The sequence below is a fragment of the Sessilibacter sp. MAH3 genome (assembly GCF_054658275.1).
Map to the genome: position 1 here is coordinate 1 of NZ_BAAGIE010000030.1, position 45,480 is coordinate 45,480.

A 45,480-nucleotide genomic window follows, 5' to 3' on the forward strand; every position below is an offset into this window, starting at 1 on the left:
ACAATTTTATACGCGGACACAGCTACAACAACTACGCAACACCAGCTGAAGTTGAGAAAGCATTTAAATGATAAAAACCTCCTACAGGGTGGTATGAAAATAATTGACCACTACAACCTGAGTCTTCTACTAGGTGCAAGCGGTATTTTGAGGTGCCCAACGGTAAGTTTGGAAGGTGTACAATAGGACTTGAAAATTTGTGTTTATAATCGCCTTTAGTATTTGCCATAGTCGCTCTTTTTGGGTTGCAGCACGTCATAATGTAGAAGCTATCACTCGACAAGTACGAGATTGGGAAATAAGAATAAAAGAAGTCGTTAGTTGACTAACGTAGCGATTTTTTTGTTGTTTGATGTAAGTTCATAAATGTATAAATGGTAGATGAAAAAATTAGAATTTTAACCACCGTTTTTGACCCAAAGCGGACATTGGAGTCTTAACTCAGAAATTGTCAGCATTGAAGAATATTATAGATGTCTTGGAAAATTCTAAATCAATAAACAAGGGTACTTTCTAAAGGTTTTGATAGATGAAAATTACGTCTTTCGTATTAAAAAACTACCGTCGACTAGCCGAAGTTGCCTTGGTGCTTGATGATAAAAAAACTGTTCTTGTTGGCGCGAACAACAGTGGAAAAACGTCCTGCATTGGGGCACTACACACATTCTTAAAAAGTCCAGATAACCTAAAATTTAGAGACATATCGAAACGGAATTGGAAGGAAATCCGAAAGCTGGGTGAACAGGTCGAAGGCAAATTTCCTGATAGCGAAGAAATAGAGGAGCTATCGAGTACTCTTACAAAGTTATTGCCTAGTCTAGACATCGAGATTACAGCTGAAGCAAGTGAGGCGTACAAAGTTCGTGACATCTTGCCAGACCTGGAATGGTGCGGCGGCGCTCTGTTGGTTCGTATAACTTACGAAGCGGTCGATATTATCAAATTATGTCGTGAGTTTACTGATGTGAGAGGCGTAGTGTCAAAGCACGGGGGCGAGGCAAGCTTGTGGCCTAAAGACCTAAATGATTTTTTGGAAAAAGGTCGAAATTTCAGTAAATATATTAAACAAAAGCACTACATTTTGAGCAAAGAAGCAGAACCTGCTACAGAAACAGAGCCTGTTATCAGAGAAATCCTACAGCCCCTTAAATCCGATACTTTAAAAAAATTAATTCGAGTAGATGTGATATCCGAGCAACGGGGATTGGGGACGGAAGATAATACAGATCAAAAAGGGCCATATTCAGAAAAGCATCGGCTCAACAAATTACTTCGTGAATATTACGAACGTATTTTGAACCCAGATGATTTCCCAGAAGCTGATGATCTCAAAGTATTGGGACAACAACAGAAGTTAGAAACAGATTTCACCGATAGATTAAACACTCAGTTTGAAGCGCCTTTAAAAGAGCTGGAGGACATGGGGTATCCGGGTATTGGTGGCAATCCAACTGTTGAAATTTCTGCGAAAATTAGCGGGACAGATGCATTGCAAAAGTCCTCATCAGTTCGATATCGTTTTGACAAGACTGAAGAAGAGTTTCTTCCTGAAAGTTATCTAGGGCTTGGGTACCAAAATCTCATATATCTAACATTCAGGCTTTTAGAGTTTCGTGACAAATGGATGCGCGTTGGAAAATCGGCATTTTCAGAAAGCGATATTGAAGAGGGAATTGAGCCAATTCACTTAGTTTTACTCGAAGAGCCGGAAGTAAATCTTCATGCACAAGTCCAGCGCGTATTTGTTTCAAAAGCGTATAACACATTACGAAATCATGCGGATTTACGTGATTCAGAAACTAAAGTAGATAGACCTGAATATCAAACACAACTAGTTATCAGTACACACTCTAGCCACATTATTGATAATATTGATTTCAAAGATTTACGGTATTTCCGACGAAATATTGCAGACGCATCCATTGCGATGGATTACACATCAATCGCTAATATGTCAGAATTGTTTGCGAAGCCTAAAGAAGAGCTCCAGTTTGTCAGAAAGCACTTGAAACTTACTCATTGTGATATCTTTTTTGCCGACGGAGTGATCTTTGTTGAAGGACAAGCAGAACGTCTTCTAGTGCCCGAATTTATCTCTAAAAATTTTCCTCAACTTTCAAAGCGATATGTATCCATGCTCGAAGTAAATGGTGCGCACACGCATAAATACAAAGATTTAATAGAGATGCTAGGGGTAACAACCTTAGTCCTGACAGATCTCGACTCTGTTGATGAACAAGGAAAGTCTTGTTTCCCACAAAGAAACTTAAATCGAAAAACCAATAATGATACCTTGAAAAAGTGGCACCCAAAGGAAGAAGCTATAGATGACTTGGTGGACTTGTCCAAAGATAAACACGCTACAACGAGCCAAGGTACGCCGTTATACATTGCCTATCAAAAGCCAACAAATATTTCTGACAAAGAAGTTTTATCTCGAACTTTTGAAGATGCATTGATTTTAGAAAATTTCGAGAATGAATATTTCCAGAAAAAATCCAGACTGAAAGATGCAAAAGCCGCCCATGAAAATGATAGTAAAACCCTGTCAGAGTCACTTTTTAACTATGTGAAAGATTTGAAAAAAGGCGACTTTGCGTTCGACTGCCTCTTCCATCTCGCGGACAATGAGGCGAACAGCTTTAATCCCCCCGAATATATTAGCGATGGCCTCGCGTGGCTGGAAAAGCAACTTTCACTAAAAGCATAGGGGAGATTTATGTCTGAAGAATATTTCTTGGCAGAAACCAAATCTGAAGATCATGACAATAGCGTTGATTCAAGTATTCAAGAATGCCTTTACATGGGGTCGAGGAAAAGCTTTATCACCTTTGCAGGGGCGGGATCAGGAAAAACCTATTCTTTAAAAAAAGCTCTCGATTTTCTAAGAGTTCATTATTGTGCGGACTTTTCTCGGCAAGGAAAGAAAATCGCGGTTGTTACCTTTACAAACAACGCAGCGGACGAAATCAAGGATCGAATCGAGCAGAATCCAATCTTTGCCGTTTCAACGATTCATAGTTTTTGTTGGTCGACTATTGCTGGCTTTAATGAGGATATTCGCAAGTGGTACTTGGAAACGATTCCCTATGATCTTGCGCAGGTTGAAGATGAAGAGAGACGTGGCCGTGCTGGCAAGGCTTCTGATGCTCGAAAAAGAACAATTATCCGTTTAATTGAAAAAATTGAGTGGTTAGCAGAACCGCGTACATTTGTTTACGATCCAAACGGCGTAAACTCATCTCAAAACTCACTATCACACGCGGACGTATTAAAAATTTTCTCAAACTTTCTCACTACAAAACCAATGATGGCCGAAGTGATAGTGAATAAGTTTCCTTTCATATTCATTGACGAAAGCCAAGATACAAACAAAGACGTAGTGAACTCATTTTTTGAACTACAAAAGGCAAAATCTGAAAAAATTGTTATTGGTTTGTTCGGAGATACAATGCAGCGTATCTTTGGTGGAGGCGAAGTCGAGCTAGGTAAGACCAAGCCAAACGGTTGGAAAACTTTTAACAAGGAAATGAATCATCGCTCAGCTCGGCGTATCGTTGGTTTAGGCAATCAAATTCGAAGCGAAGATGACGGGCGCTATCAGTATGCGAAAGACGGATCTGCAGAAGGTTACGTAAGATACTTCCTACTTCCACGTGATAATCTAGTCAAACCAGACGTTGAAGAAAAAATCCGTAATACTATGGCTGAGCTTACGGGAGATGTGGGTTGGACAGATACTGAATCTAAAGAAACAGCTATCCTATTATTGGAACACAAAATGGCTAGTCGTCGGCTCAGGTTTGATGAACTTTGGGATAGGTTGTCAGAATCCCCCAAAATTAAAGACCGAATTTCTGAAGGCGATAATGCCGAGCTGAACTTTTTCTCTGATATTGTTTTTCCTCTGGTTGATGCGAGCCGCGAAAAGCGACGTGCCGACCTTATGTCTATCTTGAGAAACAATAAGTCGCCACTTTTGGAACCCAGCGTACTTAATGATAACAAGGATGATCCACTCTCGCCTGCTAGAGCTGCGGAGCACGCGTTTAGAGGTGTGATTTCAAATGATGATGTTAGTTTTCGCGAAGTTCTTGAAGTGCTTTCTCAGCAAAAGCTGCTTAGGATTCCAGAGAAGTTACAGTCGTTTGTATCGGGTTCTGGAGATAATGGGTTTAAAGAAGAAACATCTGAGGAAGATGACAGCGAAATTGTCGCTTGGGCGGAGGCATTAGAGACTGATTTCTTTCAAATCCGAAACTACAAGGATTATGCCGATGGAAACTCAATTTTTCGAACCCATCAAGGCGTAAAAGGTAACGAATTTGAGCGCGTTATGGTGGTCATGGATGATGATGAGGCGGGAGGTTTTTTATTCTCTTATGAGCAGTATTTCGGTGCGAAAGAAATTTCTGTAGCAAGTCAGAAAAAACTAAATGCTGGAGAAGAGATCGGTTTGGATCGTACGCGAAGATTGTTCTATGTTACATCCACACGAGCGAAGAGTAGTCTTGCTCATGTGATTTATACATCAGATGTATCAAAGGTAAAAGAATGTCTTCTAAGTAAAAAATTTGCGCGCGAAGACGAAATTATTGAGTTTGAAGATTTAAGTTAAAATAACGCCCATTAATATAAATAATGCGCTAAAAATCCCAGTCCCAATTATGTTTATGCTCTCGATTGCGTTCGATAGTGCGCTCATACTGTTGTGTAAAGTCTTGTCTTGCTTGTTTATGTGGTTGTTTGTTGCTCAAATCCAAACTGGTCGCGCCTGTTAATGACATTAAAGTATCTAAGATTACTTGGTTTTAAATATGGAAATATTAATGTAGGTATTGAGAAGAATAGACTGTATCGATTTTTAATCGGCCGTAAGAGCTGCTGCTCAGGAGTATGCAGTTTTGCAAAGCGCCATGTTTTATTAAAGAGCGTAAAATTTTTTGTAATTTTACGCTTGTAGACGTTATCCAATTAAAAAAACAGCCAATTAAGCTGACTGGTTTTTTTTCAGTTCTAATATGGCGGATTCTTGGTCGGTATTGATCGCGCGAATTGGGTATGGGATTACGATGCCTTCTAGGGCGTAACGTTTGTGCAGTGCTTTAATAAATGCAGAGCGTATGAAGAATCGGTTTGCGTATTCTTTGGCGCGCAGCATTACGGTGAAGTTGATGCTGCTGGAGTCAAAGGTGTGATAAACGATAAAGGTTTCGTAGGTTTTTACACCGAATTCATGTGTCTGTAGTATTTCGCGGGCAACTTCTAAGGTTATTTGTTCGACTTTTTCTAGGTCGGAACTGTAATGTACGCCTACTTCTACCGGTACCGAGAGTTCTTTTTCAGGGTAGTAGTAGTTAATGATTTTGGAGCCCGCAATTTTGCTGTTGGGTATAACAATCATGTTGTTTGGCAGCATTCGTACCCAGGTTGAGCGCCAGCCAATTTTTTCTACGTAACCCTGTTCTTTTGACTCTAATTCAATAAAGTCGCCTACACGAATGGGTTTGTCTGCAATGATTTGTAGACCTGAGAAAAAGTTTTCCAGTGTTGGTTGCAGTGCTAATGCTACGGCTAGGGAAGTAATACCTAGCGATGCAATAATTGGTGTAATAGACACTCCCGCCGAACTTAAGACGATTAATATGCCTAAGCTTAAAATAATTACCCGTGCGATGCCTGACGCTAAGCTTTTACTGTTGTTTAAAACGGCGCTTTGTTTTGCATAGTGAGCAATAAATCCGCTGCACAATCTTTCACAGAATATAACCAAGGCGAGAATAATAAGTAGACGTTCCGAAAAAACAGTAATGCGTTCTAAACGAGTGATGTCGATTTGGTAAAAATTTAGTAAGCCCTCAAAAATAAAAATCGTCAGGGCAATGACTAATAAGGTGGCAGGTTTTTTTGCGGCGTTGATAAAAATGGTATCAAGTTCGAATTTAGTTTTATCAATTAACGAAGAAATGCGAGCTAATAAAATCTGTTTGATGATCATTAGCACAATAAATGCGCAAATAACGCCAATACTTATTATTAACCACGGTGGCATTTGGCTTAAATCGTTGATGATTTCTTTCATAGAGTTTACCGCCGTTAGTTTCAACGTGTTGTTAACTGAGTTTTGGGTGAATAAGTTTGCGAAAGTATTTTTAGCTGCATTATGTTGACTAGAATTTTTAAATTACATTTTTTGCTTAATTTCAGGCTAATTGCGGTATTACTGGGTAGGATTCGCGTATTCTTGGATAATCCCATTCCAAGTATTTTTGATTTCTGGAATCAAACTTTTAAAAGCCGATTTTTCGGTTTCTAGTCGCAAATCATCAACCACACCACTTTCACCCCACACGCTGGTGAATTTGCTTTTTGAGCTGGTCGCTTCGGCGATGCCGTATAAGTATTCGGTGCGTACATCAAAAAAAGCAGCTGACACGGTAGTAGTTACTGAAACTTCTTTATTATTTAAAAAGCCCAGAGCGATAACGTTCAGTGGAATAAATTTTTGTCCATTGGCGTGAAAATAAGTATCAAAAGTATAAACCATTAAAATGTCGGATTTTAATTTAGCGGAGGCTTCGCGCAGGGTTTTGATGGTATCTAAGTCTTGTGGCAACAATATTTTGTTGATTGGTGCAACGCCGCGAACTTGTGGTAATGATTTTAATTGATCGTAGTCAGAATCGGCTTCAACTTCGCGTACAGTTACGACGCTGTAACGACCCTGGCCGTAACTGGTTGTTTGATGGTTGGAATATCCCGAAGCTTGTACACGCACGGTGGCTAAATTGGTTGGGAAGGTTGCCGCCGGTTTTATGGATAAAATGTCGCTAATTTCTTTATCTGTAATATCGTTGATATTAACTGCGGCTCCTGGAGTCACATAATTTGTCGAGCAACCGACCAGAGTTATTAGTAGAAGTGCTAAAGCAAAAACCGGAGACTTCATTGAATTATTCCATTAATTGTTTGAAAAAACGCTTCAATAGAAGCGTTTAGATATTAATGCGGTGTTGCCAAAATAGGAAGTTAGATTGGATAGTTGCAGAAGATTAATTAACGGTGTTCTAAAGCGTAAATTCCGCCCAAATTGGACAGTGATCCGAAGGCTTGTCCATGGCGCGCACTTCGTAATCAACACCGGTATCAACACAGTTTGTCATCAAGGGTTCAGTCGCCATAATTAAATCGATGCGTAGGCCGCGTCTGGGTTCGCGCTCAAACCCTTTACTGCGGTAATCAAACCAGCTGTAGGTTTCTGAGTTCGTAGGGTTCAGTGTTCTAAAACTGTCTTGTAGGCCCCAACTTTTCAACTTACCCAGCCATTCACGCTCTTCCGGTAAAAAGCTGCACTTACCAGTGCGTAACCAGCGCTTACGGTTGTCTTCGCCAATACCAATATCAATGTCTTCCGGCGAAATATTCATATCACCCATAACAATAATATTGTCGGTGGGTTTATGGTGAGTTTCGAGTAGAGTTTGAAGGTTGGCGTAAAATTCCCGTTTGTTTGGGAATTTTATCGGGTGATCTTGGCTTTCGCCTTGGGGGAAATAACCGTTAATCACGCTGACGCGCTTACCATTGATTTCATAATCGGCGGTTACAAGGCGGCGTTGGCTATCTTCGTTATCTGTTGCAAATCCCTTTTGTGGGTTTATGGGAGTTTGTTTAGAGAGTAGGGCGACACCGTAGTGAGTCTTTTGTCCATGAAAGACCGCATGATAACCAAGTGCTTCTATCTCACTTAATGGGAATTCTTGGTCTTGGACTTTGGTTTCTTGCAAACCAATGATGTCAGGTTGGTGATTTTGAATAATGGCCTCCAACTGGTGGAGGCGCATTCTGATACTGTTAACGTTAAAAGAGACTACTTTCATTGAAACCCGTTGCCGAATTGATCGTTAGCTGCGGTTCTGGTTTTATTCCGCAAATTAATAAAGTCAGCTAGGATTTTACCGCTTTCTTGCAATAATGCATCATCGTCAGTGTTGATTTCGGTACTGGTATCACCTTCTTCACGTTCTTCGTCGTCATTTTTCTTAAGCTCGTCGAAGTTCTCAAAAGGTTTTTCACCTTTGGCAGCGCGTCGTTTGTTTTCAATATTTAAGACCGCAAGCTCGCGATCGGCTTTTTCTTTTTTGCGCGTTTCGATATTCAGCGAAAGCTCTTTTTGGTCTTTATTATCTTGCGCAAGCTTGTATGAATCGATAATAAAGCGTAGGTCTGGATCGGAAGTTACACGGTTGTCATGAAGCTCTTTCAATGCAGGTAAAACCTGCGAGAAATCGATGTATTTATCATGGCGAACAGGATGAATTTGATCCCACTCTAGCGCCGTGTCGTAGGTGCTTTCACCCACAGCTTCAGGATCGATAACTTGAGGCATCATGATATCGGGCAGAACGCCACGGTGTTGGGTGCTGTCGCCCGATACACGGTAGAATTTTGACTCGGTAATCTTTAATTGGCCTTCGTGAACACTGGTTAATGTTTGTACTGTGCCTTTGCCGAACGATTGAGTGCCAACAATCAGACCACGGTTATAGTCTTGAATAGCTCCTGCAAAAATTTCAGAGGCGCTAGCACTTAGGCGGTTAATTAAAACAACCAATGGGCCACGGTAGCTCGCTTTGCGGCGGCTGCGGTTACGTCTTGAGATTTCTTGGTTGGTTTCTCGAATTTGTACAACCGGGCCGGTATCAATAAACAGATCGGTAAGTGCGGTTGCTTCGGATAAAGAGCCGCCACCGTTGTTACGCAAATCGAGAATAATGCCGTCTACCCCTTCTTGTTCGAGCTCGGCAAGTAATTTTCTAACATCGTTGGTGGTGCTTTTGTAGTCGGGATCGCGGCGGCGATAGCCTTCGAAATCTAGATAAAACGCGGGCACATCGATTACACCAAACTTAAATTTACCTTCGGCGCCATCATCAACTTCAAACACAGCGCTCTTGGCTGCTTGCTCTTCCAGTTTTACCTTGTCGCGTTTAATAGCGATGATTTTGGTTTCGCTTTCGTTGGTTGAATCGGAAGGAATTACTTGTAAGCGAACGGTAGAGCCTTTGTTGCCGCGAATTTTGTCGACAACTTCTTCCAAGCGCCAACCAATCACATCGACGATTTCGCCGTTTTGGCCTTGACCAACACCAATGATCTTGTCAGCGGCTTTCAGCTCGCCTTGCTTATCGGCAGGACCGGCGGTAACGATTCGCACAACCTTGGTGTATTCGTCCTCGGTTTGTAAAACAGCTCCAATACCTTCTAACGACAACGACATGTTGATATTGAAGTTTTCTTCAGTGCGTGGTGAAAAGTAGCTGGTGTGAGGATCGTAGATTTCGGTTAAGGAATTAACCAAAGACTCGAATACATCCTGCTGATCTTGTTGCTCGATGCGTTTTAGTTGGTTGGTGTAGCGACGAATCAGAGTTTCTTTGGCTTCTTCTTGGGTTTTACCAGCCAAAACAAGGTTAAGTGATGCTGATTTAAGGCGCTTATACCAGTACTCGTCCGCTTCTTTGATGTCTTTCAACCAGGGTGTGTTCTCATCACGCTCGATTTCAATGCTTTCATTGCGGGAGAAATCAAAGTTGCTTTCAGAGCTTTGGAGTTGTGCGAGCAATTTCTCAAGGCGATCTGATAGGCGCTGACGGTAAACATTGTAGATTTCGTAGCCTGGTGATATTTCGCCACGGCGCAAATAATCGTCAAATTTGGTTTCGTATTTCGAAAAACGTTTGATGTCTTCTTCTAAAAACACCGAACGACTCGGGTCTAGATTATCCAGCAGGTTGTTGAAATAGCTTTTTGATAAGTCATCGTTAACGGGCTGAGTGCGATAATGCTTGGTAGATAGTGTGTTAACCACTTCTAAAAGCGTGCGAGACTGAGCTGTAGATATTTCGATGTCTTCGGCTTTGCTCCAAGCAAAGGCCGTTGGTAGTGTAACAAGAACGATTGCGGCCGTTTTTAGAATTCGATGCATATTTCTTAAACCTGTGAAATGCTTTCTAACGATGATTCCATCTGAGTGTTCAAACTAATCACTAGGCTAAAAGGTGTCAACCTAACGCCACGGATTACTGAAAAAATATCCAGTTGTTGTGCGAATCTAGAGACCTATTTCGCTGTGCGTTGTTCCAACTGCGTGATAGATCGATGGTTTGGCTTGTTTCCAGAAGACTTTGGTTCGGTTTTCTCGCTTCAGTGCAACCAGAGTTCTCTATGATTTTGATTGCTTTAAGCTATCGATCAGTTATCAACCGTCAAGCTTAGCTCAGACTTTGCTCTTGCTTAAAGGTGCGCAAATCCAATAGCAATGAGCAAATCAGCGTTTTCTCTAGCATAAATGAGTTCTCTACCATAAATGAGTGAACTCACTTGAGCGTTGCCGAGAGCAGAGTCAGCCGTTATGCAATTCAATATTCTTTTATTGTAGTAATTTTTCTGATTTCTGGACCTTGCCTCAGATCCTACATCTATCGGTAATCTTCCATGGATACTATAGGAAACTCTGATTAACCTAGAGTTTCTCGCGACACAAGGATGTGTCGCCAATTTCAAGAACGGTAAGTGATTGAAATTGTGAAGAAATTGGAAATCGCATTTTCAATTTCTGTCCTCTGATTAAATCAGGGATGAGTTAATCAGAGGTTCCTATAGGAACCTCGGGATTGATTCTTTTATGATTCAATTTTTGCACAAACTCAATCACTTACCATCAGTAAAATTGGCGATAGGTCTTTGTGTGGCTGTAAGCTCAAGGTTAATCGGTGTCTTCTGAGTTTGCATATAGGTTTTGTACTGTTTGCACCCGTAACACGGTTCCTTGGTTTGATGGCCGTTTTTATAAAAGTAATCGATCACACGCTTTTGGTTAATGGCCCAGAGTTTAAGAGCAAAGGGTTATTTGCTAGTACGGGTATCTTACATACACAATTAAATATTGAACGTCAGTCTGGTTATCAGTTTAGTAAATACTTGCTTGAGTTGCCGATCAATATTTCGCTGGTATTTCTAGCTTTTTGCAATTAGATCTTGTCTCTTACCGATGAATTTGCAGATATTGATTCGAATCGGTATGGTGGTCATTTCAAGTTCTCTTGCGGAGTCCTGTTACTTCATCGTTTTGTTGGATTGCATTACCCGTACTGGCTGATTTTTTGACTAAGTACTGATAATTCTTGAATCAGTACTGATAATTTTTGACTAAGTACTACTAATATTAAGAGCTCCCAAGGGTTTTTTTGTGCTTTACTTTTTAGACTTTTAACCCTACTGTCGCGGCCAATTTTAAGAGCTGCTCTTCCCGATGTAACGTAGAAATTTTCGACAGCTAAATAAGCGCTGACATCGAAAAACGGCACGTTGTTACCCAAAACATTTCATATTTTTTACAGGATTTTTAATGAGAATAGCGATACTTTCTCGCAATGAGTCGTTGTACTCTACCAATAGATTGGCTGAAGAAGGTCGTTTGCGAGGGCATGAGGTTCAAATTATCGATACCTTGCATTGTTACATGGATATTACAACCTCGTCTCCGTCGGTAAGATACGACGGTAAGCCTTTACCAAAATTCGATGCCGTAATTCCAAGAATCGGCGCCTCGATTACTTTTTATGGCTCGGCGGTTGTTCGCCAGTTTGAGATGATGGGAACGTTTTGTTTAAATGAGTCCGTCGCAATTAGCCGTTCTCGGGACAAGTTACGTTCTTTGCAATTATTGTCTCGAAGAGGCGTAGGCTTACCGAGAACCGGTTTTGCTAGCAAGCCCGACGATGTAAAAGACTTAATCAGGCACGTTGGCGGTGCTCCACTGGTGATCAAGTTACTTGAGGGAACTCAGGGGATTGGTGTGGTCTTGGCCGACAGCAACAAAGCGGCCGAGAGCATCATAGAAGCTTTTATGGGTTTAAAAGCTAACATTTTAGTGCAAGAATTTATTTCTGAAGCCGGTGGTGCCGATATTCGGTGTTTTGTTGTAGGTAATAAAGTAGTTGCTGCGATGAAGCGCAAGGGTGCAGAAGGAGAATTTCGCTCTAATTTACATCGTGGTGGAACCGCAACTCTGGTTAAGCTTACCAAAGAAGAACGTGCTACAGCTCTAAACGCCGCCAAGGTAATGGGTTTAGGTGTATGTGGTGTGGATATTTTGCAATCAAACCGCGGTCCGTTGGTGATGGAGGTTAACTCTTCTCCAGGATTAGAAGGTATTGAAGTAGCAACGGGTAAAAATGTTGCTGGCTTAATTTACGAATATATAGAGTCACAGGCGCAGCAGCCAATTAATACTCGTACAAAGGGTAAAGGTTGAGATTCCGTGTGCTGTAATTAACACATAGGAGACCTCGATTAACCCAAGGTTTCTTGCGACACAAAGATGTGTCGTCAATTTCAAGAGCGACAAGCAATTGAAATTGTAAAGAAATTGTAAATCCAATTTTCAATTTCTGTCCTCCGATAAATCACGGATGAATAAATCGGAGGTTCTTATAGTTAACTGAATTATTTATTGTTGTTTGGATTGTTAGTTGAATGTCATCTCGTGAAATTTTTTTAACGCTTGGGGTTTTGTTAGCCTATTGGATTGTGCGTAAAAATCTGCGCAAAATTGTCGAGAGAATTGGAAAAGAAAAAAATATTCCCACTAAGCGCGTTCGTTACGTAAACGCCACCTTACAAATTCTATTTGCATTGATAGTGGCAATCGCTTTGTGCGTTATTGTTGGCTATGGCTACAGTGATATTAGCGTATTTTTAGGTTCAGCGTTCGCGGTTATTGGCGTTGCTTTGTTTGCCCAATGGTCGATACTGAGTAACGTGACCTCCAGTGTTATTGTCTTCTTTTTCTTTCCGTATCGAGTTGGCGATTTTATTGAAATTCTCGACGGCGATAATTCATTTGGGGGTGAGGTGTACGAAATTACCTTATTTCACGTCATCTTAAAAACACCAGAAAATGATTTGTATACGTATCCAAATGCCATGGTCTTTCAGCGGGCTGTTAAAATTTTGAATAAAAAAGGCCGACCTCCCGCCACTCAGGAGATGAATCATGACTCAAGTTCTTGAAGGAAAGTTTATTATTGGCGCCTTAGAGGTTTGTAATCTGCCGGAGCTTTCAATTTACGATTTACAGGTCCGAATAGATACAGGTGCGAAAACATCGTCATTACATGTAGATAATCTGCGCCGTTTTACCAAATCAGGACGACCTTGGGTTCGGTTTGATATTCATCCAGATATGTACAATGTTGAGACAGTTGTTGAGTGCGAAGCAAAAATTTCCGACATTAGAAACATTAAGTCATCTAATGGCGTGGCGGAAGAACGCTACGTAATTAGAACTTTAATGGAAATGGGTCAACACAGCTGGCCCATTGAACTCACCTTGACGAATCGCTCTGACATGACCTTTCTGATGTTATTGGGTCGTGAAGGGATGGGCAAACAAGTACTGGTTGATCCTTCAGAAACTTTTGTATTAACTACAGAAACCTAACCTGTGCTGCTATCGACTAATAGCCGTTAACTGCACAAATGAATCAGCTTTTGGCTACTATCTGGAGCGTCGGCTGGTTCATGGGTTACCAAAATGCTGGGTAGATTAGCAGCCGTTAGCTGTTGAAATAAAAACTCTTTCATATTTATGCGCCGTTGGCCTTCAAAAATTGAGAAAGGCTCATCCAACAAAACAGCTTGAGGTTTAGCGAGTAAAACCTTAAGTAATGCCACTTTGAACTTTTGTTCTTTCGATAAACTTTCTGGGCCGAATCGTCTTACCTTATCTAATTTGAACGCCTCTAGCGCTTGCCAAATAATTTCATTGGAATTTTTTTCAGCTTTGCTCATATTAACCTTTAAGTTGCCTTCTACGGATAAGTAAGGGAACAACAAAGGGCAGCGGTACAAGCAACCTAAACGACGTTTATGTGGAGCGAGTTGAGCGATGTTGGCGTGGTTTAAAAATATCCCACCCGTCGCGGCAAAATCGTTGGGAAGAAATCCGGCAATAAACGCAAGCAATGCAGACTTACCGCAGTTTTGATCGCCGACAATCGTTAGTACTTCCGAATTTTTTATAGTCTCATCGACAAAAACAATTTTTCTGGTGTTGTGGCTAATACTGATATTGTCGAGTTTTAACTGATTTTGGTTGCGATAAGACATAGATAACTCGGCGCAAAAAGTTAAAAATAAAAAAGTGTGCTAAAAAATTATTAAAATACGGTTGTTCTATGGATAATTTTAGACCTGTATCTATAAATCACCCATTTTACCGCTTTAATTTATTAAAACTTTACCTTTGCACAATTGTATCCAACGGCGCGGTTAAATTACGTCTAGAAAAGGGTGTCATATTTATGCGCTAACATAAGACCATTGATTATAGGAAACTCTGATTAACCAGAGTTTCTCGCGACACAAGGATGTGTCGCCAATTTCAAGAACGGTAAGTGATTGAAATTGTGAAGAAATTGGAAATCGCATTGTCAATTTCTGTCCTCTGATTAAATCATGGATGAGTTAATCAGAGGTTCCTATAGGAATCTCTGAACATGGTTTTGTAGAGGTATTTTGTGAGTAGCAGTTGCAAATGTGAATTCAGATTTTTATATAATTTCAACGAGTTATCGTATTGGAAGCGAGTGCTGGTACCAGTGTTATTGAACATTCTCGCCTAATTTTGGTGTCTAAAAGCCGCGTTGAAGAAACTGACAATACTCAGCGCAAAACGCGAGTGAATGACTGTTTGGTTAAGAATCGGACATTATATGGTAAATATTTCTTTGTCGTATCACGCTCATAAACATTATTCAGATAGAGCCGGTTGGTTAAGAGCGGCGGTTCTTGGCGCAAATGACGGTATTGTTTCAACCGCCAGTTTTATTATTGGTGTCCATGCCAGTGGCGCGACCCAAGAGACTATTTTATTAGCCGGATTTTTAACGCTTATCGCCGGAGCCGTGTCTATGGCCGCGGGGGAATTTGTTTCTGTAAGTTCGCAAGCCGATATTGAACAGGCTGATTTACAGATGGAAAGTGAATCTCTCGCGAAAAATACTGAGTTAGAACTCAAAGAACTTACTGAAATATATTGTGCCCGAGGATTAAAACCCGAATTAGCCAAGGAGGTTGCGCTGCAACTTACCGAGCACAATGCTTTAGAAGCACACGCCAGGGATGAAATTGGCATAACCGAAACAACGAAAGCTAATCCATTAATGGCGGCATTTTCTTCGGCTGCGGCATTTGTTTTAGGTTCTATTTTGCCGTTGATTTCTGCGTGGATAGTGCCGATAGACTTTATTACCTGGGTAACAGCATTATCATCTTTATTAACGTTGGGATCACTCGGGGCGTTATCGGCGTATTTAGGCGGTGCAAAAATGCTAAAGGCAACAATACGCGTGGTTATTTGGGGGTGTTTGGCAATGTTGATTACAGGTTTTGTTGGTTCGTTAATTGAAATTCCTGTTATTTAATAATCAACGACTTTTTAGAACGAATAACAATTTAGAACGAATAACAATTTAGAGCAAATAACAATTTTTAAATAAATAAGGCAGTTATTGAGTAAAAATTTCTAATGCTAATTGTGTTTGCTTAGATAGAATTTTGAATGGCATCGTTTGCATTACTTTATTAGAAACTGTAAGTAGTATAAAGTTTTCAGCGATACAAGGGTGTATCGCCAATTCCAAGAATAGTAAATGATTGAAGCTGTGAAGAAATTGGAAATCTTATTGTCAATTTCTGTCCTCTGATTAAATCATGCAGGAGTTAATCAGAGGTTCTTATTGTATTACAGCTGGGTGCTGCGATATTTGGGAAATGTCGAAATTAATTGGCTGCGGTTGAAAAATCTTGCGCGAGACCTTGCTGAAATCAATTGATGATCAGCGTTGCGCCAAAGTTTGTTGATCCAATAAATTGGCGTAGAGCTTGGTAATTTCATCCATATTTTTGAGCATAATATCGGTAGTTCCGGTGATTACAAATACTAATCTTTCGCCTTTCAGGTGCATATCGCCTTCAAAACCACGCGTGGCATATTCTAGGTGGCCTTCGGTTTTTTTAATTTTTCGCGTGATTTCATCGCTATTAAAGCGGTTATTTTTTAAATATTTTAAAGTGAGTTCATACTCATTAAGATCGGCCTGTAAATTTTCTAAACCCTGCTCAGAAACACCCCAGTAATAGGCTAGATAATTCTTGGCAATACGCTGAGACAGCATTCGTTGACGGCCCGATAGATTTACAATTTCGGCGCCGGATTGACCCGAAATTTTCTCTAAATTACCCACGTAATGATGAGCTGCTTGCAGTAGATCATCACTTTTTTGATAGAGCAGGGCGGCGGCCTCTTTACTAATTTCACCCTCAGCAATTAACTTAAATTCACGCCATAAATTTCGCACCGCAAATAAATCAGTTTTAATGGCATCTGCTTCAGAAAGTGATTCCAATGTATCGAGATTTTCTTGAAACTCCAAAGTACAACGTTGCAGTTGTTCTTTGTAACGCGCTTGATCGGGCTGAATACCAGAAAGAATAAAATACTGGGTAATACGTTGCGACAACATCCTTTGTCTTCCCGCAATGTTAATCGCGTCCCCCATGGTTATCGCGAAGATATCTTGGGCAAAAAACATCAAAATGAAAACGAGAAGAGTTTTCTTCATTAAGTTGCTCCTAAATTAAATGAAAAGAGTACGGAAACTAATCGAAGAGTTAGGTTTTGTACTTAATGGGTGCAGCACAATTTGAACCAATTTTATTTGGTGCGTTGATAAATATGAAAATAACGTAAAAATGACATAGATTTAATCATTTTTATGTTTTATGCATTAATTATGTGCGTATATTTTGGCAATTTAATTAGTATTATTGTTCAATATTGGGTCATAAACGTATTTATTTTTGAAAAATGACTTCCGGTGGGGCGAAACAGGGTCTTGATTAGTCTCTTATTAATGTAGTTCGATTTTTATTAGTCTTAGATAATGTACCTAAGTTAATCGATTAGGGTTTCTGTTAATCGAGTAGCGTTTCTATAGGGGATAATGATTAATTTATTTATGATTTCATCAGAGTCGAAAGTTGACTGGTGATTTCCACTTTCTCACAATTTCAACCACTTACCATTCTTACATTTGGTGATAAACCTCTAGTGTCGCTTGAAGCTCTGGGTTGATCAAAGTTTCTTATAATTCAACACTCGTAAAATTGTCTTGCGGTTCTTAGGTTATTTACATTAGAAGTTGTGAGCCAACGAATCGTAATCGCTAATTTGTCGCAGTAAGAGTGTTACACTCTGTTAATCGATAGTTTTAGAGAAACTCCGATTGAAAAGAAGTTTTTGGTGAAGCAAGGATGTTCCAACAATGATCTTGATTGGGATGTAAAGTAATTGAAATCAATTTTTTCTATTGTCTGGTGAATTCAGGATGGATTAGTCAGATGTTAGTGAATTGTACTGGCGTAGTTTTCGAGTTGAAGGAGTTGAAATGGCAACAGGTCTATTAGCGTTGTTGGATGATATCGCCACTATTTTGGATGATGTTGCTTTAATGACTAAGGTGGCTGCCAAAAAAACCGCAGGTGTTTTGGGCGATGATTTGGCACTTAATGCCGAGCAGGTCACTGGGGTTCGTGCCGATAGAGAGTTGCCGGTGGTTTGGGCAGTTGCACTGGGATCATTAAAAAACAAATGTATATTGGTTCCCGCGGCACTATTGATCAGTGCTTTTATACCGTGGCTAATTATTCCTTTATTAATGTTAGGTGGCGCTTTTTTATGTTTCGAAGGCTTTGAGAAATTAGTGCATAAATTCACCAAAGACGACGAGCACAAAAAGGAGGTTTTAACAGCACTTCATGATCCTAACATCAGTTTGGAAGAATTTGAAAAAGATAAAATTAAAGGTGCAATTCGTACTGATTTTATTTTATCCGCAGAAATCGTAGTAATTACTTTGGGAACTGTTCAAGAATCTTCTCTTGCTATACAAATAGGTGTTGTTGCGGGTATCGCTTTGGTGATGACCATCGGTGTCTACGGTGTTGTTGCTGGTATTGTTAAATTAGACGATTTAGGCTTATTTTTAATTAAAAAGGCTGATCAGACTAGCTCGGAGTTTTCGTTTAAACGATCTGTTGGTAAAGCTATTTTGGCGATTTGCCCTTATATTTTAAAAACATTAACCATTGTTGGTACAGCTGCGATGTTTTTGGTGGGTGGCGGCATCTTGTTGCACGGATTACCCATTTCCCATGAATTAATTCATTGGATTGATGAAATGTTTCATGGCGTTTACGCGGCGAGTTTTTGGAGTGGTTTAGCACACGTGCTCATTAATGCAGTTACCGGAATTGTTGCTGGTGCAGTTATTTTGTTGGTTGTTAATATGATCAACCGTAAAAAGTCATTAGCTCATTGAGTCAGATTTAACTGCATAACGGTAATTTAGTTTTGGGTTTTATATTTAACGCATTAAATCAATAATTACAGAGAGCTCTGGTTTAATTGCAGTTTCTTGTAGTTAAACAGATCTGCTCAAATAATTTGTTTTATTGGTTGAAAATAGGGTAATAGCACGGATTTTCAAATTCTATTATTGTAAGCTTGAAGAAAGAATACAGACTTTTTAGTAACCTCTGACTAACTCCTTCATGAATTAATCGGAGGTGCCTATTGTTGAACTATTTTCATTACAAAGTAAGGAGATTTCAATGGCTGATACAGAGAAGGTATCTGGCAGTTGTTTGTGTGGTGCAGTGTCTATTGAAGCGCCTTCTGCGGCTAAGGTAGTCGGTGTTTGTCATTGCAGCATGTGCAGAACCTGGGGCGGTGGCCCTTATCTTGCGGTAGATTGCCAAAGTGATGTGGTTATTGACGGTAAAGAAAACATTACTGCCTATAACTCTTCGCAGTGGGCTGATCGCGCATTTTGTTCAAAATGCGGAACGCATCTGTATTACTACTTGAAACCAAAAGATCAGTATATGATGACCGCCGGCTTTTTAAATCTATCGGATGATGCAGTCATGGCAGCGCAAATTTTTATTGATGAAAAGCCAAATTATTACTGCTTTGCCGAAGATACTCCTAAGTTCACCGGTGAAGAATTTATGAAGATGATGGTTGGCGAATAAAATCTTGATTGTTCCGTTTCTAAAAAGCACCTTTTGAAGGTGCTTTTTTATGTGTATGATTTTTCAGAACCTATATTCGGTTAGAAATTTAGGCGAGAAGAAATTTTTCAGGCTATAAAAACCGCAAAAAGTTAAATGCCTGTGATTGAAAAGTTTGTAATTAAAAAGAAATGTATTTGACTGCCACAGAATCTACCAGCCAAACATTGTTTTCAGATAAATAAAATTCAATTCCATCTTGTCTCATTGCTTTAGTATTAATGACTAAAACCTGTGGTTTTCCGTATCTTTGGCCGACATTAATTGCCGTATTTTTGTCACTGGATAGGTGTACATGTTGTCGATTTTTCTTGATAAGTCCTTGTTGTTTAATGCTATCGACAAATCGTTCGGTAGTGCCGTGGTAGAGAATTTCAGGCGGCTCTTTGGCGGCCAAACCTAATTCAATGGCAATTGAATGGCCTTGGCTTGCACGAATTTTGGTATGATCATCATTTAATGCAAAGCGTTTTTTATCGTTACGTTCGACAACCAATAAAATTAGCTCTTTTGTGAGAGTAAGATGTTTGGTATTGGCAATAATATCGTCGATGTTCGCCCATCCGTTGGCATCGAGCGTGAGGTTTATTTTTTGGGGATTGTGTCTGAGGATTAAGCTTAAAAATTTGGATATTTTTATAATGTGTTTTTCATTCATGGCAAAATGATAGCGTTTATTGCGTATCTTGCAATCAAAATTTTGAGTTTGTTTGCTTAATCTTGAGTTTCCAGCGATGCAGGGATGTGTCGCCAATTTCAAGAACTGTAAGTGATTAAAATTGTGAAGAAATTGTAAGTCGTATTTTCAATGAAATAAAAAACCACCCAGTTGAGGGTGGTTTTTAAGGCTTTTCTAGATTTAGATTTCGAATTATTCAAAACGAGTCGCAAAGCGCAAACCAAATTCGCTAGGGTCGTTACTTAAAATTCGCAATACATAATCACCGGTATTTAAGCGAGCGTTGTCGTAGCGTTCGTCGGTAATGTTGCGTCCGTACAGCGATAAGCTCCACTTATCATCGGGCGAATGATACGCAATATTGGCGTTGATCAATTCGCGGCTATCAATTCTGGTAAATCGACCTGGGTCGTCGGTAGGTTCACCAAACATTTCATCGCGGTAAGAGTAGTCAACACGTGCGGAAATTAAGCCGCCATTGCCAAGAGTCCAGTTGTATTCAGGCCCAATGGAGAAGGTGACATCGGGTGTTAATGGTGCTTCGGGTTTAACACCGTTTTGCTCATCTACGTCTACGTCAATTAAACCGAGACTTGCCTGAATTGAAAACGCGTCGGTTAGGCTAATTGTGGTTTCCCACTCAAAACCTACCGAGGTTTGTTCAACAATTAAATTAGTTGTTGCAAAACCTTGGCCGGTGGTGGTGCTTACTTGATAAGGCAAGTCTTCGTATTCGGTGTAGAACACCGCAGCGCTCATTAACACACCGGGAAGAAGCTGACCTTTGATACCGATTTCGTAGTTGATTGCGGTAATGTTGTCACTGGCGAAGAAGCAGTTGGCGTCGCCGAATAAACAGAATGGGCGGGCGGGGAACTGACCCGATTGATAACCGTTTTGAATGGCACCGTAAATGCTGTTGCCGTTTTCGAAGGTGTAGGTTGCAGAGATATCCCAGCTAACTTCGTCAAAGTCAGCGTCACCGGTAAATAAACCAATGCCAACATCGGTTTCGGCTTCTTTGTCGTCTTCAGTGTAGCGCAAGCCTACGGCAACGCGGAATTGTTCGGTAATATCAAAGCCTACGTTGGCGAATATGGCGGTACTTTCCACTTCTTGGCCGATAAAGAAAAATCCCGGGCCAGAGCCGTTAAAGAAGGTGTTGGTTTGGGTGTTAGATCCTTCTTCTTCGAAGTAATAAAGACCAGAGACAAAATCCCAATTCCCAAAATCACCGTTTAATTGGAACTCGATAGAGATTTGGTCGGCATCGCCGCGCTCAGGGAAAGCCAAAAAGTTTTCGGCAAGACTGTCGTCGTCTAAACCCGCGGAATATTCAGACTCACGCTGGCTGGCAATAACGCGCGAAGATAAGGTCTCGCTCCAGTCCCAATCAACCGTTAACGAAATGCCGCTGGCTTCGTTGGTTACCACGGTTTGATCGGCTTGCGTTGTTGCGTTATCGAAAGGGTCGGGTGCTTGGTCTGAATTTCTGAAACCGGCTTGGTAAAGCGCGCCCGTAGGAATTTCATCGATGAGCGTGTCGTAGGGACGTAAACCGCCTTCACCGTCGTTGGCGTCTGCGGCAATCACTAAGCGAAACGAATCGGAGGGTTCGTATTTGAGCGCAACTCGTGAGAAGGTTTCTTCGTTTTCACCGACATCGTAGCGAGCGTTGGGCAGGTTGGTGAACTCACCAATACCACCGCGACGTTTAAATCCGCCGGTAATACTGAAGGCCACCGTGTCTGATAAATTTAAATCTGCGTAAAAATCACCGTTTAAACGGTCGCGAGTACCTGCTTCAACCGAGGCCGTCGCGCCGGGATCGGAACCTGGATCTTTAGTGATGATGTTAATGGCGCCACCAATGGAGTTACGTCCGTACAGTGTGCCCTGCGGGCCGCGCAACACTTCAATGCGTTCGATGTTGGTAAGGTTCCAGTTTTGTCCTACTTGGCGACCCAGATAAACACCATCGACATAAACGCTTACACCGGGATCGGTGGTGATTAAGTGATCTTGTAAGCCGATGCCGCGAATGAATGGGTTGGAAGAGGAGTTGTGACCGGCGGAGAACTGAGTAATGTTGAGGTTGGGAACAAATTTACCAATATCGACGATATCTAAAATACCTTGCTCGGCGAGCTTATCGCCATCAAAAGCAGAGATCGCGATAGGCACTTCGTAAATACTTTGCTCACGCTTGGTGGCGGTAACGGTAATTTCTTCGAGTACTTTTTCGTTAGATTGTGCGAAAGCGGTGTTGCTCGCCAGCGCCGTGGTAATTATTCCTATCATTACGCATAATTTTTTGCGCATTTAAACCCCCTAAAATTATTAAAAATCAAAACTGCTTATGTGGTTTTTTTGTCGCCTGTGAGTATCAGCTCGCGCACAGTCATCAAAGTGGTTCAATGTTGTCTAGACGACGAATAAATTCGTTAAACCTCAGCTGTTTAAATCAGCAGTAGAGTCTGTTTAAAGTTCGTATATCACTCAAAAAACTGCTCGCTTCTCGGGTGTTTGGTCAGCTTTTAAAGTTGGATAATGGTGAAAAGAAACTGTTAATGAATATGTGAATGAGTTAGTCAAAGCTTCCCGAAATAGTTTTGAATAACTCGGCTCGCTTTAACGTCTTATGTGTTCGGTTCGTAGAGCGAGTTCGAGCGCTCAGATCATCACGTTCACTTAACAATTGTATTTGCTTGATTAAGAGTAAAGGTTGATCTTGAATGGATGTATTATGCTCAACCAGACAACGAATGATCCGATACACACCTCACATTTAGTGCCGTGGTAGAAGAATTTTACCGTTTGATGTGTGTGGTTTTCAGGGTGCCGTTTTGAGAACAGGTGGTGATGTCTTAGAGCTTTCGTATCGCCGTAGGCTCGGTGTAATATTCTCAAGGTAATGATTTGGTGCTTACGGCTATTCAATAAACCATGAATGGCTAGATAAAGCCCACGACTCACGCCTCAATAAATTTGGCGGTTCAGATTAAGGTTAATAATGAACATAGAACAATTAAAACAAGCAGCCAAAGATGTTGCTGCTAAAACCTATTCGCCCTACAGTAACTTTCCAGTAGCGGCCGCGTATTACGATGAAAATGGCGATCTGTTTACTGGTGTAAACGTCGAAAACGTTTCTTACGGATTAACCATTTGCGCAGAGCGTAACGCTATTTGCTCGGCGGTAACCAAAGGTTCGCGTACGATCCATACTTTGGTTATTTACACGCCAACACCAACACCAACTCCGCCCTGTGGCGCTTGCCGTCAGTTTATAAAAGAATTCTCTGAAAATGCGCGAATCATTTCAATTTGTGATTCTGATCAAGTGACTGACACAACAATCGATAAATTATTGCCGGGTTCATTCACACTCTAAGCGTTTAAAACCTCTAATTTAAACAGGGGTTTTACCGCAGTAGCTCGATACTGGTCGATGTACCGAGTGAGTTAACTTTTCCGGTGTATTTTTACATTTACAGTAAGGTTTTTAGTATGTCAGAACTTCGTCAGGTCCCAAAACTCAGCCTTGCGCAATACAGTCAAGCAACCGGCCCCGCTGAGAAAACCGCGTTCGCCACGGCTTTGTATCAGGCGCTTTCTGAGTATGGATTTGTGGTTATCAGCGATCACGGTATTTCGCAAGATACCTTTAATAAAGCGTACTCTCTTACGCAGTCGTTATTTAATTTACCGTTGCAGAGCAAATCGAATTACGAGACCGGTTCTGGCCAGCGTGGTTATATCAGTTTCGGAAAAGAAAAAGCGGCAGGTAACGATTTCCCCGATTTAAAAGAATACTGGCATGTTGGCCCTGAGCTTGATGACACAAGCCCGTATATTAATGAATATCCAAAAAATGTTTGGCCAGAGGAGATTCCCGAATTTAAGCCGTTCTTCTCGGAGTTATATCATTCGTTAGAAGATGTGGCAAAAACCTTGTTTGTTGCCTTGGCGCAAGCCATGAACTTGGACGACAATTTCTTTGTAGACATGATTACCGATGGCAATTCCATTCAGCGTTTGATTCATTATCCCGCGCTCGATGGCTTAAACGTTGGCAGCAGTATTCGTGCGGCAGCCCATGGCGATATTAATTTAATGACCTTGCTGATTGGTGCTACCGATTCCGGTTTAGAATTATTGGATCGCAATGGCGAATGGCTGGCAGTAGAAAATCAAGAAGGTGACTTGGTTATCGATACCGGCGATATGATGGCTCGCCTCACCAATAATCAATTACCGGCAACGATCCACCGCGTAGTTAACCCAAGTGATATGAGTAAGCCGCGTTATTCTATACCGTTTTTTGTTCATCCAAGAAACAGCGTAATGTTGGAATGCTTGGATCAATTCCAAGGCGAAGGTAAGCAGTTTGCGCCTATTTCTGCGGGTGATTTTTTGCAGCAGCGCTTGCGTGAAAATGGTTTCTAGTGAACATAAGAAACTCTGATTAAATCATGTATGAGTTAATCAGAGGCTCTTAGAGTTTGTCATTAAACCCTTTGAGATTTAATGATTCTTGAATACTAAAAAGCCCTTAAGTTATTTCCTTAAGGGCTTTTTTATAAGCTACGATACTACTTTTTTACATCGTAATTTGGGTAGTGGTGCGCGTGATAGGCAATGTCTTAGCTATTTGCTTGTTCTGAAAAAGACGGTAAATTTTTCTCTTGAGCAGAAATTTCTCTGGCGACGTCTTCTACGAAATCAATCATACCGGCCAAAATGGCGCTATTGTATTCTTCACCGCTGTTTCGCAATTCCACTTCAGCAGCTTTCATATCCATTAATGCTGACTTAGACGCTTGCATTAGATCGTTAATGTGAGAAATCTTTTTCATCGCAATTTGTTTGGCATCGTTGGTTGCATCCGGCTTCATGGCGTCGGCAACAACTGCTCGCACTTCTCGAATACTGTCGTCGTAATCGTTAATAGCATCAAAAGAGCGTTTTACGATAGCGTTTAATTTAATAACCGTTTCGCGGGTAAACGCGGGTTTAAAATCTTCTGGTAATAGTTCAACAATTTCTTTTTTAGCGACTGTGCTTTGCAGTTCTTCGGCAGAAACTGTATTGCCGATAAAGGTAGATGCTACTAAGGCTAAAATAAAGAGTCGTAAATATTTCATAGTTCAAAACCTTTGTGTTCTGGTATTCCCTGTGTACCTATGTGTATGAATAACGAGTTTATAAATAGCTCGTTTATAAATAACTCTGATATTTCTGTAGAGCAATGTCTTTGCAACTTGATGCAAAATTAAGAGGAATCACTAAATGTAAAAAGGCGTTCTAAAAAATTATTCCTTTAATTAATCAGAGCGCCAGCTGTTGAACGTGCATCTTTGCCAGCTCAATACACATTCAACAACTTTTAGGAGTTTATGTTAGCAACACATCCTGTGTTGTAAGGGATGCTAACTAAACTTAAGTTTTTAACGCTATTAAACCGAAATTACCATTTTGGTTTAAATGCATCGATATCGTTCAACAAGTAACGACCAATAGCGGTACCTTGACCTTGACCAGCGATATCGTCAAAGCTCCAGTGAACACCGTTGTATACACGGCTGATACCATTTTGTTCTTGGGCATCGGTTAGACGCTCAAAACGAACTGGTACGAATGGACGTGGAACGTCTGGGTGGAATGGGTCGAAACCTAAACCGTTGTATTCGTCAGAAACGAAAGTAAATGGAGTGTCATCGCCTAACAAATCACGAAGAATTTCGAAGGTTACACCACCGAATGCAGCGTGACCACTTGGGTAAGCTGGGAATGGAGGAGTAGGACGAACAGGCTCTTCAGTGTTAATTACAGAAACACCAACTGGGTCCCAAGTAATGTCTTTAACTGTGCCTGGGTTCAAGTCTTCACTGCGAATACCAGTAACTGGACGCCACAAGTTGTAGAAGAATTTACTATCCCATGCAGCAATACCAACATCAGCCATACCGATGTTAACCATTGCAAGAGTACGTGCAAGTTCTAGAGGATCAGTAAGACCTTCTGCTTTAGCGATTTGGATTGCGATTTGGTTGTAAATACGTGGTGGTACACCGATTAAAGGTACGCCATCGTAACCCCAGTAGTTACCAATGAAACGAGTTTCGTCGTTACCAGTGCTAACGGTATTAGTATTGGTAGGAGCACCACCAATAGCTGCAACGCCTGCATAAGCTTCTGCGTATTCTTCACCGTCTAGTGCTGGAGGTGGAGCAATACGGAATTGATCGCCAGCTGCCATGAAGAATGGCTTAACGTTACCCCAGTAAGCACCTAGAGCAAGGTTAAATTCACCCGCAGTTGGAGGAGTGTTTGGATCTGGTTGCCATTCACCGATGTTACGAGTGCCGCCGTTTACTTTAGTACCGAAATAAGTAACGTTTGCGCCACCGGCTACACGTCCGCCTTCACCGAAGTCTGCTTCTGCACGGCCAGAACGGTCACCAGCACGAAGGTCGCGCATTGCTTTAAATGCAGCAATACCTACGTCTTTACCTGCTTTATAGCTAGCTTGGTCGGTGAATGATTTAATACGAGTAATTTCTTCGTCGCGAATTTCTTTTAAACGCACTTCTTGAGCTGGGTACAAACGCTTAAGAGTACGGAATGCTGCGAAAGCAACTGCTGCATGAGGAGATGCGTTTGCAGGAGCAACTAGATCAGTTGCAGCGTATGGGTTGTATTCGTCTTCAATTGCGTTTAATGCATCAAAAACAGCAACTTGTACCATGGCTAATGCGCGGCTGGTGCGAGTTGGGCCACCTTGGTTAGCAGGAGCTGGTTCGTCTTGAGAAGGCGGAGTGTGGTCAAGAGCTACGGTGTCTAGTGCAACGTTGTGCCAGAATTTAACGCGCTCAGATAGGTTATCGACAGAAGAGTAGAAATCGTCATAACCAACTGCTTGCAAGCGCCATAGGTTACCAGCTTGGATGGTAGACTTACTTAGTTTACCGATGTAACCAACAGATTGAGATTTTGATTGACTGCCGGTAGCAGACTCTTCTGCGAATACAGAGCTAGCGGCCATACCCAAAGACGATGCGATTAAAATCGCTGATAGTTTTTTCATCTTCATCATAATTCTTCCCTTATTTAGATAGATGATTAAGTAGATTTACAACACCGTTACTTTAAATCTCGCGTAACTTGGTGAGGTTTTATTAGCCTAGTCAGAAATGCTAAATCAGTAGCTTATTTTAAAAATCGTTAATTAATTAAAATTAATTAAAGGCAATTAATAAAATAGTGTTGCGTGTTTAAGTCGGTTAACGCAACGGGGAGAATCCTACCATGGGAAATAAATAAAACTAGACTGATTAAAATTTCAAAAATATTTATTTTTTTAATAGATAAAAAATATGTATGGAATTTATTTTGAGAAGGTTAAAAATAAATTACGAATGCAAATAAATGTGAATTTAATTCGGCCGCGTCCGATCATATTTTTATAGAGTTTTTGCCGGAAAACACGAGGTTTATTAATTATTTTACATTTTGAACGATTCGACTTTGTTCGTCTTTAGTAAATTATAATCAATAAAACTTTACATTTAGGAAATCAGAACTGATTAACATTTTTTGTTTTGACGAGCAAAAAAAACAATAACACATGCTCTTTTTCGAGATTTAAATGGCAAAAAAAGTTCATGCGCCAATAAAAAATAAAATGCGGCGGACATTTTTTTTGCTATTTCTTTTAAAAAGCTATCAGTGTGATAGTGTTTTTATCTCACAAATAAAAAATAACAGTTAGAATTATTGAATTGTAAAAAACAAAGTAATTATCTGGAGTTTTGAGTTACGGTATTTTTAATACCTATAGGAGCCTCTGAAGGAGCCTCTGATTAACTCATCCATGATTTAATCAGAGGACAGAAATTGAAAATGTGATTTCCAATTTCTTCACAATTTCAATCACTTACCGTTCTTGAAATTGGCGACACATCCTTGTGTCGCGAGAAACTCTAGGGTAATCAGAGTTTCCTATAACGCTTTTAATATTCCATACATTGGTAACCAACGACGTTAACGGCGTATTTATTGAAAAAAAAGTAATAAGAGAATCTAGTTTTTATAATAAGAGTAGACTCTGATTCGATTAGCGTTGCAGATTTTTATGGGCGCTGCGGATTTATATGAGAGTAGTGGATTTTTATGGCAGCAGTGGAATAGTAGGCTTTCCGAAAACTATTTTCTGTAATCTCAAATCTGATTCGTGTCTTTCGATAAAACCCTCCATATATACGTACAGCTGATTTAATCGGTGTTTCCTTTAAAGAGTAATAGCTCCGCTAAGCTCTGCACATTTGAGGTATCTAACAGATTAAAACCCTTATGTTGTATTTAGGATTGTCTCAGTCGCGTTGGTACGACTGTCTTTTGTGTGGGATTCTTTTTTTAACAAAGAGCAGTCTTTGGTGAATAGATTTTTGTTGGTTCACCTTTGTTATTGTTTGACCGTTCGTTTTAGTGTGTCGTTTATTTTCTCAAAAGGCGTTGCCTTTAGGTTTTCACTTCCGATTTTCAGATCAATTTTCTATTTAAGAGCTTTTAAGGCGCGCTTACTCTCGCTGTAATTCGTTGTAATAGACGTGAGCTTTCGTTTGTCTATTCTCTATCAATTAAGAGTAGGAGACCTCTGATTAATCTAGAGTTTTCGTTAATAGAAGCTTATGGGTTTTAAATTTCATATTGGTAAGCGTAGGAAGACGAGCTTTATTTTTGATTTATCTACTTTAGAAAAATTAAGAAAACCATGGGAACCACTGATTCACTCATCTTTGATGTAATCAGTGGGCAGAACATGTATGAGCGTCGCACAAATCAAAGTGCAGAGGTTTTTTGTTTATATTGGATTTTAAGAATATCAACGCCGAATTTCTAAAAGTTGTGTCGCGAATAAACGCATCTGAACATCAAGATTTTTGCAAACCATTAATAGCGCCGTTTTTGTAGTGTTTGGCTTACAGAATTTGCTGAAACCTATTTTTGTAAACGGCATTTCACACATCGTGATCAGGGGTTTTAAACTATGCCATTACAAGCTCCGTTTAATTTTGATTTTACCGCCGGCGATTTATTGTATGGTTTGTCGCCTATGCGTAATCGATTGGTTATTCGCCTTGGTGTACAGATCGCTGAGGCGCAGGTACCTGCTACGGTTGATCAGTATCGTAAAGGTATGATGGGGCAGCAAAGTAAGACCGTGCGCAGAGATTGGAAGAATTTTTTGCGGGAGAACGAGCGGCACCCTCGGTACGCACGTTACATGAACCACATTCGCAGCTTTGATAACGATGAAGAAGCCTTTGCGCAGATCGCCAGCTCTGTTAAGGCGAATGACGCTTGGCGTGCTAAATCCAAATTTGGAATGGAGTGGACGATCCGTAACGGACGCGGTCACATTCATTTCATTCTCGATGGAATCGACATGGGTGCTGTGGTCACGAAAACACATTGTTACCAAGATGATCAGCAAAATATCTTGGCCCAAGATTTACCTCGGGGCAAAGCGCGTCGAGGTGTCGACAAGGAACGAACGATTACGCATTCGGAGTTGCGCTGGATTTACCGAAATCGCGGCAATCCACAAGTCCAAAATCGCGTTCAATTTTGGCGAACTAATCGAAACGATAATGTAGTTCCCTGTCAGGCGCCTTGGGACAATGTTGTTGAAGACGTAACCATGCCTTCGGGTAAAATTATTAAATGGAGAAATGCGTGGTTGTTGTATAAGCCCACACGTGAGCCCGTGGTTTTCTAGCGCACATGTTACGCTTCTTTAAATAGGCCTTAGCGAAGTTGAGTTGGTAAGATCGACGATATCTGTATGGCGATATCTCTATGTTGGGGAAAAAACCGAAGCATGTTGGGGAAAACTGAAGCGTCAGATTAACGCCTCTGTGATTTTATCTGATGACCGAAATCAGAACTCAAAAAACGCGATGTCTAATGTCGCTATGACAACTTTCGCCATAACAACTTTCGCCATAACAACTTTCGCCATAACAACTTTCGCCATAACAACTTTCGCCATAACAACAATCACTGATCATCTTTGAAGTCTGAGATGCTTGTTCGAGTTGTTGGAAACTCCAAGTTAATCAGAGTTTCCATTATTTGTGTTCCAGAGGCTGTTATTCAGATCCACAGACAGCAACTAAATTAATCAGTGGCTGAAAGTGCAACCGGTAAGATTCATTATTGGTAAAATTAAGAGTCAAATAAAATCTAGGCAAGGGAAATAAAGAAGCCTGCGATTGCTGCGTTCATAAGATTTGCCATAAACGCCGCAAGCACCGCACGTAAGCCAAGCTTTGCGATATCACCACGTCTGTTTGGCGCCATAACACCTAAGCCACCCAACTGAATGGCAATGGATGAGAAGTTGGCAAATCCACACAATGCAAAAGTCACAATAGCTTGAGTGTAAGGGCTCATCTGATCTTTGATTTCAGAGAACTCAACGTAGGCAACAAACTCATTAAGCACAAGCTTTTGACCAATAAGCGCGCCAGCTAAATGTGTTTCTGACCAAGGAATGCCCAGCACAAATGCAACAGGTTGGAACAGATAACCTAAAATTCTTTGCAAGGTTAAATCTTCAACACCAAACCAGCCGCCAATTCCACCCAGCATTCCGTTTAATAATGCAATCAAAGCAATAAATGCCAGCAACATCGCGCCAATATTTACGGCGAGCATTAAACCATTACTGGCACCACCGGCGGCGGCGTCAAAAACGTTCACATATTCATGGCGGTTATTGGCGATGATTTTTTCGTGCTCGGTGACTTTTTCAGTCTCTGGCACCAACAGTTTGGCCATCAAAAATCCGCCCGGCGCCGCCATAAAGCTCGCCGCCAGCAGATATTTTAATTCCACGCCAAGACCCACATAACCGGCTAATACCGAACCTGCAACCGTTGCCATACCGCCAACCATAACGGCGAATATTTCTGATTGAGTCATGCTTGGAATATAAGGGCGAATAACCACTGGGGCTTCGGTTTGGCTGACAAAGATATTGGCCGTCGCCGACATGGATTCGGCTTTACTGGTGCCCAACAGTTTTTGCAGGCCGCCACCCAATATTTTTACAACCCAACCCATGATGCCAATGTAATAAAGCAGCGAGATTAACGCGGAGAAAAAGATAATCACGGGTAACACGTTAAACGCAAAAATAAAGCCGAGCTTCATTTTGCCAAGATCACCAAACAAGAATTGAATACCGTCGGTGCCGTAGCTGAGTACCTGGGAAATACCGGAAGAAATCGCATTGAGTACGGTTTGGCCAATGGGTAAATACAAAGCGAATGCGCCAATGCTGAACTGCAACGCGAAGGCAATTCCAACGGTACGCCAATTGATGGCCGATTTTGTTTTTGAAATTAGAAATCCAAAAATGAGGAGTAGGGCAATTCCGAGGAGGCTGGTAAGGGTTGTCAAAATCAAATCTCGTTGTGTGTTTCTATTTCTTGTGCGATCAAAAAAATGCCGCACCTGCTTATTGCTCTTTGATTAATCTGGGAAAGACATAATCAACACGGTGTTAGAAACGTCTTAACACTCGGTTTATGGCCGGTCTTAACAGAGCAGGCTGCTTGTTAAGACTGAATAAACATGAGTCGATGTTTCCGAGTTTGTCTGCTTAAGTGAGTTCAACGGATTGGATGATTCACGCGATCAGTACAGAATATAAAACCTGACTGACTAAGTGGATTAGATTTCAACATAATCATCAGTAAATGCAACTTTAGAAGATGCTTTTTAACCGATATTTTCAACGTACAGTGAATTACAACTCCCTAACGTCTCGCAATATGTTGGATAATCACTCAAATTGAGCTCAAATAACGCTATCTCAGCGTAAGTTTTAACGAACATTTTTACGCTTTCTTCAACGATTTACCTAATATCTTGATATTCTTTTTCAATCACAGAATCCGTCGAGCCATTTAAATACATTCAAAATCGATTGCGTTGAGTGTGGATTTGGATAAAGAACGCTCTTTCGATCGTCTTTAAGATTCGACAATAGGGCGATTCTGGTTGAGGCGAATCATGAAAGTAGTAATTTTGTCGGCAGATTGCACAGGAAGCGCTTTATTGCGGCACTGTCTTTCTCTAAACTTAGCCTGTTAACCGGTTAACAATAGCCGATTTGATTGCCGATTCCTAATTCAAAGGTGAGTGTTTATGCAGGTTTCACAACTATTCCAGAGTATGAAAGAGCAGGGTTTCGTACGATTGGAAGCTTTTTACAACGCAGAAGAACTAGAAGCGTTAAAAAATGATTCAGAACAACTGATCAAAGCAGCCTATACCCCTGAAAATCTAGCGCTTCACAGTGTATACCCGTCTGACTCTACCGAGACTCGCGTTTCTCACGCATTGATGTTATCCGAAGGTGAAAGTGATTTACCTCGCGTGGACCACACAGGTTTCAACGCAATTGATAAATTCTTAAAAGATCACAATCGCCTGTTGGCCGAGATCACCGGATCAAAAGTCTCTCCGGCGGCTCGTTGTATGCTCAACTATCAAAATTATTTCAGTGGCAGCAAACCGGTTGGTGAGCACTTTGATGGTGAATACCTGAAAACCCAGCGCGCGGGCGACGGTATTGAGTTCCGTTTACTAGAAGGCATTCTGCCGCGTTACGTTGCCGTGTTGGTTATTGCTAACGAAAACGACGGCAAGGGCATTGAGATCGTTGATAACGCGACAGGTGTCGTTCACAAACCTTCTTTGAATGCGGGCGACATTGTTATTTTTGATAACGTTAATCTGCGCCACCGGGTGCCACGTTTAGAAAATCCCCGTACAACCATTGGCATTCGCAGCTTCGATCACCTGCCTATGCATTTCGCAGCCGACGAAAGCTACTATTTGGGTGAAGGTTATACCTCCATTGCTGAAGGTTGGGTAAGTCCTAATGTAGATTGTCATGAACGCATGATGCAGTTTATGAAAACCGAATGGCCAGCGCTAAAAGACGAATACGGCCATTATTTTTAATTGTGGTTAATTGCTATTTTCTGCGTAAACCTTAGCGAACAACTTAGTTAAGGAACCTCTGATTAACTCATCCATGATTTAATCAGAGGACAGAAATTGAAAATGTGATTTCCAATTTCTTCAGAATTTCAATCACTTACCGTTCTTGAAATTGGCGACACATCCTTGTGTCGCGGGAAACTCTAGGTTAATCAGAGTTTCCTTAACAAATTACCTAATAAGAAGTTATTTGGATGAGAATTGAGTTAGACAACTCAGATGTTTTAGTCACAGGCTTATGGATTAATAACCAAGCCGAAAATCGCAGTGATGTTTTCGCTGTGCTTGATCCATACGCAAAATCAATTGTGCAGCACGTGGCCGATGCCAGCGGTGATGACGCAGTTCGTGCCGTGGAGTTATCGAGCCAAGCCTTCGCGAGTTGGAAAACCTGCTTTGTTCGTGAACGAGCCGAGATTTTGCGTCGTTGGGCCAGCGTGATACTGGAGCATCAATATGATCTTGCCAAAATACTTACGCTAGAGTCTGGAAAGGTTGTTACCGAAGCGCTGGGCGAAATTCAGCACAGCGCTTCAATGCTCAATTGGTATGCAGAAAGTGCTTTAAGAATGACGGGCGAAATTTTGCCCAGCCACAGCAATGACCTGCGCGCTCACACCATTAAGCAACCTTTGGGGGTGGTCGCTTGCATTACGCCTTGGAATTTTCCTGCCGCCGCCATGATTGTAAAAGCCGGTGCTGCCATAGCTGCCGGTAACACCTGTGTGGTTAAGCCTTCCGACGAGACGCCTTTAATTGCCCTTGCGTTAGCTCGTTTAGCAACCGTGGCCGGATTGCCAGCAAATGTACTCAATGTTTTACCGTGTAAGTCACCGCAAGCTGTGGGCGAGGTGTTGTGTAAAAGCGATGCGGTGCGCATGATTTCTTTCACCGGATCTATCGCCACCGGTAAACGTTTGTATGAACAATGTGCTTCTACCCTCAAGCGCGTTGCATTCGAGCTTGGCGGTAACGCGCCTTTTATTGTTTTTGACGATGCCGATTTAGAACGTGCTACGAATGCGGCCATGAACGCTCGCTTCTATAATGGTGGCCAGATTTGTGTGGGCGCCAATCGCTTTTTTGTACAGAAAAATGTTTACGCGGCGTTTATCGAAAAACTGCACGCTAAAATTACCCAGCTAACCGTTGGCGATCCTTTTGATGAATCAACCCAACTTGGGCCGTTAATTAATGAAGTGTCTGTAACACGTATCAATCATTTAATAACGGATGCCACCCAAAAGGGCGCCCGAGTAATAACCGGCGGCGACATCATTGATAATAAATTTATCAATCCCGCGCTATTGGTGGATATGACCGCCGATATGAACGCCTATCAGCAAGAGATATTCGGCCCCGTTGTTTGTGTGTATACCTTTGATAGCGAAGACGAAGTGATTCAATTGGCAAACGATACTCAAGCCGGATTAGCTGCTTACGTATTTAGCCAAGATTATGGTCGCTTAACGCGACTTTCAGAATCCATAGACGCCGGCGCTATTGGCGCTAATTCTACTGCACTGTTCTCTCAAGATATTCCCTTCGGCGGCATTAAGCAGTCTGGTATTGGCAAAGAGCAGGGAATTCACAGTTTGGAAGAATTCATCGATACCAAAGCCATTTGCCTAGGTCTTTAAATTAACGGTCTTTAAATCAACAGCCTTTAAATCAACAGCCTTTAAATCAACTCGCCAAATCTTTTATTGGAAAAATAATGAACGCAATTAGCTGCCAACAAGCTTGGCAAAACATGACGTTAGCAACCGAAGAGAACTCGGTGCGCAATTACACCCAATTGCTCGACATGTCTGATTATTTGGTCGAGACAGAATTATTTTCTAAACCGGTTTTAGAAGCTTACAGCGCTTGGAACCTAGAAAAAGAAATTACCGAAGACCAAAAACAATATTTTAGTAATCTACGCGGTGGTGGTCAGGGTGATTATCGCGATGGAATGCAAAAGAAAATCGCAAATGTGGTGGATTGTCTTACGCGTTTTCCAAAATCCAAAAGAGCCGTGATTACCATCAGCAACTATCCCGACCATAACCACGAAAGTGATGATCAAGCCAAATGTATGCGTGAACTGCATTTTGCGCTAACCGATGACAATAAATTAATCGGTACCGTGTTTTTTAGAGCGCAGGCAGCACTGATATTTCCAAAAAATATCCATTTTATTGGCAGTGTAATGTCGCAAATTGCCGAAGAATTACCGTCTAAACCAGATTTGGGTAATTTGTTTTATTTAGCCACTCAACTGGTTTCGAATCGAGACTAATTCTGTAATATTCATAAACGCTCAGAAATTTCTGAGTGTTTTAGCTCTGATCTTTTCGCCTTTTATTTGCATTCTGTTTATAAAAGCTTTGGGTTAAGTGATAGGTAATTCAAAGCATCCTCTAGATGCGGTATCTTATGCGCGTCAAAATACTGCATTTCTTTGAATCTCTTCATCTGCCATTTCCCTTAAAAATCTAAAATATTTAATAATGATAAGATTTAAATTTTTACTACGAATTAGCTGAACTAAAGTGTTAAATGGGAGGCCTGTGCGTAAATATTAAAAAATTAACTTTTAACTATCCTTGCTGTTGCTTTACTCTGACCGTCTTTTTATTTTATCGATCAGTGTTGGTTTAAGAATGACTAGGAGCTCTGATTATTTATAGGAAACTCTGATTAACCTAGAGTTTCCAGCCACACAAGGATGTGCCGCCAATTTCAAGAACGGTAAGTGATTGAAATTGTGAAGAAATTGGAAATGACATTTTCAATTTCTGTCCACTGATTAAATCAGGAATGAGTTAATCAGTGGTTCCTATAGTTCCTAGCAATGCCAAGGTATCCGTTCTTATTGTTAATTCTGGTAAAACCAGTAAACAGTTAATCGTTAACTCGCCATTATTTCGCTTTACGCTTTTCTTTCAGATTTTTGATAACGGCTTGAAACTCTTCAAGGCTTAAAGCGTTATCTGAGTCGGTGTCACCTAAGTCAATCATTGATTTAGCTTCTAATAATTCGTTTTCACTTACCGCCAAGTCTTGATTGGTGTCTACGGTTGAGAAGATAAGCGAATCGGGTGATCGATTTTTGAATCGAGAACCCAATTTTTCAAATTCGTCTTCTGTTAATACACCGTCTTGGTTTTTATCTGCTTTCGTGAACTGTTGAAGCCTAAAGTTGGCTATTTCTTCTGCCTCGATGTAGCCGTTGCTGTTTTCATCAAAACTGCGAAAGATTCTAGAACCATCGCCAAATGCGTGGGCAGAATTAAACGCAGCAGCGTATAAAATTAAGGAAACCGTTAAACCTGTCTTAATTGATGGCATTTATCAAACTCTCCTGTGTGCTCACTTAAGTATCAGTGTTCGTTAATGTGTTTTATGGCACTAAATAAACGTCAATTACGAATAAAATTGAGCCTACGCCTTAATTCAAAAACGATAAGTAATTGAATCGCAAGAAAAATTAACGGTAACATCTCTGCTGTAGGCCTGTGATTAACGTTGTAAACCTGTGTTTAATAAACTTGTGCTTGGTAAATACAGGTTTACAACGCTATGTTTAAATAGCGCATAAGAAATCCGCAGCCACTTGACTGTATTGTCTATAACGCTTGATGGCTTATTTGGTTGACAGAGGTGATAATTTAATTAGAACGAGTGTTCGTTTTCTATTTAAGACTTAACGAATTTTATACATCTTGATAGAATGACAACTTGTATAGATGTTAAACGTGCAAATAAGCTGTGCTCGTAAAAGGAAAATAATAAATGACACACAAGCTTTCTACCGCACTATTTTTAGTCGCAACGGTTCTATTTATCTTCTTTGTGCTGAAGCTGGCACATTTGGCGAACGATTCTAAAAAAATAGTGCTCCAGGTCTTTTAAACGACGTTTTAACGCCATGCCCTAATGCGCCTAATTGTATTTCTAGCGAACTTCATGAAGACAACAAACATTCTGTGCGTGCGATAGCACTGACTGGATCGCTCGCTGAAAATCCGTGGCCTTTGGTTAGAGATGTTATTGAGATCATGGGCGGAGAAGTTACGGAGATTCGTGATTACTATTGTGCCGCTCAATTCTCGACTAAGTTTTTTAAATTTGTCGATGATTTTGAATTACGTTGGGACGAACAGAATAAAGTGTTGCATGTTCGTTCAGCATCGCGGGTGGGTTATAGCGATTTAGGCGAGAATAAAAAACGTATCGCAGAATTTAAGTCTCGATTAATGACACTTGAAAAGAATCGTTCCCAATTTTTAGAAAATATTAAATAATTGAACACAAACCATTGATGTGTACTGGTTTAATAATCAAAGTACACATCTTTGGGATCAAATTTATAATTCATTTTATTTTTTTCTTTAATTTCTCGAATTCTGTTCACTTCGCTTTGCGCTTTTATTTCCCAAATAGAGGCGTCATCCGTTAATTTAAAACCTGATCTGAGTAGCTCGTTATTGATTGCCGTTCGTGCCGATCGAGCGTGACTCATTGCGTAAAAAGGCCCTTGCCGCAAGGTTTTTGTAGGAAGCTGGTTGTTAGGGCCTGATAAAGCAATCAACGTGAATGTTTTATCGAGATTATCTTTAATATGAATTTCTACGCGTTGTAAATGGTTTGAAGACAGTGCCGTAGTTGCCAATGTGTGGGATTCGTTGACGTTGATGTCTGAAAAATTCAGTCGCATATTCTATCCTCAGCCCTGCATGAATTGTCATTAGCGTGTTACGCAACACCATCTGTTTATTCATTCTTTGGATGGATTTGGGTTATTCGTGAGCACAAACTATTAATGCAAACTCGTTTTAATAACTTCGGCAATGTTTATTCAAACTAAAGCTTTTTGGCGTGAATTTAAAGATTATATAGCGCTATTTTAATTGGCTATATTAAAAGGTTTAATAGTTTTTGTTTATAGTTGAGCATTGCTCACCAAAATTCTTCAGATTTGAGCGTTTAATCTTGTGTTTAATACACGTTGATTCGTTTCTCAAGGAAATACTAATTCATTCGGTAGATATTCTATGAGCGTGCACCCCAATTGGCCTTACGTTAATTTTATTGCCAGAACTGTTGTTGGTTTATTATTTTTAATGGCAGGGATTTGGAAAGTCTTTACGTTAACCGCCGCAAAACACGCCGAGCAGTTTTTTGTGCAAGGTTTTACCGATCATTGGATACCGACATGGCTACTCAATCTTCTAGGCTACAGCATCCCTTATTTTGAGTTAATAGTAGGTGCCTTGATTGTAGTTGGGTTGCAGGCAAGATACGCATTAATCGCCGCAGGATTATTATTAGTCGTTACAACCTACGGCCACGCATTGCAACAACCGTTATTTGATATCGACGGCCACACATTTACGCGCTTAATTTTAATTTTTATTGTTTTACTCGCCCCGGTAGGGAGTGATAAATTTTCGTTAGATTACGTAATAATTCGAATGCGCGGAAAGCAGTAATAAAAAAGCAGAATAGATAAAATACTTGTAATGACCCGGTCTTTAAGACTGGGTGTTTTTATAATTTATGTTCACCCAATGGAAATGAGTAAATGGCTTTACCTGAAGCCTCTAATGTCTCTTTGATCCATACGTTATAGATAAATAAATTCCTTTTAGCGATCGTAGATATCTCGGAAGCGGGTATTAACTCATTATCGGTTAAAATTCGAATTGACTCAAAGTCGCATTCTTCCGACCCTGTTTGGGTTGCCCATTTTTTCAAACTACTCACACACTCATTCAGTGTTTCATTATCATACGAAGAAATAACTTGAGTTATAAGACTATACCTCCAGTCAAAATCGGCCGCTTCAGCCACTTTAAGAACGCTTAGGACCTCTTTTTTTCCGAGTTCTCTAAAATACCTGTAAATTGAGCCTGCGATAGGCCAGTTGGGATCACACGTCCAAGATAGCAGCTCATCAATATATTCAATGTTCTTCGGGTAGCCAATTTCTATGATCTCATTCACAGATTTTTGGTCACTTTTATCTAATATTTTTATATTCATTTGCGATGCTCTTCGGGTTAAAGCTGTTGTGATTTTTATTTTTGGAATAGAGGGTTTTGTTCTGTTAAGTACAAAAGATGTAATGGTCAAAATGTTAAATTGAGGACTTTTTAATGCCTTTTCTGGCTTTTGATTTCTATCTCTCGGTCAACTCTGGTGACGCCTCAAAGTACACTCAAGCAACTTGTAGTGCGATTTGGTGCAAACTTGAAGCGGGTATTTAAACTTGAGGTCAGGCTAATTATTTCCAATATATGCCACTGAAATCACGGCATTATCTTTTGCATCGTTTGTGACCTGTATCTGTACATTTTCTTTTTGATAAAACCCGTTCACATAACTGAAGCCAGCAGAGAGCATTTGTTCTTCCAACTTATTAACGGGGATAGTGCAGTTTAAGGTGACGATAGTCGGCTTGGGCCCATCTGCTGAGCTATAAACAAAAGCAGGGCTCTCTTCACACTCCTTTGACAACTTCGATAGCTCTGTTGGTGTCAGTAGGAAATAATCTAAACTAATATCCGAATATTCTCTGTGTTCCGAAAAGCTAATGAATGTCGCATACGATATAACAACAGCAATAGATACTATTATGATTAGTAATGAATTTAGTAGGCGCATATTTATCGTACCTTCATAAAAAATTTACTCGGTAACGCCATATTTTCGACCAATTGCTTGGGAGACGACGGTAATATCCGATCTAGATGTCATAGGGATTTTCTTATTATTTTAATAGATAAAGTTGCAAAGGCGCTTTTAGTAATTGGTGTTTCTTAGTTGAATATATGTTTTTGGTGATTTTTTAAGATTTAGCGTTTAATTCTAAGGCTAAGTTAAGCGGTTTTCTTTTCAGGTTTCGCTTAAGCTTTTGTCAGTTGATTTTAGGTGGGATTTAACGAGTATTTCTTCGGAATCTTGCTAACTCATCATTTCTTAATTCCTTCGCGTCAGGGTCTATCATTGCAGACTTTTTAATTTCATCATCAGTCATAGACTTAACCTTCTTCCAGTCAGTCGAGCCCCTACGTCCCCGTGCGCTCGCACCGCTAATTTTCTTAATAGTCATAACTATTTCTCGTCCTTTTTGTTTTTAACTGGTTTAAATTCGTCTAGCTCTTCTTTTGTTGGAAACGCAGAATCAGGATCATCCTTTGCCGCTTTTGTTATTTCTTCATCAGTTATTTCGTCAACCTCTTGCCAATTGGTTTTTCCTTTTAACTTCTTTGCTTGTTCAGCGGTAATTTTCTTAATAATCATGAATAATCTCCTAATTCTAGAATGTTCCGCGTTCATAAGCTGCACGCTCATTCTTATTTGCTTTTCGTGCTGATATAACCCTAATAGTATTCTGGGTCCTCTCAGTATAAACCACGAAAAGCACCCTCTCACTTGACATTCCGATTACCTGATATCGGCTTTCACCATAATCGTGCCTAAGATCAAGTTTACCAATTCGCCGATCATCAAAAAAGACCTGTATTGCGTCCATAAAGTCAATTTTATGTTTGGCACGATTTATGTTGTTTTTATTTTCATCCCATTCAAAATCATACATTTAAGCATTCCTTGCATTTTCGATTGTCAGCTAACGCTGCCAGTGTAGTGGTCAATCTGTATCTGATAGTAAAATAAACGACTAAACCACCAACAAGATCGCTGATTAAAGGTCGTGCCCAATTTAATATGTCTTGCATAGTTTCTCGGAAAAACCAACGATTTAATAACTAGTTCAGCTTTGCTGAGTCCGAGGCTGAAGGCGTTAAGTTGATTGGCTGGGTAGAGGATTATTCTCAATCGCCGAAGTACTCATCGAACGACCTATAGTTACCCAAACAAATCGTATCAAACTCATCTTTATTATTTGCTCGGACTACGCCAATTTTTCTCAGTGCTTCATTTATCCCATCTTTCGTTTCCGGCATAATCGTTTCACCTTCACTGTATACAGAGGCATACTGTTCACCGATTCCTCCAAAATACTCAGTCATTATTATTGCGTACTTATTTAATTCTAGATTTTTGGCAAAGTAATGTGAAACCGAACAATCGCAGATAATTTCTCCCACAGAATCATGTTCAATTCCTAGTTTGTCACCCCAAAAATCTATATGACTGGCAAATAAAGCCACAATTGTAAAACCATTGTGATAGAAAAAAGGAAGGCCAAAAGATTTGGCGATCTCACTATTGATTTCGCCTTTTGTGATCATTGCTTCGATGTGATGACCCAAAAAATTTTACTCCTTTTAACGCTCGTATTTGCAACTGGTTTAATCGAAAAAAATAACGGATTAATTCGATAATTTACCCTAAAACCGAAGCATGGAATTGGTGACATAACACCAATGTAATTACATTGTTATGCAACTTAACCAGAGACCACGAAAATGTTTACGATATAAAACCCGAGAGGAAGTGTTTAATGAACATTAACTATTTTTGTTGCGCTTTAAACTTTAGGTCAGGTAACTCTTCCAGTTCGACATCAAATTCTTGAAGGTATTTTAGGGATTTGAGCAACTGTTCTTTTGTCATAGTTTTTTCTAAGTTTTCACTATTAAATTGGAAGGAGATCGGCGCATCTTGCTGAATTAGATAGTACAGGGCCAAAGCTTTTTCAGGTTCTCGCGTTATGCCTTCTCCACTAACCCATAATTGAGCTAGTTCGCTTCGAGCTTCGGTGCTACCTTCCAATGCTGCTCTTTGGTACCAATGTTCAGCACTGACATAATCCTTATCAACACCAGCCCCTCTAGCATATAGTGTCGCCAGACGATATGCCGCTTCTGTATTTCCAGTATTGGCCGCTGATAAATATAATCTGTAAGCTTGAGAATAGTTCTGTTGTGATTCTGCAAGCGAAGCTTGCAAAAATTCGTCAAATGTAGAAAGTATTGCTTCAGATTTTTCCAGAGCGATATTTACAGCTTTCATATCGTTATCTAGAACCTTGACTAGATTTAAAAATTTTTTTTTTCTTACTGAATCTAGAGAATCAATTTCTGAAAACCAAGATAACTCATCTTTAATACGGCCTAGAGAAATTGGAAGTTTTTCGTAACCAGTTCTTAGCGCGGCGATCTGATTAAGTACAATTTTATTCACTTTCTTTTGGCTCTTAGAGTCGTACTCTAGGCGCTCTATCCTCTCATTTACTAAAGAGGATCGTTCTTCCGTTACTTTCAGATAAAAAGTGCTACCTAGCGCTCCTACAATTAGGCACCCAAATAAAGAAATAGCAACAATAGTAGGGTGTGTTTTAATTTGTTCCATCAAGTCTGAAAATGCCATTATTCTACCTTTCTTCAATTGATGCTGGCTATTGCCTAACGCCGCGCTCTGCGGAAAAATTGTCCGGCAGCAGCGCTTTGTTAGCACTATTGTTCAAGCTGGCTAAGTAACTTCAACCTTATATAGTCCAATGAGAACCTTTTAACCTGTTCGTTTTGAATATAGATGCAATGACCATATTTATAGTCCCCTTCATTTACTAAATTACTAGATTTACAAGGGACACTTATGAAACCTAAGAATTTACCAAGAATGGATACCGCGACACCAAAAGTTTCACTAGACGGTGCAAGTATTACAGCGGAACAGTTACCAATTTCAGTCATCATCTTCAGAATATGAAACATATCATCGCCTTCTTCTGGCTCATGATATCGAGAATAAACTCGCGCGAAAGATTCTGTTGGCCAATTCTGTTTGTCTAAATTCATAATTTTTCTGAATTCATCAGTTTTCACATTTTTGACGAAATTATCGCCATAGGCATAATAGCCAGCAGCCAAAGCCACCTTAGCAACAAACATAAGGTCTATATCAATATCTATTTTAATATTGTTGCATTGAACTTGATGAGCTCGCGAGTCAGTACGCTCTATATTTTTTCTCTCTCGCAGATCAAATAGTGAAAGACCATGCTTACCAAACTTAACCTGAACAGGCGTACCATCCGTCAACTTGGCATTTTTCACTGTTGGAATTGGATGCTTTTTACTGTGACCAACAGCACCCGCTCTATCCCTCTCAAACAAAACGATAAAATCATTTGCAAGCTTGCCATCAACTCTTGAGCCAATGTCATTGTTAAACTTTCGGTCAACATCAATTACAAAATCATCATGCCCACCCAGTGATAAAGGGAGTATATGTTCAGGACTAGGGTCTAATGTTTCTTTATCAGTGTATACGCAATAAGTCATGAATTACTCACATACAGCCAATAGTACTAACGCCTTGCTCACCGGAAAATTAGGAGCGCAGCGAGTAATTTTTCCGAGAGCAGCAACTTGTTAGGCCATTTACATATCATCAATAAAGTCTTTGATTTCGTCGATTTCATCAATACTGGCTTGAATCGTAAGCTTGCTTTTAATGTAATCTAAAAGCTCCTTCGCCTTCGCGCTGGGTTTGCTTTGAAATAGCTCCCCATTTGCCCGCTCATTATCCTTAAACATCCTCGCCAAAGTCATGAGCTGATTACTATTAAGCGAATCAACAAACGGTTTCAGTGAGACATGAGCTGTTGATCTGCCCCAGTAATTGCCACACCAGACCGCTAAAATTTCTTGGTAAACATCTTCAAATGCAATGGATGGTACATATGGACCAAATTGAGCAAGTGCTTTTGCAGCTTTTTCTTCATCACCCCAACCGTAGGAAGTATCTTTAGATTTAGCTAGTTGCTTGACAGCATGTCTGTAAAGGCTAGCTCTAGCTGCATCAGGAATATATTTAATGCCCTCGACTTTCACGAGGGTTTCTAGAACCCGTATTTTCGCACCCTTATCGCCACTTGAATCAGAGTCAGGGTCGACTAGGTATGAATGATATCGCTGGCCCGCTGATTTCATTAAGTCTTCGTTGGCTCTTTCCCATGCTTCTGGGAATAGCTTGCTAGCATTTTCATGAGAAGGGCTTTCCCCTTTACAGATCATGTCTAGCAGAAATCCAAATGTCAGACGAATATCTCCAGGTTTAAAGGCCTTTATTTGGTCTCTTAATATTTCTTCATTTTCTTCAGATAGCTCAGCACTTTTTATTGGCTCAAACAGACCTGATGGCGAATGTCCTGGGTCGGGCATTTCGGCTTCAAAAAGGTTCTTCTGAAGCATAAGAGCTAGCCCAAACACCTCTTCATATTCTACTGAATCGTCACTGCCGTGAGCTGGAGATGCGTGGTTACGCATCCAGTTGATCATTTCTAGAGATTTCCCAGCTTTTTTATTTAAAACTCCAAGCTTTGTAGCGCCATTTATTAGAGTAAGATCATCAACACCAGACCACCTTTCCCCAAGGGTCTCTCCGTCTTTGTCATACTTTTTTCTTCCTGCCTCTTCCTTTACCGCCGAAGAAAAAAGCTCAATACCATAAGCTTCCATTCTTCTACGCAAATTATGGACTGCCGCATTCCATATATCTAAGAGCGAATGATCAGGAAACCCAGCATCCAAAAGTTTTCTTGCTTGTGACAAATATCCAATTTCGGCATCAACCGTTGCGGGAAAGTTATCTTTTGATGGTTTCCCTAATATCGCGGGTAAGTTCTCTGTCACTTTCATTCCTTAAATATGTAGCTTGAGTTCAGGCTCGGCAAAGGCCTAACGCCTGCATTTGGGGCCGTAGTGTTGGCGCGAAGCGCCGAAACGGAGGTCCCAGGCCACGAAGTGGGCCGACCAAGATGCGCTTGTTATGTTGCTGCACCTTAACCATTATTCTAGGAACTCTGCTGGCAACGCTTTGCAATATTCTTTGGCTTTTGCTATCAGAGAATCCCATTCCTCGTACGGCTTAGCTCCATATCCATGCGCAAGTAGCTCCTTTTCACACAAATCTTCGAGAGCCCAGATCGCACGCTTTTCTTCTTCGCTGAACGTTTCATTCTGTGGTGTTCCAGATAGTTTATCCGAGATCAAATTCCACAGAACAATTAAGTGCCCAAGAGATAAATTGATTGATGTATTTTTATCGAATTGGTCTTGGCACATATCTATTTACCAACATAACAATGTAATAGATGTCTCAACGACGTCTTTCCCCAAATTTACTGTCATAGCGACGTTATCTCAGGTAATTTTTTTGAAAACTATCTCGAAAGTCTTGTGCGGTCAATGTTTTGAAGTGTTTGGCGTAAAATTCATTTTTAAGTTTTGCGCTGTTTGAATTTGTGTCTCGATTATTATCTAAACTTATAGGAACCTCTGATTAACCTAAAAATATTTAGATTATTATTTGAGAATACCGTTTATCAATGAATAATCTCATATAAAAATAAAACCTTTTAGAAATGTCTTTGGTATTTCTTTCCTCAGTATCGATTACAGCGCTAATAAATAGCGTTTCGCGACCACGATATTTATCAATGCACACTTAGTCATTATGGCATCTGCATTTTTTTTCAAACTTTTATAACGCACTTTCTGATAACCAAATTGACATTTGAGTATCGAAAATAAATGTTCAACTCTTGGTCG

41 protein-coding genes and 1 pseudogene are annotated in these 45,480 nt (G+C 40.5%); 17 read left to right on the forward strand and 25 right to left on the reverse strand.

Annotated elements, in window-relative coordinates; translation table 11 throughout:
• The 3 genes from ACYQ2C_RS15490 to ACYQ2C_RS15500 all read left to right on the forward strand — a co-directional run.
• Nucleotides 1-186: hypothetical protein (locus tag ACYQ2C_RS15490; RefSeq protein ID WP_460104045.1), on the forward strand; the 186-nt coding region annotated here is incomplete at its 5' end.
• Nucleotides 187-529: 343 nt separating this feature from the next.
• Nucleotides 530-2,710, forward strand: coding sequence for an AAA family ATPase (locus ACYQ2C_RS15495; RefSeq protein ID WP_460104044.1), 2,181 nt, complete (start codon nucleotides 530-532; stop codon nucleotides 2,708-2,710).
• Nucleotides 2,711-2,719: 9 nt separating this feature from the next.
• Entirely contained in the window at nucleotides 2,720-4,618 is a 1,899-nt protein-coding gene (locus tag ACYQ2C_RS15500) for a UvrD-helicase domain-containing protein (RefSeq protein ID WP_460104043.1), read from the forward strand.
• A gap of 28 nt (nucleotides 4,619-4,646) precedes the next feature.
• Here ACYQ2C_RS15500 and ACYQ2C_RS15505 read toward each other — a convergent pair whose 3' ends face one another.
• The 6 genes from ACYQ2C_RS15505 to ACYQ2C_RS15530 form a co-directional block, all read right to left on the reverse strand.
• On the reverse strand, nucleotides 4,647-4,787 hold the full coding sequence (locus tag ACYQ2C_RS15505) for a hypothetical protein (RefSeq protein WP_460104042.1): 141 nt from the start codon (nucleotides 4,785-4,787) through the stop codon (nucleotides 4,647-4,649).
• A 203-nt stretch (nucleotides 4,788-4,990) separates the two neighbouring features.
• Nucleotides 4,991-6,082: a mechanosensitive ion channel family protein gene (locus tag ACYQ2C_RS15510; protein ID WP_460104041.1), complete on the reverse strand. Its 1,092-nt coding sequence runs from the start codon at nucleotides 6,080-6,082 to the stop codon at nucleotides 4,991-4,993.
• A gap of 138 nt (nucleotides 6,083-6,220) precedes the next feature.
• Nucleotides 6,221-6,949 (reverse strand): hypothetical protein, encoded by a 729-nt coding sequence (locus ACYQ2C_RS15515; protein ID WP_460104039.1) that lies wholly within the window; start codon nucleotides 6,947-6,949, stop codon nucleotides 6,221-6,223.
• A 118-nt stretch (nucleotides 6,950-7,067) separates the two neighbouring features.
• Nucleotides 7,068-7,880, reverse strand: coding sequence for an exodeoxyribonuclease III (gene xthA, locus ACYQ2C_RS15520; protein WP_460047678.1), 813 nt, complete (start codon nucleotides 7,878-7,880; stop codon nucleotides 7,068-7,070).
• Complete coding sequence (locus ACYQ2C_RS15525) at nucleotides 7,877-9,988, reverse strand: carboxy terminal-processing peptidase (protein ID WP_460104038.1); 2,112 nt, start codon at nucleotides 9,986-9,988, stop codon at nucleotides 7,877-7,879. The genes xthA and ACYQ2C_RS15525 overlap by 4 nt, the downstream gene beginning before the upstream one ends.
• Nucleotides 9,989-11,144: 1,156 nt before the next feature.
• The gene (locus ACYQ2C_RS15530; protein ID WP_460104037.1) at nucleotides 11,145-11,369 is read right to left on the reverse strand and encodes a hypothetical protein; all 225 of its coding nucleotides are present in this window, start codon (nucleotides 11,367-11,369) and stop codon (nucleotides 11,145-11,147) included.
• A gap of 41 nt (nucleotides 11,370-11,410) precedes the next feature.
• On the opposite strand from ACYQ2C_RS15530, the gene rimK reads away from it, so the two are divergent.
• The 3 genes from rimK (at nucleotide 11,411) to ACYQ2C_RS15545 (ending at nucleotide 13,507) form a co-directional block, all read left to right on the forward strand.
• The gene (gene rimK / locus ACYQ2C_RS15535) at nucleotides 11,411-12,319 is read left to right on the forward strand and encodes a 30S ribosomal protein S6--L-glutamate ligase (RefSeq protein WP_460047683.1); all 909 of its coding nucleotides are present in this window, start codon (nucleotides 11,411-11,413) and stop codon (nucleotides 12,317-12,319) included.
• A gap of 221 nt (nucleotides 12,320-12,540) precedes the next feature.
• Nucleotides 12,541-13,077 carry a mechanosensitive ion channel domain-containing protein gene (locus ACYQ2C_RS15540; RefSeq protein WP_460047685.1) on the forward strand — a complete coding sequence of 179 codons (537 nt, stop codon included), beginning with the start codon at nucleotides 12,541-12,543 and terminating at the stop codon, nucleotides 13,075-13,077.
• Nucleotides 13,061-13,507, forward strand: a complete 447-nt coding sequence (locus ACYQ2C_RS15545; protein ID WP_460047687.1) for an ATP-dependent zinc protease family protein — start codon at nucleotides 13,061-13,063, stop codon at nucleotides 13,505-13,507. Before ACYQ2C_RS15540 ends, ACYQ2C_RS15545 begins: the two co-directional genes overlap by 17 nt.
• Before the next feature lie 26 nt (nucleotides 13,508-13,533).
• On the opposite strand, the gene ACYQ2C_RS15550 is transcribed toward ACYQ2C_RS15545, so the two are convergent.
• On the reverse strand, nucleotides 13,534-14,175 hold the full coding sequence (locus ACYQ2C_RS15550) for an ATP-binding cassette domain-containing protein (protein ID WP_460104036.1): 642 nt from the start codon (nucleotides 14,173-14,175) through the stop codon (nucleotides 13,534-13,536).
• 605 nt (nucleotides 14,176-14,780) lie between these two features.
• On the opposite strand from ACYQ2C_RS15550, the gene ACYQ2C_RS15555 reads away from it, so the two are divergent.
• Complete coding sequence (locus ACYQ2C_RS15555; RefSeq protein ID WP_460104035.1) at nucleotides 14,781-15,491, forward strand: VIT1/CCC1 transporter family protein; 711 nt, start codon at nucleotides 14,781-14,783, stop codon at nucleotides 15,489-15,491.
• A gap of 414 nt (nucleotides 15,492-15,905) precedes the next feature.
• Here ACYQ2C_RS15555 and ACYQ2C_RS15560 read toward each other — a convergent pair whose 3' ends face one another.
• Nucleotides 15,906-16,691, reverse strand: a complete 786-nt coding sequence (locus ACYQ2C_RS15560; RefSeq protein ID WP_460047692.1) for a type IV pili methyl-accepting chemotaxis transducer N-terminal domain-containing protein — start codon at nucleotides 16,689-16,691, stop codon at nucleotides 15,906-15,908.
• Nucleotides 16,692-17,516: 825 nt separating this feature from the next.
• On the opposite strand from ACYQ2C_RS15560, the gene ACYQ2C_RS15565 reads away from it, so the two are divergent.
• On the forward strand, nucleotides 17,517-18,449 hold the full coding sequence (locus ACYQ2C_RS15565; RefSeq protein ID WP_460047694.1) for a DUF808 domain-containing protein: 933 nt from the start codon (nucleotides 17,517-17,519) through the stop codon (nucleotides 18,447-18,449).
• A 292-nt stretch (nucleotides 18,450-18,741) separates the two neighbouring features.
• On the forward strand, nucleotides 18,742-19,164 hold the full coding sequence (locus tag ACYQ2C_RS15570; RefSeq protein WP_460104034.1) for a GFA family protein: 423 nt from the start codon (nucleotides 18,742-18,744) through the stop codon (nucleotides 19,162-19,164).
• Nucleotides 19,165-19,324: 160 nt separating this feature from the next.
• Here the strand turns inward: ACYQ2C_RS15570 and ACYQ2C_RS15575 are convergent, their stop codons facing one another.
• Together ACYQ2C_RS15575 and ACYQ2C_RS15580 are read right to left on the reverse strand one after the other, a co-directional pair.
• Nucleotides 19,325-19,861: an RNA 2'-phosphotransferase gene (locus ACYQ2C_RS15575; protein WP_460104033.1), complete on the reverse strand. Its 537-nt coding sequence runs from the start codon at nucleotides 19,859-19,861 to the stop codon at nucleotides 19,325-19,327.
• Nucleotides 19,862-20,074: 213 nt separating this feature from the next.
• Entirely contained in the window at nucleotides 20,075-22,204 is a 2,130-nt protein-coding gene (locus ACYQ2C_RS15580; protein WP_460104032.1) for a TonB-dependent receptor, read from the reverse strand.
• A 691-nt stretch (nucleotides 22,205-22,895) separates the two neighbouring features.
• Here ACYQ2C_RS15580 and cdd point away from each other — a divergent pair.
• Together cdd and ACYQ2C_RS15590 are read left to right on the forward strand one after the other, a co-directional pair.
• On the forward strand, nucleotides 22,896-23,276 hold the full coding sequence (gene cdd / locus ACYQ2C_RS15585) for a cytidine deaminase (RefSeq protein WP_460104031.1): 381 nt from the start codon (nucleotides 22,896-22,898) through the stop codon (nucleotides 23,274-23,276).
• Between the two features lie 116 nt (nucleotides 23,277-23,392).
• Entirely contained in the window at nucleotides 23,393-24,331 is a 939-nt protein-coding gene (locus tag ACYQ2C_RS15590) for an isopenicillin N synthase family dioxygenase (RefSeq protein WP_460104030.1), read from the forward strand.
• Nucleotides 24,332-24,528: 197 nt separating this feature from the next.
• Here the strand turns inward: ACYQ2C_RS15590 and ACYQ2C_RS15595 are convergent, their stop codons facing one another.
• Nucleotides 24,529-25,029, reverse strand: a complete 501-nt coding sequence (locus ACYQ2C_RS15595; protein ID WP_460104029.1) for a hypothetical protein — start codon at nucleotides 25,027-25,029, stop codon at nucleotides 24,529-24,531.
• Nucleotides 25,030-25,352: 323 nt separating this feature from the next.
• Nucleotides 25,353-26,972, reverse strand: coding sequence for a vanadium-dependent haloperoxidase (locus ACYQ2C_RS15600; RefSeq protein WP_460104028.1), 1,620 nt, complete (start codon nucleotides 26,970-26,972; stop codon nucleotides 25,353-25,355).
• 1,962 nt (nucleotides 26,973-28,934) lie between these two features.
• On the opposite strand from ACYQ2C_RS15600, the gene ACYQ2C_RS15605 reads away from it, so the two are divergent.
• Nucleotides 28,935-29,666, forward strand: coding sequence for a hypothetical protein (locus ACYQ2C_RS15605; RefSeq protein ID WP_460104027.1), 732 nt, complete (start codon nucleotides 28,935-28,937; stop codon nucleotides 29,664-29,666).
• Nucleotides 29,667-30,133: 467 nt separating this feature from the next.
• On the opposite strand, the gene ACYQ2C_RS15610 is transcribed toward ACYQ2C_RS15605, so the two are convergent.
• Nucleotides 30,134-31,354: a NupC/NupG family nucleoside CNT transporter gene (locus tag ACYQ2C_RS15610; protein ID WP_460104025.1), complete on the reverse strand. Its 1,221-nt coding sequence runs from the start codon at nucleotides 31,352-31,354 to the stop codon at nucleotides 30,134-30,136.
• A gap of 750 nt (nucleotides 31,355-32,104) precedes the next feature.
• Between ACYQ2C_RS15610 and ACYQ2C_RS15615 the strand changes: the two genes are divergently transcribed.
• The 3 genes from ACYQ2C_RS15615 to ACYQ2C_RS15625 all read left to right on the forward strand — a co-directional run bounded on the left by ACYQ2C_RS15615 (nucleotide 32,105) and on the right by ACYQ2C_RS15625 (nucleotide 35,249).
• Nucleotides 32,105-32,926: a hypothetical protein gene (locus ACYQ2C_RS15615; protein ID WP_460047712.1), complete on the forward strand. Its 822-nt coding sequence runs from the start codon at nucleotides 32,105-32,107 to the stop codon at nucleotides 32,924-32,926.
• Between the two features lie 233 nt (nucleotides 32,927-33,159).
• Entirely contained in the window at nucleotides 33,160-34,605 is a 1,446-nt protein-coding gene (locus tag ACYQ2C_RS15620) for an NAD-dependent succinate-semialdehyde dehydrogenase (protein ID WP_460104023.1), read from the forward strand.
• A 77-nt stretch (nucleotides 34,606-34,682) separates the two neighbouring features.
• Entirely contained in the window at nucleotides 34,683-35,249 is a 567-nt protein-coding gene (locus ACYQ2C_RS15625; protein WP_460104022.1) for a thymidylate synthase family protein, read from the forward strand.
• A gap of 623 nt (nucleotides 35,250-35,872) precedes the next feature.
• Here ACYQ2C_RS15625 and ACYQ2C_RS15630 read toward each other — a convergent pair.
• Entirely contained in the window at nucleotides 35,873-36,301 is a 429-nt protein-coding gene (locus ACYQ2C_RS15630) for an EF-hand domain-containing protein (protein ID WP_460104021.1), read from the reverse strand.
• A gap of 584 nt (nucleotides 36,302-36,885) precedes the next feature.
• Here ACYQ2C_RS15630 and ACYQ2C_RS15635 point away from each other — a divergent pair.
• A pseudogene (locus ACYQ2C_RS15635) lies at nucleotides 36,886-37,257 on the forward strand (DUF1499 domain-containing protein); the annotation flags it as partial.
• A gap of 29 nt (nucleotides 37,258-37,286) precedes the next feature.
• Here ACYQ2C_RS15635 and ACYQ2C_RS15640 read toward each other — a convergent pair.
• Entirely contained in the window at nucleotides 37,287-37,670 is a 384-nt protein-coding gene (locus ACYQ2C_RS15640; protein ID WP_460104019.1) for a PA4575 family protein, read from the reverse strand.
• A gap of 337 nt (nucleotides 37,671-38,007) precedes the next feature.
• On the opposite strand from ACYQ2C_RS15640, the gene ACYQ2C_RS15645 reads away from it, so the two are divergent.
• Nucleotides 38,008-38,445, forward strand: a complete 438-nt coding sequence (locus ACYQ2C_RS15645; protein ID WP_460104018.1) for a DoxX family protein — start codon at nucleotides 38,008-38,010, stop codon at nucleotides 38,443-38,445.
• Nucleotides 38,446-38,503: 58 nt separating this feature from the next.
• On the opposite strand, the gene ACYQ2C_RS15650 is transcribed toward ACYQ2C_RS15645, so the two are convergent.
• From ACYQ2C_RS15650 to ACYQ2C_RS15695, 10 genes are all read right to left on the reverse strand, one after another.
• Nucleotides 38,504-38,998, reverse strand: coding sequence for a DUF5071 domain-containing protein (locus ACYQ2C_RS15650; RefSeq protein WP_460104017.1), 495 nt, complete (start codon nucleotides 38,996-38,998; stop codon nucleotides 38,504-38,506).
• Between the two features lie 237 nt (nucleotides 38,999-39,235).
• A complete protein-coding gene (locus ACYQ2C_RS15655) occupies nucleotides 39,236-39,619 on the reverse strand; it encodes a hypothetical protein (RefSeq protein ID WP_460115713.1) in 384 nt (127 codons plus the stop codon).
• Nucleotides 39,620-40,069: 450 nt separating this feature from the next.
• On the reverse strand, nucleotides 40,070-40,258 hold the full coding sequence (locus ACYQ2C_RS15660; RefSeq protein ID WP_460104016.1) for a hypothetical protein: 189 nt from the start codon (nucleotides 40,256-40,258) through the stop codon (nucleotides 40,070-40,072).
• A gap of 16 nt (nucleotides 40,259-40,274) precedes the next feature.
• Nucleotides 40,275-40,556: a BrnT family toxin gene (locus ACYQ2C_RS15665; RefSeq protein ID WP_460104015.1), complete on the reverse strand. Its 282-nt coding sequence runs from the start codon at nucleotides 40,554-40,556 to the stop codon at nucleotides 40,275-40,277.
• Between the two features lie 235 nt (nucleotides 40,557-40,791).
• Nucleotides 40,792-41,232 carry a hypothetical protein gene (locus tag ACYQ2C_RS15670; protein ID WP_460104014.1) on the reverse strand — a complete coding sequence of 147 codons (441 nt, stop codon included), beginning with the start codon at nucleotides 41,230-41,232 and terminating at the stop codon, nucleotides 40,792-40,794.
• Nucleotides 41,233-41,434: 202 nt separating this feature from the next.
• Entirely contained in the window at nucleotides 41,435-42,292 is an 858-nt protein-coding gene (locus tag ACYQ2C_RS15675) for a tetratricopeptide repeat protein (RefSeq protein ID WP_460104013.1), read from the reverse strand.
• 86 nt (nucleotides 42,293-42,378) lie between these two features.
• On the reverse strand, nucleotides 42,379-43,209 hold the full coding sequence (locus ACYQ2C_RS15680) for a hypothetical protein (protein WP_460104012.1): 831 nt from the start codon (nucleotides 43,207-43,209) through the stop codon (nucleotides 42,379-42,381).
• Nucleotides 43,210-43,308: 99 nt separating this feature from the next.
• The gene (locus tag ACYQ2C_RS15685; RefSeq protein WP_460104010.1) at nucleotides 43,309-44,562 is read right to left on the reverse strand and encodes a hypothetical protein; all 1,254 of its coding nucleotides are present in this window, start codon (nucleotides 44,560-44,562) and stop codon (nucleotides 43,309-43,311) included.
• A 156-nt stretch (nucleotides 44,563-44,718) separates the two neighbouring features.
• Entirely contained in the window at nucleotides 44,719-44,994 is a 276-nt protein-coding gene (locus ACYQ2C_RS15690) for a hypothetical protein (protein ID WP_460104009.1), read from the reverse strand.
• A gap of 330 nt (nucleotides 44,995-45,324) precedes the next feature.
• On the reverse strand, nucleotides 45,325-45,480 hold a 156-nt coding region (locus ACYQ2C_RS15695; RefSeq protein WP_460104046.1), incomplete at its 5' end, for a transposase.

Bases quoted from the DNA above. Each gene is read 5' to 3' on its own strand.
- ACYQ2C_RS15495 (WP_460104044.1), top strand. From the start codon at position 530: ATGAAAATTACGTCTTTCGTATTAAAAAACTACCGTCGACTAGCCGAA.
- ACYQ2C_RS15500 (WP_460104043.1), top strand. From the start codon at position 2,720: ATGTCTGAAGAATATTTCTTGGCAGAAACCAAATCTGAAGATCATGAC.
- ACYQ2C_RS15505 (WP_460104042.1), bottom strand. From the start codon at position 4,787: ATGTCATTAACAGGCGCGACCAGTTTGGATTTGAGCAACAAACAACCA.
- ACYQ2C_RS15510 (WP_460104041.1), bottom strand. From the start codon at position 6,082: ATGAAAGAAATCATCAACGATTTAAGCCAAATGCCACCGTGGTTAATA.
- ACYQ2C_RS15515 (WP_460104039.1), bottom strand. From the start codon at position 6,949: ATGAAGTCTCCGGTTTTTGCTTTAGCACTTCTACTAATAACTCTGGTC.
- xthA (WP_460047678.1), bottom strand. From the start codon at position 7,880: ATGAAAGTAGTCTCTTTTAACGTTAACAGTATCAGAATGCGCCTCCAC.
- ACYQ2C_RS15525 (WP_460104038.1), bottom strand. From the start codon at position 9,988: ATGCATCGAATTCTAAAAACGGCCGCAATCGTTCTTGTTACACTACCA.
- rimK (WP_460047683.1), top strand. From the start codon at position 11,411: ATGAGAATAGCGATACTTTCTCGCAATGAGTCGTTGTACTCTACCAAT.
- ACYQ2C_RS15540 (WP_460047685.1), top strand. From the start codon at position 12,541: ATGTCATCTCGTGAAATTTTTTTAACGCTTGGGGTTTTGTTAGCCTAT.
- ACYQ2C_RS15545 (WP_460047687.1), top strand. From the start codon at position 13,061: ATGACTCAAGTTCTTGAAGGAAAGTTTATTATTGGCGCCTTAGAGGTT.
- ACYQ2C_RS15550 (WP_460104036.1), bottom strand. From the start codon at position 14,175: ATGTCTTATCGCAACCAAAATCAGTTAAAACTCGACAATATCAGTATT.
- ACYQ2C_RS15555 (WP_460104035.1), top strand. From the start codon at position 14,781: ATGGTAAATATTTCTTTGTCGTATCACGCTCATAAACATTATTCAGAT.
- ACYQ2C_RS15560 (WP_460047692.1), bottom strand. From the start codon at position 16,691: ATGAAGAAAACTCTTCTCGTTTTCATTTTGATGTTTTTTGCCCAAGAT.
- ACYQ2C_RS15565 (WP_460047694.1), top strand. From the start codon at position 17,517: ATGGCAACAGGTCTATTAGCGTTGTTGGATGATATCGCCACTATTTTG.
- ACYQ2C_RS15570 (WP_460104034.1), top strand. From the start codon at position 18,742: ATGGCTGATACAGAGAAGGTATCTGGCAGTTGTTTGTGTGGTGCAGTG.
- ACYQ2C_RS15575 (WP_460104033.1), bottom strand. From the start codon at position 19,861: ATGAATGAAAAACACATTATAAAAATATCCAAATTTTTAAGCTTAATC.
- ACYQ2C_RS15580 (WP_460104032.1), bottom strand. From the start codon at position 22,204: ATGCGCAAAAAATTATGCGTAATGATAGGAATAATTACCACGGCGCTG.
- cdd (WP_460104031.1), top strand. From the start codon at position 22,896: ATGAACATAGAACAATTAAAACAAGCAGCCAAAGATGTTGCTGCTAAA.
- ACYQ2C_RS15590 (WP_460104030.1), top strand. From the start codon at position 23,393: ATGTCAGAACTTCGTCAGGTCCCAAAACTCAGCCTTGCGCAATACAGT.
- ACYQ2C_RS15595 (WP_460104029.1), bottom strand. From the start codon at position 25,029: ATGAAATATTTACGACTCTTTATTTTAGCCTTAGTAGCATCTACCTTT.
- ACYQ2C_RS15600 (WP_460104028.1), bottom strand. From the start codon at position 26,972: ATGAAAAAACTATCAGCGATTTTAATCGCATCGTCTTTGGGTATGGCC.
- ACYQ2C_RS15605 (WP_460104027.1), top strand. From the start codon at position 28,935: ATGCCATTACAAGCTCCGTTTAATTTTGATTTTACCGCCGGCGATTTA.
- ACYQ2C_RS15615 (WP_460047712.1), top strand. From the start codon at position 32,105: ATGCAGGTTTCACAACTATTCCAGAGTATGAAAGAGCAGGGTTTCGTA.
- ACYQ2C_RS15620 (WP_460104023.1), top strand. From the start codon at position 33,160: ATGAGAATTGAGTTAGACAACTCAGATGTTTTAGTCACAGGCTTATGG.
- ACYQ2C_RS15625 (WP_460104022.1), top strand. From the start codon at position 34,683: ATGAACGCAATTAGCTGCCAACAAGCTTGGCAAAACATGACGTTAGCA.
- ACYQ2C_RS15630 (WP_460104021.1), bottom strand. From the start codon at position 36,301: ATGCCATCAATTAAGACAGGTTTAACGGTTTCCTTAATTTTATACGCT.
- ACYQ2C_RS15640 (WP_460104019.1), bottom strand. From the start codon at position 37,670: ATGCGACTGAATTTTTCAGACATCAACGTCAACGAATCCCACACATTG.
- ACYQ2C_RS15645 (WP_460104018.1), top strand. From the start codon at position 38,008: ATGAGCGTGCACCCCAATTGGCCTTACGTTAATTTTATTGCCAGAACT.
- ACYQ2C_RS15650 (WP_460104017.1), bottom strand. From the start codon at position 38,998: ATGAATATAAAAATATTAGATAAAAGTGACCAAAAATCTGTGAATGAG.
- ACYQ2C_RS15655 (WP_460115713.1), bottom strand. From the start codon at position 39,619: ATGCGCCTACTAAATTCATTACTAATCATAATAGTATCTATTGCTGTT.
- ACYQ2C_RS15660 (WP_460104016.1), bottom strand. From the start codon at position 40,258: ATGATTATTAAGAAAATTACCGCTGAACAAGCAAAGAAGTTAAAAGGA.
- ACYQ2C_RS15665 (WP_460104015.1), bottom strand. From the start codon at position 40,556: ATGTATGATTTTGAATGGGATGAAAATAAAAACAACATAAATCGTGCC.
- ACYQ2C_RS15675 (WP_460104013.1), bottom strand. From the start codon at position 42,292: ATGGCATTTTCAGACTTGATGGAACAAATTAAAACACACCCTACTATT.
- ACYQ2C_RS15680 (WP_460104012.1), bottom strand. From the start codon at position 43,209: ATGACTTATTGCGTATACACTGATAAAGAAACATTAGACCCTAGTCCT.
- ACYQ2C_RS15690 (WP_460104009.1), bottom strand. From the start codon at position 44,994: ATGTGCCAAGACCAATTCGATAAAAATACATCAATCAATTTATCTCTT.